The following is a 57,671-nucleotide window of genomic DNA, read 5'->3' as shown; positions in this document are numbered from 1 at the left end:
CTGTACGCCCGTCACCATGGCGGCAAGTTCCTGCTTCGTATCGAGGATACGGACCGCGAACGCTCGACGCAGCAGGCGGTGGACGTGCTGTTCGACGGGCTGGCCTGGATGGGCATCACCCCGGACGAGGAGCCGGTGTTCCAGTCCACGCGCCAGGCGCGGCACGCCGAAATCGCGCACCACCTGCTGGCGCAGGGGCTGGCCTATCGCTGCTACTGCACGCCGGAAGAACTGCAGCAGATGCGCGACCAGGCGGCGGCCGAGGGGCGGCCGCCCCGCTATAACGGCTACTGGCGCGACCGTGACCCGTCCGAGGCACCGGCCGGCGCGCCCTACACGGTGCGCATCCGTGCCCCGCGCGAGGGCGAGACGGTCATCCACGACCTGGTGCAGGGCGATGTCCGCGTGGCGAACGCCGAGCTGGACGACATGATCATCCTGCGCGGCGACGGCACCCCGGTGTACCAGTTGGCGGTGGTGGTGGACGACCATGACATGGACATCACCCACGTCATTCGCGGCGACGACCACCTGACCAATACCTTCCGCCAGGCGATGATCTATCGCGCCATGGGGTGGGACCTGCCGGCGTTCGCGCATCTGCCCCTGATCCACGGGCCGGACGGCGCCAAGCTGTCCAAGCGGCACGGCGCGCAGTCGGTCGTGGAATTCCGCGAGATGGGATACCTGCCCGAGGCACTGAACAACTACCTGCTGCGGCTGGGCTGGGGCCATGGCGACGCCGAGATCCTGTCGCGGGACGAGCAGATCCAGCTGTTCGACCTGGACGGCGTCGGCCGGTCGGCGTCCCGCATGGATTACGTGAAGCTGCAGCACCTGAACGGGGTATGGCTGCGCCAGGCGGACGATGCGCGGCTGACCGACGATATCGTGGCCCGGCTGGCGGACCGGCCGGACGTGAGCGTGGATGAGGCCGTGCGTGCGCGGATCCTGGCGCTGATGCCCGGGCTGAAGGAACGGGCGAAGACGCTGGTGGACCTGGCCGACAGCGCCGCCTTCCTGGGCCGGCACGTGCCGCTGGCGTTCGACGCCAAGGCCGAGAAGCTGCTGACGCCGGAAGCGCGGGCGATGCTGGGCGAACTGGCCCGCGACCTGGCGGTGATCGAGCCGTTCGACGCGCCCGCGATCGACGTGGCGCTGCGCCGGTTCGCCGAACATCACGGGCACAAGCTGGGCCAGGTGGCGCAGCCCCTGCGCGCGGCGATGACGGGCGGCGCGACCTCGCCGGGGATCGACGCCACGCTGGCGGCGCTGGGCCGGGACGAGGTGATGGCCCGGATCGGGGCGGTCGCGCGATGACCGACGGTCCGCGCGCGGCGGCACCCCGCTTCTTCCCGCAGCATGCACGGCATCTGCTGGGCCTGCAGGGCATGCATCCGACCCGGATCGAACCGTTCCTGGACCTGGCCGAAAGCTATGCGCTGATGAGCCGCTCGCGCAAGACGCCGCGCGACCGGCTGCTGGGGCGCACGGTCATCAACCTGTTCTTCGAGGACAGCACCCGGACGCGGACGTCGTTCGAACTGGCGGCGAAGCGGCTGGGCGCCGACGTGATCAACATGACGGTGGCCAGTTCGTCGGTGAACAAGGGCGAGACTCTGCTGGACACGGCGGCGACGCTGAACGCGATGCGGACCGACCTGCTGGTGGTGCGCCATTCGCAGTCCGGCGCGCCGGCGCTGCTCGCCCGCAAGGTCGAGGCCAGCGTGGTGAATGCCGGCGACGGCACCCACGAACACCCCACCCAGGCGCTGCTGGACGCGCTGACCATCCGCCGGCATTTCGGCACGCTGCACGGCCTGACGGTGGCGATCTGCGGCGATGTCAGCCACAGCCGCGTGGCACGGTCGAACATCCACCTGCTGACGGCGATGGGGGCCAGGGTACGGGTGGTGGGACCGCCCACGCTGATCCCCGGCGCGATCGGCGCCCTGGGGGTGGATGTCCATTACACGATGGAAGACGGGCTGCGCGACGTGGACGTGGTGATGATGCTGCGCATGCAGCGCGAGCGCATGAGCGGCGGCCAGGTGCCCAGCGCGCGCGAATATTTCCGCTTCTACGGCCTGGACCGCAAGCGGCTGGCGGTCGCGCGGCCCGGGGCGCTGGTCATGCATCCCGGCCCGATGAATCGCGGGGTCGAGATCGACAGCCGCGTCGCCGATTCCGACCAGAGCGTCATCCGCGAGCAGGTCGAGATGGGGGTGGCCGTGCGCATGGCCGTCCTGGACCTGCTGTCGCGTGCCGGAGATCAGTCGTGACCGCTACCCTGTTTGAAAACGTCCGCCTGATCGACCCCGCGCGGGGCCTGGACCGGCCCGGGCGGCTGCTGGTGCGGGACGGCGTGATCGCCGGGACCGACCTGCCGGGTGCCGAAGGCGCGCCCGAGGGCGCCGGAATCGTCGACGGGGGCGGGTCGATCCTGTGCCCCGGACTGGTGGACATGCGGGTGGCGATCGGCGAGCCCGGCTTCGAGTATCGCGAGACCGTGGCCTCCGCCGCGCGGGCGGCGGCGGCGGGCGGCATCACCACGATGGCCGTGCTGCCCAACAGCCAGCCCGCGACCGACGACCCGGCGCTGGTGCGCCACCTGCGCGCGCGCGGCGAGGAGACGGGCATGGTCTCGATCCTGCCCTACGGCGCGCTGACCCGGCGGTGCGAGGGCGGCGAACTCGCCGAGATCGGCCTGTTGAACGAGGCCGGGGCCGTGGCCTTCACCGACGGGCCGCGCGCCCTGGCCGATGCGCGGATGATGCGGCTGGCGCTGACCTATGCGCGCGGGTTCGACGCGCTGGTCGTCCAGCACCCCGAGGACCCGTCGCTGGCGCGCGGCGGCTGCGCCACCGACGGCGAACTGGCGACACGGCTGGGCCTGCCGGGCATTCCGGCGGCGGCCGAGGCGATCATGATCGCCCGCGACCTGCGGCTGCTGGAACTGACGCGCGGGCGGCTGCATTTCAGCCACGTCTCGACGGCGGAGGGGCTGGCGCTGATCCGTGCGGCCAAGGCGCGCGACCTGCGCGTGACCTGCGACACCGCGCCGCCCTATTTCGACCTGAACGAGACCGCGATCGGCGATTTCCGGACCTATGCCAAGCTGTCGCCGCCCCTGCGCGGCGAGGCCGACCGGCAGGCGGTGTGCACGGCGCTGGCCGACGGGACGATCGACGCCATCGCATCCGACCACGCGCCGTGCGACGCCGACGACAAGCGCCAGCCCTTCGCCGTGGCCTCGGCCGGCGGAACGGGGCTGGCGACCCTGCTGGCCGTGACGCTGGCGCAGGTCCATGGCGGCTGCCTGCCGCTGGTCGAGGCGCTGGGCCTGCTGACCCACCGTCCCGCCGCCCTGCTGCGCAGCCGGGCCGGCACGCTGGCCGACGGGGCCGTGGCGGATCTGTGCCTGTTCAACCCCGACCGCGCCTGGAAGGTCGAAGCCGACCAGATGCCGGGCAAGGCGCAGAACACGCCCTTCGACGGGCGGGCGCTGGAGGGGCGGGTATTGGGCACCTGGAAGGCCGGACGCATGGTCTTCGGACAGGACGCGCCATGAACGGCGCGATTCCGGCCTTCGCGCTGCCGCTGCTGGCCGCGATCGGCGTGCTGGCCTACTGCATCGGCAGCATTCCCTTCGGCCTGCTGCTGACGCAGTTCGGCGGGGCGGGCGACATCCGCACCATCGGGTCGGGCAATATCGGCGCGACCAACGTGCTGCGCACCGGGCGGCGCGGACTGGCCGCGGCGACGCTGCTGCTGGACGGGGCCAAGGGCGTGTTCGCGGTGATGTGCGGCTTCATCCTGTCGCCCTTCCATACCGGGCCGGCCATGGCGGTCGCGGCGCTGTTCGCGGTGGTCGGCCACTGCTTCCCCGTCTGGCTGAAATTTCGCGGCGGCAAGGGCGTGGCCACCGGCCTGGGCGCGGTGCTGGCGCTGTCGCCGCTGACCGGCCTGGCCTGCTGCGCCATCTGGCTGGGCGTCGCGCGGCTGACGCGGATATCGTCGGCGGGGGCGCTGGCGGCGTTCGCGGCGATGCCGATGATGCTGGCGGCCCTGAACCACACCGGGGACGGTCCCGCGATCCCGATCGGCGGGCTGCTGATCGCGCTGCTGGTCATCGCCCGCCATCGCGGCAATATCCGCCGCCTGGTGGACGGTACCGAGCCCCGGATCGGACGGAAGCGCCCGTGATACCGGCCGGACCGCTGGCCGCCCGCCTGCGCCTGGCGCGCACCGAGGGGGTCGGCCCGGTCGGCTATCGCAAATTGCTGCTGGATTACGGCGACGCCGAGCGTGCGCTGGCCGCCCTGCCCGCCCGGGCGCGGGCGGCGGGGCGGGCCCGCGCGTTGCGCATTCCGCCGGCCGAGGACATCGCGGCGGAAATCGACGGCACCACGGCCCTGGGCGGGCGGATCATCATGCTGGGCGATCCGGATTATCCGCCGCTGCTGGCCGGCATTCACGACGCGCCGCCGGCGCTGTCGGTGCTGGGTGACGCGGCCCTGCTGGCGGGATGCGGCATCGCGATCGTGGGCGCGCGCAACGCGTCGTCGAACGGCGCGCGCATGGCCGAAAGCCTGGCGGCGACGCTGGCCAGCCAGGGGCTGACGATCATATCGGGCCTGGCGCGGGGAATCGACGCCGCCGCCCATCGCGGCGCGATGCGTGCCGGCGTCACCATCGCGGCGGTCGCCGGCGGGCTGGACCGGCCCTATCCCCCGGACCATGCGGAATTGCAGGGCAGGATTGCGCAGCACGGGGTAGTGGTCACGGAAACCCCGCTGGGTACGGCGCCGCAGAGCCGCCATTTCCCGCGCCGCAACCGGCTGATCGCCGGCCTGGCGCTGGGCTGCGTGGTCGTCGAGGCCGCGCTGCGATCGGGCAGCCTGATCACGGCTGACCTGGCCGCCGGCTACGGCCGCGTCCTGTTCGCCGTGCCCGGATCGCCGCTGGACGCGCGCAGCCGCGGCAGCAATGCCCTGCTGCGGCGCGGCGCGATCCTGACCGAGAGCGAGCAGGACGTGCTGGCCGAGCTGCCCGCCGGATGGCAGGGGCGTAGACAGCCCGAAAGCAGACAGCCCGAAAACGGCGTGGCGCAGACCCAGGCGGCCTGGCCGGAACCGCCCGCGTTCCCTGCCCCGACGCCCCTGTCGGAGGGTCCCGGCGGGCAGGCGGAAATCCGTGATGCGATCCTGACGCTGCTGTCTTTCACGCCAACGCCGGTTGACGATCTCGTACGGCGCTGCCAGTTCTCGACATCGGCTATCCTGACCGTACTGTCGGAACTGGAGCTGGCAGGCAACATCGAGACCCTTCCCGGTGGAAGCGTTGTCCTTCCGTCCCAGCCCGACGAGACCGGCCGGACCCTGGAATAGATTGCGTGATCCGGAGACAGAATGACTGACGTCGTCGTGGTCGAGTCGCCTGCCAAGGCGAAGACGATCAACAAGTATCTGGGGGACGGATTCACGGTTCTTGCCTCGTTCGGCCATGTCCGCGACCTGCCGCCGAAGGATGGCAGCGTCCGCCCCGACGAGAATTTCGCCATGGACTGGCAGGCCGACGAGCGCGGCAGCCGGCAGATGGCCGCGATCGCCAAGGCGTTGCGCGGGGCGCGGCATCTGTACCTGGCCACTGACCCGGATCGCGAGGGCGAGGCGATTTCCTGGCATGTCCGCGCGATGCTGGAGGAAAAGAACCTGCTGAAGGGGGTGGACGTCCAGCGCGTCACCTTCAACGAGATCACCAAGAGCGCCATCCGCGCCGCGATGGCCCAGCCGCGCGACCTGGACCAGCCGCTGATCGAGGCCTATCTGGCCCGGCGCGCGCTGGATTACCTGGTGGGCTTCACCCTGTCGCCCGTGCTGTGGCGCAAGCTGCCGGGGTCGCGCAGCGCCGGCCGGGTACAGTCGGTCGCCCTGCGCCTGATCTGCGAGCGCGAGGCGGAGATCGAGAGCTTCCGCGCCCGCGAATACTGGACGGTGGCCGCGCAGTTCACCACGCCCGGCGGCGCGGCCTTCACCGCGCGGCTGACGCACCTGGCCGGCTGCAAGCTGGACCAGTTCGACCTGCATGACGAAGCCGGGGCCATGGCGGCCAAGGCGGCCGTCGAGGCCGGGCGCTTCGCCGTGCAGTCGGTGGAACGGCGCAAGGTCCGCCGCAACCCGCCGCCGCCCTTCACGACCTCGACCATGCAGCAGGAAGCGTCGCGCAAGCTGGGCATGGGCGCGCAGGGCACCATGCGCACCGCCCAGCAGCTGTACGAAGGCATCGACCTGGGCGGCGAGACGGTCGGTCTGATCACCTATATGCGAACCGATGGCGTGCAGATGGCCGGCGAGGCCATCGCCGCCATCCGCGGCCATATCGGCGAGAGCTTCGGCGCGCCCTACGTGCCCGAGAAGGCCCGGATCTATTCCACCAAGGCGAAGAACGCCCAGGAAGCGCACGAGGCGATCCGCCCCACCGATGTCAGCCGCACCCCGGCGCAGATGGCCCGCTACCTGAATGACGAGCAGCGGCGGCTGTACGAACTGATCTGGAAACGGTCGGTCGCCAGCCAGATGCAGTCGGCCGAACTGGACCAGGTAATCGTCGAGATCGCGGATGCCGGAGGGGCCGCCACCCTGCGCGCCACCGGGTCGATGATCGCCTTCGACGGGTTCCTGAAGCTGTACAGCGAAGGCCGGGACGACGCCGCGCCGAAGGACGAGCAGGACGACGACAGCCGCATGCTGCCGCCGATGCGCGAGCGCGACGCGCTGAAAACCGGCGAGGTCGCGGCCGACCAGCATTTCACCCAGCCGCCGCCGCGCTTCTCCGAAGCGTCGCTGGTCAAGAAGATGGAAGAGATCGGGATCGGCCGGCCGTCGACCTATGCCTCGATCCTGACGGTGCTGCGCGACCGCAATTACGTGCGGCTGGATGCCCGCCGCTTCGTCCCCGAGGACCGGGGGCGGCTGGTCACCGCGTTCCTGACCTCGTTCTTCGAACGCTATGTGGACACGCAGTTCACGGCGGGGCTGGAAGAGCAGCTGGACGACATATCCGGTGGGCGGGCCGACTGGCGCGACGTGATGTCGGCCTTCTGGCAGGATTTTTCCCGCGCGGTGGACCAGACGAAGGATCTGAAGATCTCCGACGTCATCAGCGCGCTGGATGCCGACCTGGCGCCGCATTTCTTCCCCGCGCACCCCGACGGCAGCGATCCGCGCGTCTGCACCGCCTGCGGCACCGGGCGGCTGGGGCTGAAGCTGGGGCGGTACGGCGCCTTCATCGGCTGTTCCAACTATCCGACCTGCCAGTTCACCCGCCGCCTGGTGGTGGACCCCAAGGAGGACGGCGAGGCCGACACGCTGAAGGACGGCATGCGCCTGCTGGGCCAGACGCCGGGCGGCGAGGACGTGACCGTGCGGCGCGGCCCGTGGGGCCTGTACGTCCAGCAGGGCGAACCCGACCCCGAGGACAAGAAGGCCAAGCCCCGGCGCGCCACCATTCCGCGCGGGATCGAAGGCGACAAGATCACGCTGGACCAGGCGCTGGGCCTGCTCTCGCTGCCGCGGGTCGTCGGCATCCATCCGGAAACCGGCGAGCAGATCGAGGCCGGGCTGGGCCGCTTCGGGCCATACGTGAAGATGGGCGCGGTCTATGGATCGCTGGACAAGGATGACGACATCCTGACGGTCGGGCTGAACCGGGCGGTGGACGTGCTGGCCCGCAAGCTGGCCTCGGTCCGCACCATCGCGCCGCACCCCAAGGATGGCGAGCCGGTGATCGTCCGCAAGGGACGGTTCGGACCGTATATCCAGCATGGCACGATGGTGGTGAACGTGCCCCGGGGCGAGGCCATGGAGGACGTGACCCTGGACCAGGCGGTGGCGCTGCTGGCCGAAAAGGGCAAGCCGCTGAAGCCCAAGGGCAAGGCCGCGGCGAAGAAGGCCCCCGCCCGGAAGACGGCCGCCAGGAAGGCGCCGGCCAAGACCGCGGCGAAGAAAGCCGCCCCGGACGGGGATGCCGATACGCAGGCCAGGGCCGCGAAACCCCCGGCGCGCAAGGCCGCCGCCCGCAAGACCCCGGCCGGCAAGGCAACGGGCAAGACCGCGAAGGGCAAGGCCGAACCCGGCGAGGGTGCCGGGCCCCGCACGCGGCGCACGGCGACCGAGGCCGGCTGACGATGGGGGGACGGAACCCGTCCGACCCTCAGCCGACCGCCTGCCCGTCGCCCGACGTTCCGCCGACCGATCCGCGCCCCCCGGCCCCGCCGCAGCCGGGCGGGGGCCTGCCGGACCGCGAGGCGCTGCGCCGGTTCGTCACCGAGGCCAGCGGCCGTGTCGGCAAGCGCGAGATCGCACGCGCCTTCAACCTGGGTCCCGAACACAAGGCGGCGCTGCGCGCCATGCTGCGCGAACTGGCGCTGGAGGGCACGCTGGTCCCGGCCGGCGCCAGGCGCTTCCGCGCGTCCGCCGCCATGCCCGAGGCCGCGTTGGTGCAGGTGACGGGCACCGACCCGGACGGCGACCCGATCGCCCGCCCCGTGGTGTGGGATGGCGACGGCCCGGCGCCGGTCGTCTTCATGCATCCCGAGCAGAAGGGCCGCCCCGCGCTGGCGCCCGGCGAGCGGGTGGTGGCGCGGCTGAAGCGACTCGGCCCCGGCCGGTACGAAGGCCGCACCCTGCGCCGCCTGACCGATGCGCCGGGCCGCATCGTGGGCGTGTTCCGCCCGACGACCCTGTATGACGGCCCTGGGCCGCTAGCCCCGCCCCGCCGGCACGCCGAGGCCGGGCGCCTGGTTCCGGCCGACCGCCGGGCGAAGGCGGAATGGATCATCCCGGCGGGCGAGACGATGGGCGCCGAAGCCGAGGAGGTCGTCGTGGCCGAGCCGCTGCCGCTGGCGGGGTCCGGCCTGAAACCCGCGCGGATCGTGGCCCGGCTGGGCCCGATGGGCGATGCGCGGTCGGTCAGCCTGCTGGCGATCCACACCCATTCGATTCCCGACCAGTTCCCCGCCGAGGCGCTGTCCGAAGCGGAACGGGCGCGCGGCGTGTCGCCCGAGGGTCGCGAGGATCTGCGCGACGTACCGCTGATCACCATCGACGGGGAGGATGCCCGGGATTTCGACGACGCGGTCTATGCCGAACCGGACGGCGACGGATTCCGCCTGATCGTCGCCATTGCGGACGTGGCGCATTACGTCCGCCCCGGATCGGCCCTGGACCGCGAGGCGCGGCGGCGGGGCAATTCGGTCTATTTCCCCGACCGGGTGGTGCCGATGCTGCCCGAGGCGCTGTCGAACGGATGGTGCTCGCTGCGCCCGGGCGAGGATCGGGGCTGCCTGTTCGCCGAGATCTTCATCGACGCGGCGGGGAACAAGACCCGCCACCGCTTCGGCCGCGGCATCATGCGCAGCGCCGCGCGCCTGACCTACGACCAGGCCCAGGCGATCGTCGGAAACGTGGAGGAGAGCCAGCAGGAAACCGGCCTGCCGGACGGGCTGATCAACACATTGTTTACGGCGTGGCGCGCACTGTCGACGGCGCGCGCGCGGCGTGGCACGCTGGATCTCGATGTGCCGGAGCGCGTGGTGCGACTCGACACGTCCGGGCGGATCACCGCCATCGAACCCCGCCCCCGTCACGACAGCCATCGCCTGATCGAGGAATTCATGGTGCTGGCCAATGTTGCCGCCGCCGAGGAACTGGAACGAAGGCGCCGGCCCTGCCTGTATCGTATCCACGCGCCGCCTTCGCCCGAACGGGCCGAGGCGATGCGCGACAGCCTGTCGGCCATGGGGTTCGACCTGCCGCCGCCCGGGGCGTTGCGCGCGCGCGACCTGGGCGCGGTGCTGGCGCGCGCCGCGCAGGGCGAGGCATCCGGCCCCGCCAGCGGCACGCCCGTCAGCGGAACCCTGGTCAGCGAGACGATCCTGCGGGCGCAGAGCCAGGCCGAATACAGCCCCGACAATATCGGCCATTTCGGCCTGGCGCTGCCGGCCTATGCCCATTTCACCAGCCCGATCCGCCGCTATGCCGACCTGCTGGTGCATCGCGCCCTGATCGGGATGGGCACGCAGCCGGCCGACGGCATGCCGGCCGCCGACGCCGCATGCCTGGACGAGATCGGCGAGCAGGTCAGCACCGCCGAGCGCCGCGCCGCGCTGGCCGAGCGCGAGACGACGGAACGCTATGTCGCCGCATGGCTGGCGGACCGGGTCGGGGCGGAATTTTCCGGCCATGTGTCGGGCGTAACCCGGTTCGGCGCGTTCGTGACATTGACGCAGACCGGCGCCACCGGTCTGGTACCGGTATCGACCCTGCCCGACGATGTCTGGACGCATGACGAAAAGACCCAAACCCTGCGTGGCCGCCACGGTGGACTGGCCTTGCGGCTGGGCCAGCCGGTCACGGTACGGCTGGTCGAGGCGACACCGGTGACCGGCGGGCTGCTGTTCGCCCTGGTGGGCGCGAATCCAGCGGCGGCGTCCGGCCCGGCGCGCCGCGCGCGTGGCACGCGCCCACGCTGATGCGCGCGCCATCCGTTCCCGTTCCGGCGGGCCCCGTTTCGGCGGGCTGGATCCCCGCCCCGCTCCGTGGGGCCGGGCGACGGGTCACGTCCGTGATCCTGCCGACGCGCACGATCGCCATCATGCTGATCGTCATCCACCTGATGACGCCCGTCCTGGCCCCCGTGGCGGCGCGCGCCGCCGGCACGCCCGCGCCACCCCCGCCCCCCCGGCCCGCGCCGACCCCCGGACAGGATACGAGGAGCCAGGATACGAGCCAGATTCTGGTCCAGGCGGACCCGGTGCCCCAGGCGGGCCAGTTGGACGCGGACATGACGATATCGGTCGTGAACGCGGCCCTGACCTTCCTGCTGCCCCGAACGCTGGAGAGCCACACGCCGCGCGATTTCTGCCTGTGGGGCCTGAACGGGCTGAGCGCGATCGACCCGTCCCTGACCGTCGTCGAGCAGAGGGGGCCCGAACAGAAAGGGGCGAACCAGAACGGGATCATCCAGCTTTCGCTGGGGCAGGAAATCGTGCTGCGCCTGCCCGCCCCCCCCGATTCCGACCAGGCGGGATGGACGGACCTGACCGTGCGGTTGATGCAGGCGGCCTGGGCCCGGTCGGGCACGGTGCGCGGCGCCGGCGCGGACGGTCTGATGCAAAGCTTCTTCGACGAACTGTTCAACCACATGGACCCGTATTCGCGTTACGTCGCGCCCAGCCCGGCCACGACCGACCGCGACACGCGCACCGGCGGCGAGGCCGGGACCGGGCTGACATTGGGCCGCGACGCGCGCTCGATCCTGATCACCGGGGTCAATGCCAACGGGCCGGCCTGGCCGGCGGGTCTGGCGACGGGCCAGCGGCTGTACGCGGTCAATGGCCGTTCGACCCGTGACCAGACGCCCGGAACGGTCGCCCAGTGGCTGCTGGGTGCGCCCGGCAGCACGGTGACGGTGACGGTTGGCGACGGGCGCGCCCGGCGCACCGTGACGCTGCGCCGGGCCTCGGTCCCGCCGGAGACGGTCTTCGCCTATGCCGCGGAACATATGGTGGTGATCCGCGTCACCGCGTTTTCGGCCGACACCGCGCAGGAAATGAGCCAGTACCTGGACCAGGCATCCGACGACCAGCACCTGCGCGGGCTGGTACTGGACCTGCGCGGCAATCGCGGCGGGGTGCTGCAGCAGGCGGTGACGGCCAGCGCGCTGGTGCTGGACCAGGGCGTGGCGGCGATCACCCACGGCCGGGACCCGGAAGCCAACCATGTCTGGGCGGTGCAGGGCGGCGACATGACCGGGGGCGTGCCGATCGTGGTGCTGGTGGACGGGCGGACCGCCAGCGCGGCCGAGATCCTGGCCGCCTCGCTGGCCGACCACCGGCGCGCCGTGGTGGTGGGCAGCGCCACGCTGGGCAAGGGACTGGTGCAGACGATCGGCCAGATGCCCGACGGTGGTGAGTTGTTCGTGACCTGGAGCCGCGTCCTGGCGCCGCTGGGCTGGCCGCTGCAGGGGCTGGGCGTCATGCCGCAGGTCTGCACCAGCCGGGGCGAAAGCGACCTGGAACGGCAGTTGCAGGACCTGGCGGCCGGCCAGGTGGACATGCGCGACGCCGTCCAGGCGACGCGCGCCACGCGCTATCCCGTGCCGGTGTCGCGCATCCTGGACCTGCGCCGCGCCTGCCCGGCGGCGATCGGCACCGATTCCGACCTGGATGCCGCGCGGTCGCTGATCGACAATCCCGCCGAATACCGCGCCGCCCTGTCCGCCATCCCCGAGGAGAGCCCCTATGCGCCGCAGGCTGAATAACCCGCCGGACGCCGGAGCATGACCGAGGCCCGGCTGCGCACGGGGCTGTGGGCCGCCGCCGTGATCCGGCAGGCGAACCAGGACGGCCATCCCGCCATGGTCCTGCGGCGCGGCGATGCCGATGCCGGGGGCGTGCTGGCGATGCTGCTGGGCCGCGACGGCCGCCTGTCGGTGCTGGGCCAGACCCGCGCGCCGGACGGGCGTCCGGCCTGGATCCGCGGCACGGGGGCCGATCCGGTCGACCAGCAGGCCGCCGACGCCTACGTCGCCCGGCAGGTGAACCGCGACCCCGATCTGTGGGTGCTGGAATTCGACGCGCCGGACCTGATGCCGCCTTTCGAGGCCGTGCTGATCTGACCGCCGCCACCCCCCGAATTGTGTGTCAAATGCCACACAGCCGGACCGGCCCTGTCACAGGCATGCCGCATTCGGTGGTATGCATGGCACCTATGGATTGCCATAAGCCCATCTTTCGGCAAAAGAAGGCAATGACTGAAAGGCCTGCCGAAGGACGCGTTCACTCGACCGGACAGCGTACCGATAATGTCCGGCGAAGGGAGAAGAGACATATGACAGTGCGGCACGGATTGCTTGCGGGGTCTTTCCTGGCGGCGACGCTCGCCTTCGGCTCTGTCCTGTCCGTTGCCCCGGCCCATGCCCAGCCGGTGCAGGGCCTGTATGTCGCCGGCGAGGGTGGGGCCAGCTTCAACCAGGACCAGCGCGTCCGGTCCTCGCCCAATTTCCCCGACGGACGCGACAGCTACCATACCGGCGCGACCGGCATCGGCAGCATCGGCTGGGGGCTGGGCAACGGCTTCCGCGTGGAGGTCGAGGGCGACTACCGCAATAACGGGCTGAAGAATTTCGGGTCGGCCGGCGTTCCGTCCAGCCATGTCGGCGGGCGGCAGCAGACCTATGGCGTCATGGCCAATGCGCTGTTCGACCTGGATATCGGCAAGAGCTGGCTGTTCCCCTATTTCGGCGCCGGTGTCGGCTATGCCTGGCAGGCGATGAACGCCAGCGTGACCGCGCCCAATTTCAGCCAGCAGATCGGCGGTACCTTCGGCAACTTCGCCTATCAGGGCATTTTCGGCCTGGCTTTCCCGGTGCCGTGGGTCGTCGGGCTGTCGGCGACGGCGGAATACCGGTTCTGGACCATGCTGGGCCCGCAATCGCATGGCGCGCGGTCGATCGGCACGGTCGGCGGGTACGACACCACCCGTGCCTACGGCCCCGCGGCCGGCAACCGCGACACGATGACGGACTTCAACCATTCGCTGATGCTGGGCCTGCGCTACGAATTCAATCCGGCCCCGCCCCCGCCCCCGCCGGCCCCCGAGCCGGCCGCCCCCGCCCCGACGCAGAGCCGCACCTATCTGGTGTTCTTCGACTGGGACCAGGCCGTGCTGACCGATCGCGCGCGCGCCATCGTGGCGACGGCGGCGCAGGCATCGACCCGCACCCAGACGACGCGGATCGAGGTCGACGGCTATACCGACAATTCCGCCGCCCATCCCGGCCCACGGGGCGCGCGCTACAACATGGCGCTGTCGGTCCGCCGCGCGCAGGCGGTCCAGGCCGAGTTGATCCGCGACGGCGTGCCCGGCACGGCGATCGACGTCCACGGCTTCGGCGAGACCCACCCGCTGGTGGCAACCGGCCCCAACACCCGCGAACCGCAGAACCGGCGGGTCGAGATCATCCTGCACTGACCGGGGCAGGAGGGCCCGCACCGCCTTCATGTTCCTGCGTCAACTGACCTATCTGATCGCCCTCGACCAGTTCCGGCACTTTTCCCGCGCCGCCGAAAGCTGCGGCGTTTCGCAGCCGGCCCTTTCCGCCGGCATCCGGCAGTTGGAAAACGAGCTGGGCGTTGCGATCATCCACCGCAATCGCCGCTTCCACGGGCTGACCGACGAAGGACGGCGCGTGCTGGTCTGGGCGAAGCAGACCCTGGCCGCGCTGGACGGGCTGCGGCAGGAAGCCGCCTTCGCGCGGGATGTCTGCGGCGGTTCCCTGTCGATCGGCGTCATGTCGCCGGCCCTGCAGACCGTTCCGCTGCTGCTGGAAATCTTCCGCGACGCCATTCCGGGCCTGCACCTGGAAGTCCTGTCCGGCACCGCCGCCGACATCGCGCACCGGCTGCGCGAACAGCACCTGCATCTGGGGGTCATGTACCTGGACCAGATCCCGGCGGACGGCCCGTTCGATACGCTACCGCTTTATACCGAGCAATATGTGCTGGCGGGGAGCGCGTCGGCCCGGATGCCGGCCGGACCGTCCTGCGGCTGGGCCGATGCCGCGGACCTGCCGCTGTGCCTGTTCAGCCGCACCATGCGCAGCCGACAGATCGTCGATGCCGGCTTCCTTGAGGCCGGGGTCAGGCCGAGCATCATACTGGAAACGGATTCGATCAGCGTCCTGCATTCCGAACTGCGGGCGGGGCGGCTGTGCAGCATCCTGCCGGTGGCGGCCCTGCCGGAAACGGTGGGGGATGCCGGCCTGCGCACCATCCCGATCATGCCCTGCGTCGCGCCGCAGGTCGGCATCGTGAAGCTGCGCCAGCCGGTCATGTCGCCCGTCCTGTCGCGCATATGGGACGTCTGCGGCCGCCTGCAGGCCGGCGACGTCTTCGCGGCCGTCTGAACACACGCCGCCTGTCGCCCGGTCCGGGAATGACGCACGCCCCCGCGATCAGACGAACCGTTCCCGCCGCATCCAGCTTTCGGCCATCGCCGGCCATTCAACGGTCTGCGTCCCGGGTGCGCCCAGGCCGAAACCGTGCCCCCCGGTGGGAAACAGGTGCCGCTCCACCCGCACGCCCGCGCTTTCGCAGGCCGCCTGCAAGATCGCCGTGTTCTGCGGGTTCGAGACCGGGTCGTCCGCCGCCTGCGCCAGAAAGAAGGGCGCCAGCCCGGAATGGACATGGGTCTGTACCGACCAGCGCGCGCTCTCCACTGGGGTCGGATGATCGCCGATCAGCACGCGCCGGCTGGATGTGTGCTGATATGGCGGCTCCAGCGTCACGATCGGGTAGACCAGCATCGTCAGATCCGGGCGGCCGGATTCCCGGTCCAGGGCGTCGATGGGCGCGTAGTCGAGCCGTTCGGCACAGGCCGTCTGCATTCCCAGCAGATGACCGCCGGATGAAAAGCCCAGTACGCCGATCCTGCGGGGATCGATACCGAGATGACCGGCCTGACCACGCATCGTCCGGATGGCGCGCCCGGCATCCTGGAACGGGGCCAGGCTGCCGGCCGCCCAGTCCTCGGGGGGCAGGCGATAGGTCAGGACGAAGGCCGTCACACCGATCGAGGCCAGCCATCCGGCGGCCGGCATGGCTTCCTTCTGCACCTCGATCCGCCTGTAGCCGCCACCGGCGGCGATCAGCATGGCGGCGCCGTTGGGACGGGCGGGGCGCAGCACGGTCAACCGAGGAATGGCGACCCGCGTGACGGCACCGGAGGCCGAGACATGTTCCCGCCCGGTCGGGCCGCCCCCACCCGGCGGCGGCCCGGGCCAGATCGCAAGGCCCGACGGCGGGGCCGGCCGGTCGTCATCATGACCGGCCCCGCGGTGGCGGGGCCGGAAGGGTTGCGTCCGCGCGCATCCGGGAAACGCGCCCCCGGCCAGCGCCGCGGTGGCCGCCACGAAAGTACGCCTGTCCATCACCCCTCGCTTCCCCACTGCGGCCGGTGTGCCCGGCGCCATCATAAGCAGCCTTTATCACGTGATCACAACAAACGATTGGACCTGACGGGCGGGCGCACCCAACGTCGCCACCCTGATGAGACCCGCCGCCCGCCGCGCCGCCGCCGTTCAGCCAGGAATGCCTGTGGCGCCGCATATCGCGCAACGGCTGTCATGGCTGTATGCGCCGTCGAAGGAAGATTTCGCCTTCGCGCTGCGCACCGCCCTGGCGGCCATCCTGTCGCTGCTGATCGCCATGTGGATGGAATTGGACAGCCCGCAATGGGCGCCGCTGACCGTATGGGTGGTGGCACAGTCGTCCCGGGGCGAAAGCCTGTCCAAGGCCCGCTGGCGGGTCGTGGGCACCCTGGTCGGCTCGGTGGCCGCCATGGCGCTGGTCGCCGCGTTTCCGCAGGCGCCGGGCCTGTTCTTCTGCAGCCTGGCCGTTTGGATCGGCCTGTGCTGCGCCGTGGCGACCCTGCTGGACAATTACCGCGCCTATGGCCTGATCCTGACCGGCTTTACCTCCGCCATCGTCGCCACGGGCGCCATCCTGGAGCCCGACCACGTATTCGAAATCAGCATGGCCCGCACCAGCTATATCCTGCTGGGCGTGATCTGCGAGGCCACGCTGGCCGTCATATTCATGCCGTCACTGCTGGCGCAGGCCCGCCGGACGCTGCATCTGCGCCTGGCCACCACGTTCGGCGAGACGCGCGCCGCCGCCGCCGGCCTGCTGGAGGGCGACATCCGGCCCGATGCGCTGGGCAAGGTCCTGATGGACCTGGTCGCATTCAACAGCCAGATCGAATTCGCTGAAATCGAACTGGAACCCGGCAGCCGAACCGGCGACCACGCCCGGGCAGCCCTGGCGGGAATGCTGGTCATGCTGGCCCGCGCGCGGGGCCTGTCCCTGCTGGCCGCCGGGCCGCACGCCGACCGCACCGCCCGGGACGAGGCGCGCGCGGTGGGCCACATCCTGCGGGACAGCCGGCTGGACGGATCGGACGCGGCCCGCACCCCACCCCTGCGGCACGCATGGCAGGACCGGCCCGCCGCCATGGACACGGCAGAGGATTCGATCCTGCCGCGCCTGTTCACGGCGCTGCTGGACGATACGGATCACGTCATGGCGGAAATCGTGGCCAGCGACCGGCCCGTGCGGGGCGATCGTTTCCGGTTCCGCACCGTCTCGCGCCGTCATGCGGTCGAGGCCGTGGAAAACGGCGTCCGCGCCGGTTGTGCGATCATCGGCGCCTGGCTGATCTGGGAGGTCACGGCCTGGCAGCACGGTCCCGCCTTCGTCTCGTTCGTGGCCCTGGTCTATGGCCTGCTGGCCACGCGGGAAAACCCGATCCTGGCCGGCATGCCGTTCATGACGGGCGGCCTGTACTGCGCGCTTGTCGCCATGCTGTTCGTGTTCCTGGTCATCCCGGCCATCACCGCGCCGGAAGTCCTGGTGCTGGCGCTGCTGGTGCCCATGACGATCGGCGGCCTGGCGGCCCGGAACGCCCGGACGGCGGGCTACGCGTTTTCGTTCAACATGTTCCTGCCGGTGCTGATCGGCCCGATGAACCAGGCACGCTATGACGAGGTCTCGTTCCTCAACACCACATGCGCCTTCCTGCTCAGCATCCTGTTCGCGGTCCTGACCTATCGCGTCATCGTGCCGTTCCGGGTCGATTCCCATATGCGGCGCACCGCAGCGTGGACCGAGCGGCGCCTGCGCGGCGTGGCCGGCCGGCATGCCCGCCTGTCCGGCCATCAATGGCTGGCGACCACTGCCAGCAGCCTGGTCCGTATCCTGCGCAACGCCTCCGCCGTGCCGCCCGACATGCTCGCGCAGTACATGCAGGCCCAGCTTCGCGCCATGACGGTCGGCACCTGCGTGATCGAACTGCGCACCATCGCCCGGCAGGACCACCTGCCCGGCGATGTCAGGACAGCCCTCTGGTCATTCCTGGACCAATGGAAAAAGGGCCATCCCGGACTCCAGGCCGTCCAGGCCTGGATGGATGACAGGCAACGGGAGACACGCGACGAGGACGAGAGGACCGAGATGCGCAGGATCATATCCTGCCTGCATCTTATCCGGATCAGCGGCTGAACCGGCAGGCCGGTCGCCTTCTACCCGATCGGCCTGGATCGCGCGTACCATGTAGCGTTGAGCAGGATCAGGGTCACCACGACGGTCGCGGCGCCGCCGACCGTCAGCATCAGCGCCGGCGCCAGGCCCGTTCCCAGGAACGCCGCGATCCAGGTTTGCAGCAGGGCGTTGCCGGCGGCGATCAGGTTGCCGCACTGATAGGCCAGCCCCGGAAAGGTGGCCCGGACCGACGGGGGCGAAAGCTCGCTCAGGTAGGCGGGCACCACGCCCCACGCGCCCTGGACGCAGAACTGGATGCAGACGGCACCGGCCGCCAGCCAGAAGGCGGAATGGGACAGCGCCCACAGCGGCAGGAACGGCAGAGTCAGGATACCCGCCAGGGCGATGCTGTACTGCCGGCCGATCTTCTGCGACAGCACGCCGAAGAACAGGCCGCCGGCGATGGCGGCGATGTTATACAGCACCACGATCAGCGTGATCGTGGGGTGCGGCAGCCCGCGCTCCAGCCCCAGGAACACTTTCGGATACAGGTCCTGGGACCCGTGGCTCATGAAGTTGAACGCGGCCATCAGCGTCACCGCGAACAGGCAGAGCGCCGCATTGTTCCTGACGATGGACCACAATCCGGGCGCGCGCACGGCGTCGGTGCCCTGCTGGCGATGGCGCTGCAGCCATTCGGGGCTTTCCGGCACCCGCACCCAGATATACAGCGCGGCCACCAGCGCGCCGCCGCCGAGGATGAACAGTCCGCGCCAGCCCACGACAGGCAGCAGCAGGAAGAGCAGCGATGCCAGCAGATAGCCGGCAGGATAGCCGGCCTGCAGGATGCCCGACGCGGTACCGCGCCATGACCGCGGAATGCTTTCCATGAGCAGGGACGTGCCCACCCCCCACTCGCCGCCCAGCGCCACGCCGAACAGGGCGCGCAGGAACAGGAAGACGGTCACCGTCGGCGCGAAGGCGGACAGGATCTCGATCACGGAATAGACGACGATGGTGGCGATCATCACCGGCTTGCGGCCATACCGGTCCGCGGCATGCCCGCACAGGAAGGCGCCGATCGGGCGCGTCAGCAGCGTCAGCGTCGGTGCGAGCAGGATGCTTTGCAGCGAGACCTGGAAGCTGTGCGCGACGTCGTCAAGCGTGAACAGGACGATGAAGAAGTCACAGGCATCCAGCAGCCATGCCAGCAGCGAGGCCGCGACCACATGCAGCGCCGTCGCCCGGTCGAAGGCCGGGTCGCGGGCCGGGCCCAGCCCGGACGCCCGCGATGCCCCGCCCGGCCCGATCGTGGCCGTGGCGTCACCGTTCATGCCTGTCTCCATCTTGCTGGTACATCCTTCGTTTCACCGCCAAGGGTGGCAATAGCCTGATGCCGCCCAGAATCGCACCGGGAATCACCGATGTCTCTCCCGGACGCATCACATATTCGCATTCGGGACTCAGGATCAGGCCCGGAATGGCGGGCCGTTGCAAGGTGCCGGTGCCGGCACGCAAAGCGCCGTGTCTTCCACACGATTTTTCTGGAATGTCCACATGCGGGAATCGACCGGCGGATCATCGGCCGCCTGCGCCGGCCCCGAACCCCGCCTTACCCTGGCAGCACGTTGACGGACTGTACCCGCCAATGGTCGCGCGCGACCAGCATCGTGCGCGTCGCCGGCACGATATCGAGACGGGATTCCATCGCCGGCGTGCCGCCCAGCGCCACCAGCACCATCGCCCGCACGACGGCCGGGCGCACGGCCACCACCAGATGATCATGGGTGTGCGATACCTTCGCCATCCATCGCGTCACCCGTCCGAACATGGCCGCCCGGCTCTCGCCGCCCGGCGGCGCGAAGGCCGGATCGCCCAGCCACTGCACGACCTGGTCCGCCGGCAGGTCGTGCAGCGCCTTTCCCGCCCAGTATCCGCAATCGCAGTCGCGCAGGGCGTCATCCGGCTGGACGGCCCGGCCGCTCCAGGCCTGTACGGCGGGATGGTCCGCCCCGCTGGTGATGATCGGCACGTGTTCGGGCCATGACAGCGATCCGGCGAGCGCCATGTCGCAGGGGTCCGACGGCCGGGGCAGGATGCCGCGCCGCAGGGCCGCCGGCGGCGGCAGGGCCAGGCAGGTCATGCGTATCATGCCGGCCGCCATGCGGACAGGGCCTGTTCCAGGCGAGTCCATTCGTCCGGCCGGCGCGGCAGCCCCAGGCGCAACCATGACGGCCGTTCGGGGAAGGCGCGCGCCACCAGCCCGCGCTGGCAGAGGAACCGCCACAGGGACGGCGCCTGTGCCGCCCGCGCCAGGACAAACAGGATCGATTGACCTGCCACCTCGATATCCTCCCGTGCAAGGCAGCGCGCCAGCCGCGCCGCATCCGCGCGCACCCGCCCGCGCGTGGCGTCGCGCCATGGACGATCCGCCAGCGCCTGGCACCCCGCCGCCAGCGCCAGCGTGCCGACCGCCCATGCCCCCATGATGTCGCGCAGGCGCCCGGCCAAGGCGGGCGCGGCCAGCGCGAATCCCAGCCGCACGCCGGGAAGTCCGTAACTCTTGCCGAACGAACGCAATACGATCAGGCCCGGATGCGGCAACAGGGGCGCGATGCTGCAGGATTCGAAATCCGCAAAGGCCTCGTCGACGATCAGGATCCCGCTGTACGATGCGCACCGGTCCGCCAGGGCCGCGAGCCACGCGGCATCGCACACGCGGCCGTCGGGATTGTTCGGATTGCACACGACGCACACGCCGCCCGGCACCGCCGCCGCGTCTTCCAGGTCCTGCATCCCTGTGACCTCATGAATCCGCGCGCCGGCCCCGCGCCACGCGTCGGCATGGCCGCCATAGGTGGGGCCCAGGATCGTTACCGCGCGCGGTCCCAGCAGGAACGGCAGCAGGGCGATCAGCATCTGCGTGCCCGGGCCGGCCGCAACGCAATCGGGATCGGCCACGCCATAGGCTTCGGCGGCCACCCGGCGCAGCCTGTCCTCATCATCCCGTTCCGGCAGGCGCGTCAGTGCCGCGCCATCGGGCATCGCGAACGGATAGGCATAGGGACTGATCCCCGTCGAAAGGTCGACGAACGGCGCCGGGGCATCGGGGAATGCCCGCATGACCGCGCGGACCTGACCGCCATGGGCGGGCATGGGGTCCATGAACGTGGCCGGCACGCTAGGCTGTCATATTCGAATGGTTTCTGCGGCTCAACGATTTCCTCCTTTCCGTCGTCTAGCAGAATGCGTGACGGGGTCAAATCGACCGGGAGGTATCGACCTGGCCCGGTGTGCCGGTCAAGGCGCGCCGGACAGACCCGCGACCGGCCGCGCCAGGGCCAGCAGGGCCTCGATATCGACATGCGCCTCCAGATGGTCGGCCAGGGCGTTCAGGGCGTCATCCACCAGGTGGCCATGGTCGCGCGGCGATATGCGCGCCGTCCCCAGTCGCGCCAGCAGCGCGGCCCGGGCGGCCCCCGTCCGGAATATCCCGTGCAGATAGGTCCCCCACACGCGGCCATCGGCCGACACCGCCCCATCCGGGCCGGACCCGGTGCGGGCGAAGGGCCGGGTTCGATCCGGCCCATCGGTCCGGCCGACATGGATTTCGTAGCCGCTCAGGGATGCCCCTTCCGGCAGCAGGACGCCGGCGACTTCGGACAGGCGCTTGCGCCGCGTCAGCACCGTTCGCACATCCAGCAGGCCGAGCGCCTCGACCTCGCCCTGCGGTCCCTCGACCCCCTCCGGGTCGGCGATCGTCCGGCCGAGCATCTGGTATCCGCCGCAGATCCCCAGCACCCGCCCGCCGCGCCGCACATGCGCGCGGATGTCGGTATCCCATCCTTCCTGACGCAGGACCGATAGATCAGAAATCGTCGCCTTCGATCCGGGCAGGATGATCAGGTCGCATACCGGCAGGGGCCGCCCGCGCGGCACGATCCCGACGGACAGCGCGGCCTCGGCCCGCAGCGGGTCGAGATCGTCGAAATTCGCGATCATGGGCAGGTGCGGCACGGCGATCCGAAGCGCGCCGGACGCATCGCCCCCGGCAGCCAGGTCCGCCGCGTCCTCCGCCGGCAGGGCCTCGACCCGCGTCAGGTAAGGTACCAGCCCCAGCGGCCGCCAGCCGGTATGCGCCGCGATCGCCGACATGCCCGTCGCGAACAGGGATGGGTCGCCGCGCATGCGATTGACGATGAATCCCTTGATCCGGTCCGCATCCGCCGGGTCCAGGACGGCCTGCGTGCCCACCAGGCTGGCGATGACGCCCCCCCGGTCGATATCGCCGATCAGGACGACATCGACATCCGCCGCCTGCGCGAAGCCCATGTTGGCGATGTCGCCCGCGCGCAGATTGACCTCGGACGCCGAACCCGCGCCCTCGACCAGGACGACGTCGGCCTCGCGCGCCAGGGCCCCGAAGCTGGCCAGGATTTCGGGCATCAGGGCCGGCTTCATCGCCTGATAGTCCCGCGCCCGGGCCGTGCCGCGCGCCCTGCCGCCCACGACAAGCTGGGCCCCGGTCGCACTCTGCGGTTTCAGCAGGACGGGATTCATGTGCACCGACGGCGCGATACCGCATGCCAGCGCCTGCAACGCCTGTGCCCGCCCGATTTCGCCGCCATCCGCGGTGACGGCGGCGTTGTTGGACATGTTCTGCGGCTTGAAGGGCCGTACCCGCAAACCGCGCCGCGACAGCGCCCGCGCGAGGCCCGCGACCAGCACCGACTTGCCCACGCTCGACCCCGTTCCCTGGAACATCAAGGCGCGGGCCATCAGAATTCGATCCCCTCCTGCGATTTCACGCCGGCCCGGAAATGGTGTTTGACCAGGGTCATCTCCGTGACCAGGTCGGCGTCCGCGATCAGATCCAGCTTCGCGTTGCGCCCGGTCACGACGACATGCTGCATCGCCGGCCGGGCGCGCAGACCCGCCAGGACCCGGTCGAGCGGCAGATGGTCGTAGCGCAAGGCGATGTTGAGTTCGTCAAGGATCACCAGCGCCACGTCGTCGCGCGCCAGGGCGGCCCTCGCCACGTCCCATGCCCGCGCGCAGGCGGCGATATCGCGGGCACGGTCCTGGGTTTCCCACGTGAAGCCCTCGCCCATCGTGTGCCACTCCAGCAGATCGTCGAAACGGGCGAGCGCCGCGCGCTCGCCCGTCTGCCATGCGCCCTTGATGAACTGGACGACCACCACGCGCCGTCCATGGCCCAGCATCCGTAGCGCGAGCCCGAAGGCCGCTGTCGATTTGCCCTTCCCCGGCCCGGTATGAACGACCAGAAGCCCTTTTTCCACGGATTTCCCCGCGACTTCCCGGTCCTGGATTTCCTTACGCCGTCGCATCTTCTCCTGATGGCGAAGGTCGAGACTGTTACCTTCATTTTCGGAATCGGTCATCCGGCGGTCCTTAAGGGATGACGGGGCGAGGGAATGCCGGACGACCGATACCGGCCTGTGTCAGGCCGTCATCCGTCTTCCCTTTTCATTCCCTTCCGGGAACTATCGCGGCAGAGGCTACGCGACACACTATAAGCTGTCAAAAACGCCGTTTCACGCGCCGTGTTGGCATGAGGTTTGCTCGGACATCGCCTCGGCCTGCCGCATTCGTTCCGCGCATGCTCACGAATACGTCATCTCATATACCGCACCTTTCCGTGATTTCGGGGGGTTGTAATGCCAAGTAATTTATTGGAGTATTGTTTAGGCGCTACACGCGCCGATTACGTTTTTGTTTCACTTATCCGGTTTTGCTTGTAATGCACCGACTTTTTTTGGTAGAAAATCTCTCTATCATTGCCACATCAGAAAGACTTTCCGCCAGGGCGCGACTGACGTCCATCGGGAAACCCCTTCTGGCTCTGGTCATTGCAGGCGCGATGGTAACGGCAACGGCTCACGCCCGTGAAGAACACGCAGCGCCCCATGCGGCACCGGCGCCCAGGGGCGGCGGCGGGGGGCATCCCGGATTCGGAGGACGCCCGGGGTTCGAAGGACATCCGGGAATGGGCGGGCACCCGGGCTTCGACGGCCATCCGGGCTTTGGCCACGCGGGCGGACGTCCCGGTTTCGGTCGCGGCCCCGAACGATATGGCTTCCATGGACGGGACGTGCATCGTTTCGGGGACCACGATCTCGCCATGTGGCGCGGCGGTCACTGGGGCCGGGAATATCACAACGGCCGATATGGCTGGTGGTGGAATACCGGGGGGGGGCCTGGTACCTCTATGATGCGCCCGTCTACCCATATCCCACGGTCGTTTCCGAGACGATCGCCGAGGAGGCCATGAACGGAGGTGAAGGCATGGGCCCCGCCGCGCCGCCCCCCCATGGCGCTCCCGCCCCCCGTGCAGGTCCTGTATTACTGCAACGCTCCGGCCGGCTATTACCCTCAGGTCCAATCCTGTCCCGGTGGGTTTCAGCCCGCTTCACGCTGATCCTTCCAGACATTTCCATGACACGGAGATTCCATGATGTTCAAACGCAGTCTGGTCGTCGCCTCGCTGGCGGCGCTTGCCCTTCAGGGATGCGCGGAAACGCCGTCCGGTCCGACGGTCCAGGTCATGCCGCCGCCGACCAAGCCGTTCGAGATCTTCCAGGCCGACGACAGGTTATGCCGGAACTTTGCCGCCAGCCAGGTGGCGGGACAGGCTGAGCACGCCAACAATCGCGCCCTCGCCGCCGGCCTGATCGGCACGGCCCTTGGGGCCGGTCTCGGCGCCGCAGCGGGCGGCGGGTATGGCGCGGGCATCGGCGCGGGCGGCGGGGCGATCGCGGGAACGGCGGTCGGTTCGTCGGGCAGTGCCGGCGCCCAGGGCGGAATCCAGGGCCAGTACGACACAGCCTATGCCCAGTGCATGTACAGCAAGGGCAATATCGTCCCCGGCGTAACGCCGCCCCCGCCGCCCCCCGGCGCCTACGGACCGCCGCCCGGCCCGGCCCCGTATCCCACGGCTCCGCAGCAACTGCAGTAACGGCACCCGGCCCTGCGAACCCTTGTCCGGTTGGCCCGTTCGGCCCGACCGGACAAGGACGGCAGCGTCAGGATGCGACGAGACGCTCGACAGGCACGGGCATATGGTGACCCCAGCCGTTCGACCAGTTTGCTCTCGTCGACCACCACCACGTGACGTGCTCCCCGAATTTGGGCCAGCGCGAGCTGGAATCTCCCGGGGTCAAGGCTCAACCGGCAGGTGTGCCGCAGAGCCGTTCAGCAGCGATATCGGCGGCTTGTTGCCGATGGCGCTGTGCGGTCGGACCTCGTTGTAGAACGCGGCTCTGCAAGACCCATAATACCGACGAGCGGGAGGTTCTCTACCCCTGGCACCCTTGGTTTGGGCGTCGGGTGTGCGTCGAGGACATGATTGAGCGGGGCGGCCAAGTCCTTTCCCGCTGTCGCCTGTCTGACACGGGAGGGGTCAGGCTCCTTGAATTGCCGGCGTGGATGCTTGATCGCGCGGCTTGCGCCGGGATGCGGCTGGCCCCGGATCCGACCGTGTCCCTGGGAGCGCTTTACGATCTGCAATCGTTGCTGACGGGCTTTTTGTCGTCGGACCCATCTGAAACCGTCGCAGGCTTCTCTCCTGACCGGAATCGGAGAGAGGACCATGCGACACGACGGACGACAGCGCTCCCGTGTGGGGACCATATCGGCGCAGCCGGATCTGTTCGACGACAAGAAAGCCGATCGGCCCAGTCCGAACCTGATCTGGAGGGACCTCCCCCAGCAGGCGCGGAACGATCTACAGTCGATGATGGCTCGCCTGATCCTCGATCACGTACGCAGTCGCGGACCCGGTGTCGTGCAGGAGGCCTGCGATGAGCCGTGACAAGATCAGCCCGCGTCATCTGGAGCGCAGGGCAATTCTGTATGTGCGGCAATCATCCGCGCACCAGGTGCAGCACAACCGGGAAAGCCGCGCCTTGCAATATGCCATGCGCGAACGGCTCGCCCAGCTGGGCTGGCAGACGATTGACGTGATCGACGACGATCTGGGCTGCTCGGCAGCGGGCGGCGTAACGCGCGCAGGTTTCGACCGCATGGTCGCCGAGGTCTGTTTGGGGCGTGTCGGTGCGGTCGCGGCCCTGGAGGTCTCCCGTTTCTCCCGGAACAGCCGCGATTGGCAGAAACTCATCGAAATGTGCCGTGTCGTCGACACACTTCTGATCGATCAGGAGGCCATTTACGCACCACGTGTCGGGAATGACCGGCTCCTGCTCGGTCTGAAGGGCAGCCTGAACGAATATGAGCTGGACCTTCTGCGTCAGCGGTCCCTGACGGCACGTTATGAGAAAGCACGGCGCGGCGAACTCGTGGTCGGTGCGCCTGTGGGGTTTATCAAAACTGGCGACCGTTATGAGAAAGACCCTGACATGCGGGTTCAGGAAGCCATCAGCCTCGTTTTTGACAAGGTCGCCGAACTCGGCAGCGCACGGCAGGCACTCCTGTGGTTTCATACGCATGACCTGGATCTGCCGGCACGACGTCGGAACGGCGATGTTGTCTGGCGACGGCCGGACTATGCCACAATCCATCGCATGATCGCCAATCCGATCTATGGCGGCACCTATGCCTATGGCAAAACCGGCGTGGCCGCGTCATATGACGGCAGTGCGTTCAATGCCCAGCGCCAGCGTAAACCTCGCGAAAATTGGCTTGCCCTGATTCCTGGCACGCATGATGGTTATGTGAGCTGGGACAGGGCAGAGGCGATCCGCCGCATGGTGAGCGAGAACGTGCCGACCGGACGTCATCATGGCGCGCCCAAACACGGGAACGCGCTGCTGGCCGGTCTGCTGCGATGTCACCGGTGTGGACGCAAGCTGACGGTATGCTACACGGGAGCCAAACATAATATCCCGCGCTACAGCTGTGTGCGCGGCTGGCTCGATAGTGGGGAACCGCGCTGTATCGCCTTTGGTGGATTGCGGGTCGATGACGCGATCGAGACGGCCCTGCTCGAGGTCGTAGGACCCGGTGCTATCGAGGCCGCCGTCACCGCTCAGGCGACCATCAATGAGCAGCGCGACCAGATACGCGAAGCTCTGGCACGCGATCTTCAGGCGGCCCGCTACGAGGCTGAACGGGCATTCCGCCAATACAATGCAGCCGATCCGGAAAACAGGCTCGTGACCGGAGAACTGGAACGGCGATGGAATGCTACGCTGACTGCTGCGTCCACGATCGAGCAGAGGATTGTCGACCACGACGCGGCACGAGGGCACGAACCCGCATGCGAACCGCTCTCGTTGCTGGAACTGGCGAACGATCTCAAATCCGTTTGGCAGGCGCCAGCAACGGACGTCCGTCTTAAAAAACGGATCGTCCGGACATTGGTGCAAGAGGTTGTTGCCGATCTCGATACCGAAACGGCGGAAATCGTGCTTGCCATCCATTGGGCAGGGGGCATCCACACCGAACTGCGCCTGCCTCGCCGCCGGCGCGGCCAGCGCAACAGCACCGGCGCCGACATCATCGCGGCCGTGCGCGATCTCGTCCGTATCGCCAATGACGATGTGATAGCCAGCCTTCTGAACCGTAACGGGCTACGGACCGGGAATGGAAACCGCTGGACGCGCGAACGGGTGACTTCCATGCGCTCGCATCATCGGATCCCGGTCTGTCGGGTCATGCCTGATGAAGAAAAGCCGTGCCTCAATCTGGGTGAAGCTGCGAAGCTACTCGGCATCGCCCCCAAAACGCTACGGCTTGCTGCCGAGGCCGGAAAGATCGCCGCAACGCACCCATTGCCTGACGGTCCCTGGATATTCGACCGACATATCCTCGATAGCGACAAAGCGAAGCTTATCGCCCGCCAGGCAAAAACACGGCGTAGTCAGCTTGTAGGACAAACACATGCACAAGAAAACTTATTCGAAACAGTCATATAGACAGATGGGTGTTGTGAAGCAGGATTGTACAACGCCGTCAGGCCTCACACCAGCCTCAATGGCATGACGCCAGAGGCTTTCGCTCAACACGCCACCAAGGCATACAACAATACACAGACCCTAACTCAAAACTGAGGGCACGTTCGGGGCAGGGTCACAGCGATTCCGTCAATGAGCGCATCGTCGTCAGATCGCGTAATTTCCACTGATCAATAAGGCGTCGATAAAGCTCGCGTTGTCGTGATGTGGCCTGTTTTAAGCCCAACCTACGCTGGAGTTTCACTCCCAGTTGCATCCTATACGCATCCTGCGCGAATGTCCCAAACGCAAAAGGCCGCCCTTAAGGCGGCCTAAGCGTTTGATTTCATTTGGAATTCATGGTTGCGGGGGCGCGCAGCCCCCGATACCGACAATCGCTGATGTTTCCTATTTAGCCGAACGGATAACTAAAAATAACATTTATCGCATATTAAAAATATAGAATTTTTCCGTAAGTAAGTTTTTAAAATAAATTTCCACAATAATTTTATATTATAACATCCGATTTAATTATGATGGGCTGCTACGACGGTATTAAATACCGCTTCAGCTAGCAATGGCGGGACGGCATTGCCTACTTGCTGCTGCTGAAATCCGATAGATCCCTTGAAGACGAAATTATCGGGGAACGACTGCAGCCGAGCAGCTTCTCGTACGGACAAACCACGATGCTCATAAGGATGTATCAGCATATTTTTTCGAAAGTTCCCGATGACAACCGAAGGCTTTTCCGAGTCTAACCTGTGATAGATGCCAGTATGGCATCGAGTCCGGTCGGCTGTGTCCCGAGGTGTGGTGTAGGAGCACCGTTCCTCGAAGGGTTCGAGGTTATCAGGCGGCCACGGCGGGCAGGCTGATTGTGGGATTATGGCTGATGGCGGCCAGTCCTTCCAGCGTCATGTAACGTCGGCAGACCGCCCACTCGTCGTTCTGTTCGAGCATCAGCGCGCCGACGAGGCGGATAATGGCGGCATCGTTGGGGAAAATGCCGATGACGTCGCAGCGACGCTTGATCTCCCTGTTCACCCGCTCGATCGGGTTCGTCGACGAGATTTGCGTCCAATGCTCCCGAGGAAAGCCCATGTAGGCAAGCACGTCCACTTCCGTCCGCTTCATGAATTCGGCCAGCTTCGGAAAGCCTTCGCGCAGCTTGTCGGTGACGTGCCGCCATTGGCGTGACGCATCCTCGGCGGTTTCCTGCGTGAAGATCGTGCGCAACAGGGCCGAGATGGCAGGACGCTGCTTCGCATGGGCATGGGCGAGCGCATTGCGCAGCCAGTGCACCCGGCAGCGTTGCAGGGTCGCATTGAACACGCGACCGGCCGCGGCCCGCAGTCCGGCATGCGCGTCGGCCACCACCAACTTCACGCCGCGCAGGCCGCGATCGGCCAGGGAGCGCAGGAAATCCGTCCAGAACGCTTCCGCTTCGGACGGTCCCGTCGCCACGCCGAGCACCTCACGACGGCCGTCCGTATTTACGCCCACGGCGATTATCACGGCAATCGAGACAATCCGGCCACCCTGGCGCAGTTTCAGATAGGTGGCGTCGATCCAGAGATACTTGTCATATGGATCGCCCTCGATCGGCCGAGACAGGAAGCTGTTGACCCGTTCGTCGATCTCGCCCACCAGACGACTGACCTGGCTTTTGGAGATGCCCCCGGCGCCCATCGCGCGGACGAGATCATCGACCGATCGCGTGGAAATACCCTGGACGTAGGCTTCCTGGATGACCGCCAGCAGTGCCTTTTCCGCCGTTTTCCGCGGCTCCAGGAAGGTCGGGAAATAGCTGCCCTTGCGTAGCTTCGGGATCGCAAGCTCCACCGTGCCCGCCCGGGTGTCCCAGTTCCGAGCGCGGTAGCCGTTGCGTTGGGTCGAGCGGGAGGCCGAACGCGCGCCAAGCGGCGCACCGGTCCGGGCCTCAACCTCCATCTCCATCATCCGATCGGCAGCGAACGCCAGCATCTCACGAACAAAATCGCCATCCGACGCTTGCTCCACAAGCTCCAGCAGCGCCATCTTCTCGTCGGTCATCGTCAGGTCCTTCAGGTTCAGTTCGCACCCGAACCCTATCAAAGACCGGCGATGGCCGCCTCAGCAGCCAGACTCGCTCCTACACCACACCTCGGGACACAGCCGTCCGGTCTCTATAATTAGCCATCATCTTCTCAGGAATATCGGCCCAATTACCGCCCTGCGGGATAAATGAGTAACGTTCAATTATCGCTTCAGCATTGCGCGATACCAGATGCCCAGAGCACTCCGTCAAGTCGCCTCGCATGCGACGAACGTAGTCGGTCTCTCCTGCCTTCGCATATGGAAGCACGTCGATATCGGCACCATTGCATAACAAAGGAAGATCATGAAGCGCTTCACCTACCGATATCCGAGGAAGCCCCACCCCACTCGGAAGTGAAGGCGGATCGGCTCTCAACCTACCGATGATAAAGAAGCGGCTTCGAGATTGCGGCACACCAAAGTCGGCAGCATTGAGTAGCCCCTGCTCACAGCGATAACCTAAGCTCTCAAGTTCCGAGCGTATCTGTTTTGCAAAGAGACCACCCTCGGTTTCAAGAATACCTTTTACGTTTTCGAATATAACCCAGGCAGGCTGAATTCGTTGCACAAATGCGACGAAAGCTTGGAACATCCAGTTCTTCTTGTTGTCCGCTGAGCGTGTTCGTTGGTTGGATGTGGAAAAGCCTTGGCAAGGTGGTCCGCCAAATACGATGAGATCATCGGCTGCAAAAGGCATAGCCAAGTTCTGTAGATGCTCTACTCCCATCTGCAGTACGGTACACTGTGGATGATTATACCGATACGTTTCGAATGCAGCATGATGCAGTTCGACGGCGAATTTTGTCACTACCCCGGCCTTTTCAGCCCCTAGCGACATTCCACCAGCTCCCGCAAATAGGTCGATTCCGATCACGGACTATCAGCCCTTACTATCAGACATGGCGAGCGCTGACCTAGCGTAATCTGTAAGAGCCTTGAGCGAGCAGGTCAGAAAAGTATTCGACGGGGTTGCATAATTCAGATTGTATATGAATGCTGGCGCATAGCAAATTTGCCATTCCGGCCGATTACGTGTAGAAGTTTGCACTTAATCTGACGGACGGCTTGAAGTGGCCGGCGTGGATGCTACGCGTTCATGTGGTGTTCGACGTGGCGCCCGATATCTTTTTCGCGGGCGTGGTGGGCTGCGTCAAGGAAGGTTTGCATCGGGGTTTTGCCGAAGCAGTATCGTCCCTGGTGGGTGCGATTGCGGTTGAAGTCATCCATCCATTCGTCGAGGTCTGCCTGGAGTTCGTGGATGCTGTCGTAGATCTTGCGGCGAAAAGTGACACGATAGAACTCGTCGAGCATGGTCTTGTGGAAGCGCTCGACGATGCCGTTGGTCTGCGGGCTGCGCGCCTTGGTGCGGGTATGGTCGATGTTCTCCACCGCCAGATAGAGTTCGTATTCATGGCGGTCATGAGAGCCGCAGAATTCGGTGCCCCGGTCGGTCAGCACGCGCTGGAGCGGGAGATCGTGCAGCTCGAAGAAGGGGATGACGCGGTCGTTGAGCAGGTCGGCAGCGGTAACCGGGGTCTTGCGGTCATAGAGCTTGGCGAAGCCGACCTTGCTGTCCCGTCTCGCGTGCCAGCAGGAGTACATGCATGAACGCTGCCTCGATCGCCGTGCGGTTGCCGCGCCGGAACGTCGCGATCGTGTCATGGTCAGGATGCAGGTTCGCCGCCACAAAGCGCATACCGATATCACGATATGTCGCCCGTTCGATCCGACGCGATGAGAACACGCCGTTCGCATAGGCGTAAATCAGCAGCGCCAGCATCAGGCGCGGATGATACTGCGCCTTGCCGCCAGTCCGCACAGGAACGGAAAATGCCCTCAACGGCACCCGCTCTACCGCCGCCACGATGAAATGCGCCACATCGTCCGACGGCAGCCATGACTTCAGATCCGGCGGCAGAAGATACGGCTGCGATCGATCAAACGGAATGAAGCTGCTCATCCTGAAAGCTTACCGCAGATCGCCAGAGCCAGGTACCCCAACCCGACAGCCTGCTAAGGGCCTTCTTTTTCTGAAGAAAAAGAAGCAAAAAGACTTTGATTCGTTTTAGGTCCTCGTATGCACACGGCACATGTTTCCCAGACGAATCAAAGTTTTTTGGTTCTTTTTTTCAAAAAAGAACTTTAATTCCGCGTCTTGTCCACCAGCTTGTTCTTGCCGATCCACGGCATCATGCCGCGCAGCTTCTCGCCGACCTGTTCGATCTGATGCGCGTTGTTGCGCGCGCGGATCGCCTTGAAGCCGACATTGCCCGACTGGTTTTCCAGGATGAAATTGCGCACGAACGTGCCGTCCTGGATATCGGTCAGGACGCGCTTCATCTCGGCCTTGGTTTCCGGCGTCACGATGCGCGGGCCGGTGGCGTATTCACCGTATTCGGCGGTGTTCGAGATCGAGTAGTTCATGTTCGCGATGCCGCCCTCGTAGATCAGGTCGACGATCAGCTTGGTTTCGTGCAGGCACTCGAAATACGCCATCTCGGGGGCGTAGCCGGCCTCGACCAGCGTTTCGAACCCGGCGCGGATCAGTTCGACCAGGCCGCCGCACAGCACCGCCTGTTCGCCGAACAGGTCGGTTTCGACCTCTTCCTTGAAGCTCGTCTCGATGATGCCGGCGCGGCCGCCGCCGTTGGCCGAGGCATAGGACAGCGCGATTTCCAGCGCATTGCCCGACGCGTTCTGCGCCACCGCGACCAGCGAGGGCACGCCGCCGCCACGCTGGTATTCGGAGCGCACGGTGTGGCCCGGGCCCTTGGGCGCGATCAGGAACACGTCCAGGTCGGGACGGGCCTCGATGATGCGGAAATGGATCGACAGGCCGTGCGCGAAGGCCAGGGCGGCGCCCTGCTTCAGGTTGGCCTCCAGATGCTCCTTGTACAGCGCGCCCTGGCCCTCGTCCGGGGTCAGGACCATGACGACGTCGGCCCAGGCGGCGGCCTCGGACGGGCCCATCACCTTGAAGCCCGCGGCCTCGGCCTTGGCCACCGCGGACGAACCCGGACGCAGGCCGATCACCATGTCGGTGACGCCGCTGTCCTTCAGGTTGTTGGCATGGGCGTGGCCCTGGCTGCCGTAGCCGATGATCGCGACCTTCTTGGACTTGATCAGGTTCACGTCGGCGTCGCGATCGTAATACACGCGCATGGGAAGACTCCTGTTGAGACAGATGGAAGGAAAGACCCGTGGTCAGATCGTCCGGGGGCCCCGGATGATCGCGGCCACTCCGGTGCGGGAGACCTCGGCCAGGCCGAGCGGACGCATCAGGTCGATGAACGAATCGAGCTTCTCGGTCGCGCCGGTCAGCTCGAAGACGAAGGATGTGGCCGTCGTATCGACGGCGCGGGCGCGGAAGGCCTCGGCGATGCGCAAGGCCTCGGTCCGGGCCTCGCCGGACGAGACGACCTTGACCAGCGCCATCTCGCGCGCGACGTGCGGGCCCAGCGTCGTCAGGTCCGCCACGCGGTAGACCGGCACCAGCCGCCCGACCTGCGCCTTGATCTGCTCGATCACCTGGCGGGTGCCGGAGGTCACGATATTGATGCGCGACTGGTGGCGCGATTCCTCGACCGGGGCCACGGTCAGGCTTTCGATATTGTAGCCGCGACCCGAGAACAGGCCGATCACGCGCGCCAGCACGCCGCTTTCGTTTTCGACCAGAATGGAAATGACCGCGGAGATCGTCGTCTCCTCCTGCGTGGTCATGATGGATTCATTCCTGAAAGGGACCGGCGGGGAACGTGCCCCGTGCCGGTGAACGATGAAAGACGCGGCCGGGGTCCGCCCGGCCGGGGGACGAGGGTGCCGTGGTCAGACCAGCATGCGTCCCTCGGCACTGACCGTGACCTCGCCATCCTGTTCGGGGCCGAGCAGCATCTGGTTGTGGGCCGCGCCGGAGGGAATCATCGGATAGACGTTTTCGTCCTGCGCCACGCAGATATCGGCCACCACCGCACCGGGTTCGGCCAGCATGGCGCGGATCACGTCGTCCAGTTCACCCACGCAGGTCGCGCGCATACCCCTGGCATGGAAGCTTTCGGCCAGGCGGACGAAATCGGGCAGCGCCGCGCTGTAGCTTTCGGAATAGCGCGAACCATGCAGCAGTTCCTGCCACTGGCGGACCATGCCCATATACTGGTTGTTCAGGATGAACAGCTTCACCGGCAGGCGATACTGGGCGATGGTCCCCAGTTCCTGGATGTTCATCAGGGTCGAGGCCTCGCCCGCGATGTCGATCACCAGCGCGTCGGGATGGGCGATCTGCGCCCCCACCGCCGCCGGCAGGCCATAGCCCATCGTGCCCAGCCCGCCCGAGGTCAGCCAGCGGTTCGGCCGGTCGAACTGGAAATGCTGGGCGGCCCACATCTGGTGCTGCCCGACCTCGGTCGAGACATAGGTGTCGCGGCCGGTTTCCATGGCCAGTTCATACAGCCGCCGCACCGCATGCTGGGGGCGGATGATGGCCGACGGCGTCATGTCCTGCGTGAAATGCAGGCTGCGGATGCCGCGCCAGGCGTCGATCTGCTGCCACCACTGGGCCAGCGCCGCCTTGTCCGGTGCTCCGTTCTGGCGCTCCCATTCCTCGATCATCATGTCGATGACGCGGCCGGCATCGCCCAGCACCGGCACATCGACCTGCACGATCTTGTTGATCTGCGACGGGTCGATATCCGCATGGATCTTGAACGAGTCCGGCGAGAACGCGTCCAGCCGCCCGGTGACGCGGTCGTCGAACCGCGCGCCCAGCGCGATCAGCACGTCGCACCCATGGGTGGCCAGGTTGGCCTCGTACGTGCCGTGCATGCCCAGCATGCCCAGGAACTGGCGGTCCGTGGTGGGAAACGCGCCCAGCCCCATCAGGGTGGAGGTGCAGGGAAAGCCGGTCATGCGCACCAGACGGCCCAGCGATTCCCCGGCGCCGGGGCCGGAATTGATGATGCCGCCGCCGGTATAGAACAGCGGCCGCTTCGCCCCCTTCATCGCCGCCACCGCGCGGGACACGGCCTCGCGGTCCGGTTCCGTGCGCGGACGATAGGACGGATGCGGCGCGCGCGAGGCCGGCTGATAGGGCGCGGGGCCCACCGTCAGGTTCTTCGGCAGGTCCACCAGCACCGGGCCGGGGCGGCCGCTGCGCGCGATGTGGAAGGCTTCATGCACCACGCGGGCCAGGTCGCCCGGGCGCCGGACCAGGTAATTATGCTTGGTCGCCGGACGGGTGATGCCCGTCGTGTCGGCCTCTTGGAACGCATCGGTGCCGATCAGCGGCACGCCGACCTGCCCCGAGAAGCAGACGACCGGGATCGAGTCCATCAGCGCGTCGACCAGGCCGGTCACCGCGTTGGTGGCGCCGGGGCCGCTGGTGACCAGCACCACGCCGACCTTGCCGGTCGAGCGGGCATAGGCCTCGGCGGCGTGGACAGCCGCCTGCTCGTGCCGGACCAACACGTGGCGGATGGCGTTCTGCCGGAACAGCGCGTCATAGATCGGCAGCACCGCGCCGCCCGGATAGCCGAAGACGACCTCGACCCCCTGATCGGCGAGAACGCGAAGCAGGACCTCGGCCCCGGAGAGGACGACGTCCCCCGCCTGGGCGCGCGCGGTCGGCTTCAGATCGTTCAGGTTCGGTGTCGCGTTCATGATCCCTGCTCCTCCGTCCGGTGGTTCCGATTGGGCCCGACAGGCCCCGCCCGGACGGAATGTCGGCTGGGTTTAGGGAAACTGTCGGCCCACGTCAATGCGCATTAGAATAAAAGAAACGGCATCCGCATAATTTCTTTCCATTTGTTGCGCATCTCCACCCATACGGGTGCCGATCACCAGGCTGTCGGCGGGTCCGGCCAGGTCGTGATGGGCAAACCACGTCGATTGCCGCCGCGTGTAGCGCCCCGTCGCCAGCACGGCGCGGTGCGTGGCCTCGTCCAGCGTCAGGTCGCCGCGCAGGTGGGCGGCCAGTTCCGGCACGCCATGGGCGCGCATGGCCGGCAGGGCGGGCGGCAGACCCTGGGCCAGCAGGGCCCGGACCTCGTCCAGTGCCCCGCCCTGGACCATGGCGGCGAAACGCACGGCGATGGCCGCGCGCAGGGTATCGCGCGGCGGGTCCAGGCGGACCGCGACCCGCCGGCAGGCCAGAGGCGGCAGGGTGGCCGTGCGGCGCCAATGGGCCATGCCGTGCCCGGTGCCCGACCAGACCTCCCACGCGCGGGCGACGCGCTGGCTGTCGGCGGGGTGCAGCGCGGCGGCGCTTTCGGGATCGACGGCGGCCAGGCGGTCATGCAGGGCGGCGGGCCCTTCGGCATCGACCAGCCGGCGGGCCTCGGCCCTTGCCTCGGGCCCGGGGTCGGGAATGTCGGTCAGCCCGTCGGTCAGGGCGCGCAGATACATGCCGGTGCCCCCGCACAGGATCGGGGTGCGGCCCGCCGCCCAGGCGGCTTCGATTTCCGCCACCGCGCGGCCACGCCACCACGCCACGCTGCCGGTTTCCGTCGCGGGCAGGACGCCGTACAGCCTGTGCGGGCATTCGGCCTCGTCCGCCGGGGTGGGGCGGGCGGTCAGGATGCGCAGGTCGCGATAGACCTGCATCGAATCCGCGTTGACGATCGTGCCGTCCACCGCCCGCGCCACCGCCATGGCCAGGGCCGATTTGCCCGAGCAGGTCGGCCCCGCGATCACCAGCACGGGCCGGTCCCGTGCATCCGCCGCTTGCGTCATGCGGTCATCCCTGCCACACGCCTGTGCGCCATGTCGCTGTCCCATATCCTTACGCTCGTCGCCAACCGCGACGCCACGACCCTGACCGATGCCCATGTCAGCGCCGCGCGCGACATGGTGAAGGGCGGGCCGCCCAGCATCCTGTCGCCGGGCGAGGCCGTGGACATTCCCTGCCCCGCCCCCGGTCCGGGCATGCCGACGCTGGACACGATCCGCGCCGTGTTCGGCCCGCGCCATATCGACACCCTTCTGACGCGTTCGCGCGGGCGGCGCAAAGGGCTTCTGATCGCGGACATGGACAGCACCATCGTCGCCAACGAAACGCTGGACGACCTGGCCGCCCATGCCGGCATCGGCGAACGCATCGCCGCGATCACCCGCCGGTCGATGAATGGCGAGATCGATTTCGCCACCGCCCTGCGCGAGCGTGTGGGCCTGCTGGCCGGCCTACCGGCGTCGCTGCTGGAAACCGCCTGGAAGGATGTACGGCTGAACGAGGGCGCACGCACCCTGGTGGCCACCATGCGCGCGCGCAACGCCCGCACCGCGCTGGTCTCGGGCGGATTCACCTTCTTCACCGGGCGGGTCGCGGCGCTGTGCGGGTTTTCCGAACACCACGCCAACACGCTGGACATCCGCGACGGGACCCTGACCGGCACGGTCGGCGAGCCGATCCTGGGCCCGGACGCCAAGCGCGCGCATCTGCACCGCCTGGCCGAGGCCGGGCGGCTGAAGCTGGCCGCCACGCTGGCGGTGGGCGACGGGGCGAACGACCTGGACATGCTGCGCGATGCCGGGCTGGGCATCGCCTTCCACGGCAAGCCGATCGTGCGTACCGCGATCGGCAACCGGGTGGATCATACCACCCTGCGGACGCTGCTGTTCGCGCAGGGGTATCCGGTGGGGGCCTTCGTTACCGGGGAATAGGACGTTCCTTTTCCGAGGAAAAGGAAGAGATCATCCCCAGATCCGGTGACGGCTGCCCCCTGGCCCGCCGGGACGACGCATCCTGCGCCTCGATGAACACATGGCTGACCTCGGGGAAGGCCGCGCGGATGCGGTCCTCGATACGCGAGACGCTGCGTTCCACGTGGCCCGCGCTCTGCCCGTCATCGAAATCCAGGCTGATCGCCACCAGCACGTCGGACGGCCCGAAATGCATCGAGCGGATCTCGTTCATGCCCAGCACGCCCGGTTCGGCCAGGGCGATGGCGCGGATGCGCGCCAGGCCCTCGGCCGCCATGCCCTCGCCGGTCAGCAGGGACTGGGTTTCCCACGCCAGGACGGCGGCGGTCAGCGTCAGGATCACGCCGATCAGCACCGACGCCACTCCGTCCAGCATCGGCTGGCCAAGCCATTCCGACAGGATCGTGCCCAGCAGCGCGACCCCCAGCCCGCACAGGGCGGCCGTGTCCTCGAACAGGACGGTGAAGACGGTGGGGTCCTTGCTATGGCGCACGGCCTCGATCCAGCCCCGTCGCCCCTTGCCGTGGCGGCGGAATTCCCGCAGCGCGGTCAGCCAGACCGCGCCCTCGAACAGGATAGCGAGGCCCAGCACGACATAATTGACCACCGCATGGTCCACCGGATGGGGATGGCGGATCTTGCTGACCCCCTCGAAGATCGACACCCCGGCGCCGACCCCGAAGATCAGCAACGCCACCACGAAGGTCCAGAAATACAGCTCCAGCCCGTACCCGAACGGATGCAGCGGCGTCGCCGGCCGGGCGGCGCGGCGCAGGCCGACCAGCAGCAGAACCTGGTTGCCGGTATCGATCAGCGAATGAATGGCCTCGCTCAGCATCGCGGCGCTGCCGGTCAATGCGGCGGCGGCGAACTTGACGATGGCGATCAGCAGGTTGCCCGACAGGGCGGCATAGATCACGAAACGGGAAGAGGAGGCAGCCATGAACGCTCCAGGCCGGGCAGGGGATGAAACCATAGACCGGATCATGGCCACGCCGAAGGGGGCGAGCCGCGTTGATGCCGGCGGATGTTGCAGGCCGGTCGGGACGCATTTTATAAGAAACTGTTTCAAACGCCTCCAAGAGCCTGATTGAAAATGTGGGCTGGTGAGCGAGAGCGGCCCTTCGGCCGCGTCCGGCGTGTGTTTTTGAGCACCGGAGCGGAGCGGCCTTGATGGCCGTGAGCACCGGAGCGCAAGAAACGCGCGTCGGATCGCCACCAGCGCGCATTTGCAAACAGGCTCCAAGCGGGTGGGACAACCCTGCCATCGACCCACCTCCTCGGACGGAGTTTCCGGTGCGTACCACAGTCATCCAGATGGCCCCCGGCGCGTCCCTGCCGGACAATATCGCCCAGACCGGCCGCCTGATCGCCGAAGCGGTGGCCGCCGACCGGCCCGACCTGGTGGTCCTGCCGGAAATATGGAGTTGCCTGGGCGGCACGGCCGAGGTGAAGTTCGCCAACGCCGAGGACCTGCCCGCCCCCGGACAATCCATCCCGAATCCGCCCGGCGCGGGACCGCTCTATCGCTTCCTGAGCGAGGCCGCGCGCGCCCACGGCATTACCCTGCATGGCGGGTCCATCGGCCAGCGCCATGGCGACCGGCTGCTGAACACCACCCTGGTCTTCGGCCCGGACGGGGTGGAACACGCGCGCTACAGCAAGATCCATCTGTTCGACATCACCACGCCGGGGGGCGAGGGCTACCGCGAAAGCGCAACCTATGCCCCGGGTGATACGGTGGTGACGGTGCCGGTGGGGCCGTTCACCGCCGGCCTGGCCATCTGCTACGATATCCGCTTTGGCGAACTGTTCCTGGCCCTGCGCAAGCGGGGGGCGAACCTGATCGTGCTGCCGGCGGCCTTTACCGCCGAAACGGGCGAGGCCCATTGGGCCACGCTGCTGCGGGCCCGCGCGATCGAAACCCAGTGCTGGGTCGTGGCCTGCGGCACCACCGGCACCCATATCGATGCCGGCGGCCATGCCCGGCGGACATATGGGCATTCCATGATCATCGATCCCTGGGGCACCGTCGTGGCCCAGGCATCGAACGGGGTCGGGTGGGTCACGGCGCGCCTGGACCTGGACCACGTCGCCCGTGTCCGCGCCGGGATACCGGTGATGGACCACCGCCGCCTGACGGCGTGACCGGGATGCGCCCCGTCCGGCCCGCGTCCTCCATGAAAGCAGGCCCGCGATGAACGACGTTCATCCCCCTGTCTGGCCCTCTGGCGGGGCGCCGCGCCGCTTCGCCTTCGTCGCCGCACCGAATGCCGCCGCGCGCCGGATGCAGGCGGACCTGATCGCCCGCTATGGCCAGCATACGCCCCACGAGGCCGAGGCCGTGATCTGCCTGGGCGGCGACGGGTTCATGCTGGAAATTCTGCATACCATGCTGGGGCGGCCGACCCCGGTCTACGGCATCAATTGCGGAACGGTCGGCTTCCTGATGAACCCCGCCGTCCCCGACGACCTGCCCGAGCACCTGGTCCGGACGCAGGCTGCCACGCTGCACCCGCTGCGGATGCGCACCACCACGAAATCCGGCACCGTGACCGAGGCCCTGGCCCTGAACGACGTGTTCCTGTTCCGCCAGACGCGGCAGGCCGCCAAGATCGAGATCCAGGTGGACGGCCGGGTCAGGATGCCCGAACTGATCTGCGACGGCGTGCTGGTCGCCACCCCGGCGGGATCGACGGCCTACAACCTGTCGGCGCACGGGCCGATCGTGCCGTTATCGGCGAACCTGCTGCCGCTGACCCCCATCAGCGCCTTCCGCCCCCGACGCTGGCGCGGCGCGCTGCTGCCCTCGACCGCGCAGGTGACGGTCACGATCCTGGAAAGCGACAAGCGCCCCGTCGCAGCGGTCGCGGACTTCACCGAGGTGCGCGACGTCGTCTCGGTCCAGATCGCCGAGGACCGCGCCATGCAGACGACGCTGCTGTTCGACCCGGACCAGAGCCTGTCGGAACGGATCCTGGCCGAGCAGTTCACGGTGTGATCTTACCGCCCAACCGGCCGGAACGTTCCGGACCGCAGTGAATCCTCGATGTCCTCCAGCGTCGTCCCGACCGTTTCCGGCACGTATTTCCAGACGAACAGGAAGGAAATGACGTTGATGACGCCGAACAGCCAGAAGGTTCCGGTCGTGCCCATGGCCTGGACCAGCGACAGGGTGACGAGCGAGACGATCGTGTCGCACAGCCACACCGTCGCGCTGGCCAGCCCCATGGCCTTGCTGCGGATGGCGAGTGGGAAGACCTCCGCCGCCACAAGCCAGACCGCGACCGAGAGAGAGCCGAAATTGAAGAAGATATAGCCCAGCAGCGAGGCGACCATCAGCACCATGCGCACGCCGCCGAGCGGCGCAGGGTCCAGGAAGACGGCGCCGAGCACGAAAAGCGACAGGGCGGCAAAGGGCAGCATGACAAGCATCATCCGCCGCCGGCCGACCCTGTCGATCAGCGCGATGCCCATCGCCGTGGTGATGGTCGATGTCACCCCCACCGAGACCGATGTCAGCAGGGCGGCGGAATGCGCCAGCCCCGTCTGCGAGAGAATGATCGGGGCGTAATAGACGATCACGTTCGGGCCCGAGAGCTGCGACAGGGCCGCAATGCCCAGGGCCGCGATCAGGGCCGGGCGAACCCAGCGACGGCGCAGGTCCCCCCATCCTGCCTTGGTGGTCTCCGTATCGGCCGCCGTCAGCACATCGGTCAGTTCGCGACGCACATGCCGATGGTGGCCGCGGAGCCGGTACAGGATCGATACCGCGCGTCGCTCCTGCTGGTGATGCAACAGCCAGCGGGGGCTTTCGGGCAGGAACATCATGCCCAAGGCCAGGAGCACGGCCGGGATCACCCCCAGCATGAACATGGGCCGCCAGGAGTCCGCCGTTCCCGACAATTCGTAGCCGACGAAAAAGGACAGCAGCAGCCCGAGGGAAAAGACAAGCTGGAACAGCGAGACCAGCCCACCGCGCCGTTCGGCGGGGGCGAGTTCGGCGACATAGACCGGAACGATCTGCGTCGTCGCGCCGATCGCCACGCCAAGCCACAGCCGCGCGAAGATCAGCACGCCGACAGTGGGCGCCATGCCGCATCCGATCGACGCCACGATAAAAATGGCGGCCGCGACCATGATGGCGGGGCGCCGCCCCCACCGGTCCGAGATCGGCCCGCTTGAAACGGCGCCGAAGATCGCCCCGATATTCAGCGCCGCCGCGATCCATTCCTGTCCCGACGTCGACAGCGAGAATGTCTGCGTGATGAAGATCAGCGCCGACGCGATGATGCCGGTATCGTATCCGAACAGCAGCCCGCCCACGGCCGCCACCGCAGCGGCGACCGAGACATAGCGCCGCGCGGATACGGTGCGGTCGCCCAGTCGCTCGATCGCCGGCATGACCGAAAAGGCCCGCCGGTGCCTTTCGCTGTTTTCGGTGTCACGCGCAATGTCGGCCGTGCTTGAGCTTGCCATTCCCCGGGTCCCTTCGCGATCGGGCGCTGCCGTCGTTCACATCAGTCGGACGAACCGAAAATGTCCTGGAGCGCGCGCTTCATGACGCCGGCATCCAGCGTCTTGCCCAGCCACAATTCCACGCCGATCACGCCCTGATTGACGAGCATGCCCAGCCCGTCGAGCGGCGTGCAGCCCCGCGCCTTGGCCTCGCGGAGCAGGTGTGTCCTGGGGGGATTCGGGATCACGTCGGCGACGATGTGCCCTTTCTTCAGGCTGTCCAGCGCGATGGGCGGAATGGCCTCCTTGTCGCCCAGGCCGATCGAGGTGGCGTTGATGACGATATCGACGTCGTCCGGGACGCGCGCCTCGCCGTCCCATGGCTTCGCGGTCGCGTCGCTTCGGGTATTGTCGCGCACCAGCGCCGCGATGGTTTCGGCCTTCGCCGGGTCGCGGTTGATGACGGTGATATGGGCCGTGCCGGCCAGTCCCAGTTCCACGGCAATCGCCCGGGCGGCGCCGCCCGCGCCCAGCAGCAGGATCTTCTTGCCGCGCGGGTCGGTGACGTCCTTCAGCGAGGCCAGGAAGCCCTTGCCGTCCGTGTTGTCGCCGGTCAGCTTGCCGTCGCGGATCGTCACGCAGTTGACCGCCCCGATAATCCGCGCGGCCTCGGACAATGCGTCCAGGTGCTGGATCACCGCGACCTTATGCGGCAGCGAGCAATTGAATCCCACCCATTCCATCGCCTTCGCGCCGCGAACGGCATCGGCCAGATTGTCGGGTTTCACATCGCAGTTGATGTAGCGCGCGTCGATATCGTGATGGCGATAGGCCGCCTCGATCATGGCGACCGTCGGGTTGTCGGCACACGGCGTGGAGAAAGATCCCGTCAGGATACTCAGGAAGCTCTTGTCGGTCATGCGGCGCTCCGGAAACTAGGGTTGCGGCTGTCTTGCATAGCTATGCACAATGGTATCGGTATGTCCAAGGTTGGGACATGACGCAAAGTTAAAGCCGTGACCGGGCGCTGCCGCATGCGATCAATTGTGCGTCAGTCACGGTTTTACGAAATGTTGGCGGAGACGGGATACGATGGGTGCCGAAGGCAGGACGGAGCAGATCGGTAAGCGGATAATCGCAGCGTTTCTATTCTGTGCGCTGGCGGCGCCCTGGGGCGCACGCGCGGCGGACAGCGTGGACTATGGCGCGCCCCCCTCGGGCAACGTGACCGTCGCGGCGCGCTTTGCCGACATGCAGCCGTCGGGCATCGTGGTGCTGCCCGATGGCAGCGTGATCCTGGGCTTTCCCCGCAGCGCGCAGGATCATGCGGGGCCGAGGCTGGCCCGCCTGACCGTGACCAGGGACGGACCACCCGGCCTGGCCCCCTACCCCGACGCCGCGACGCAGGCCCGGCTGATCTCGCCGCTGGGCATGACGCTGGACGCGCGCGGACGGATCTGGATCGTCGACGAGGGCACCGTGGCCGGCACCCCCGGCCCGGCAACGCCCGCGCTGGTGATGATCGACCCCGCGCCGGGCGGCGCGGGGGTCAGGACGCTGAAGCTGCACGCCCCCGCCATCCGTCCGGACAGCCATGTCAACGACCTGCGGATCGACCTGACGCACGGTCGCGCGGGCCTGGCCTTCGTCACCGATACGTCGCTGGCCGACCATCCGGCGATCATCGTCGTCGACCTGGCGAGCGAAAAGGCATGGCGGGTGCTGGACGACGACGCCTCCACCCGCGCCACGCCGGGCTTTGCGATGGAGGTGGACGGCCAGATGCACCGCTTCGACCTCGCCCACCCCGCCATGGGCCAGGGCGGCGCGGACGGAATCGCGATCAGCCCCGACAGTGCGACGCTCTACTGGCAGCCTTTGTCCGGACGCCGGCTCTACAGCGCGCCGACTGCCGTTCTGGGCAATCCCCTTGCCAGCCGTGCGGCACTGGCGCAAACGGTGCGCGATGAAGGCGAGACTGGGGTGGTGGACGGCATGGCGACCGCGCCGGACGGCAGCCTGTACCTGACGGACCTGGAACGCCACGCCATCCTGCACCGCGCGACCGACGGCACGCTGTCGATGGTGACCCACGACCCGCGCCTGATCTCGCCGGACGGGCTGGCGCTGCAGGGCGATACGCTGTGGCTGACGGTCGGCCAGTGGTCACGCCTGCCGGTCTTCCATGGCGGCCATGACCGGCAGGAACGCCCGTGGATCGTTGCGCGTATCCGGGTTCCGTAGTGCGGTAGTCTTTGTTCTTTTTTGAAAAAAGAATCAAAAAACTTTCAATTGGTTTGAGGACTTTGTGCCGGGTGCTGCGATGCAGCTTAACGAATAAAAGTCTTTTTGCTTCTTTTTCTTCAGAAAAAGAAGCACCCTTCCAGGTCTGCGAACTGCGGGACTCGAACCGACACGTTACAGTTGCCCATAGGCTTTTACCCAGGGAAATTCCCCTTTGTTTCGTATGGTCAATATCTACGCCAAGCATTATGGGAAAGGCAAATAGGGGGCAGGGTGAGGCCAATATTAATTGATATTCTTATAAGTCTCTCTTTAAGGTTGATTGGCTGATTTGGGGGGATGCCGACGTGGAGGGCTCGAAAAACCCTCTGGTTTTGCGGCTTTCTCTGTGATTCCATTTCTTCTGCGTTGATTGAGGGAATAGCGCTATGAAGCAGTCTGGTTTCTTTGACGTTGAAGAGCGGCTTGCCCGATTGAGCGGGCTTGGCGATCAGCTCGAAGCGTTTTCCCGGACTGTGGATTTTGAAGTCTTCCGCCCTGATCTGGAGCAGGCTTTGGCGTATTCAGACGGCAGTAAAGGCGGGCGTCCGCCGTTTGATCCGGTACTGATGTTCAAGATCCTGATGATCCAGACGCTGAATAATTTGTCTGATGAGCGGACAGAGTATCTGATCAATGACCGCCTGTCGTTCATGCGTTTCCTTGGCCTGGGGCTGTCGGACCGTGTGCCGGATGCCAAAACGGTCTGGCTGTTCCGTGAACGCCTGACCCAGGCGGGAGCCATTGAAAGACTGTTTGGCCGGTTTGATGCAACTCTGCGGAACGCCGGTTATCTCCCGATGTCCGGCCAGATCCTGGATGCCACACTGGTAGCTGCTCCCAAGCAGCGCAATACGAACGCTGAGAAAGCCGATCTTCGGGAAGGGCGTATTCCTGAAGACTGGCAGGACAAACCCGCAAAGCTGTCGCACAAGGACCGTCATGCGCGCTGGACACTGAAGTTCACCAAAGCAAAGCGGCAGGATGATGGAACCATGCCATCCAGCGATCTCGCCATCCCGTTCTTTGGCTATAAATCGCACATTTCCATCGATCGGAAATTCCGGTTCATCCGAAAATGGAAGACGACGGATGCCGCCGCCAGTGATGGTGCGCGATTGCGAGACGGGCTGTTGGATAAAACCAATACGGCCTCAAGCGTTTGGGCCGACACGGCGTACCGCTCCAAAGCCAACGAAGACTTCATGGAAAAGCAGGGTTTTGTCTCAAAGGTTCACAGAAAAAAGCCGCATCTCAAGCCTATGCCCCAACATATCCAGAAATCGAATGCTGGAAAGTCGGTCATCCGCTCGCGTGTCGAGCATGTCTTTGCCGATCAGAAATCGCAAATGGGTTTGTTCGTCCGAACTATCGGTATCACCCGGGCCACCATGAGGATCGGCCTGGCCAATATCGTCTATAATATGCGCCGCTTCCTCTTCTTGGAGCGGATGAACGCGAGCGCGTAGTCATCCAGCCGGACAGCAGTCCCCGATCTGCTCAAAGCGCAGATCAAAAGCCAACCAAAAACCATCAATCAAATCGCCAAAAGCCTTAAATCACCAGCCAAGCACATCAATCAACGGTTCTTCGATCCCTCCACGTGATATGAAAACACCCCCGTCATTCCATTATGGGATGCTGCGCACCAAGCGCCTGCCACTCCCTGAGCCTCACCAATGCAAAGAAAAGCGCCTCCTAAGAGCCTGTTTGGAAAGTCATGGATGAGCGTTTCTTCGGGTGAGATTGGCGCCCATGGCGACGAAGATCATGGCCTGTGAGACATCGATGCGACGCTCGTAATCGCGCACGAGGCGTCGCCATCGGGTCATCCATCCGAAGGTTCGCTCCACGACCCAGCGCCGGGGGAGAACCTCAAAGCCTTTCGCTCCGTCCCTGCGACGGATCACCTCGACGACGAAGTCCAGGTAGGCAGCCTTGTCCATCAACTGGAGCCGGTCATAGGCACCGTCCGCGAATAGATGCTTGACCCACGGCCAGCGCTTGCGGATCGCGTCCAGGATCATCTGCGCTCCGGCGCTGTCGGAGATGTCCGCCGGCGTCAGGTTGACCATCAGCAGGCGTCCGTCCGTATCCACGGCGATATGCCGCTTGCGCCCGACAATCTTCTTTCCAGCGTCGTAACCTCTTGTTTTCGCGTGCGGCGCCTTGATGCTCTGGCTGTCGATCACTCCGGCCGAAGGGCTGGCTTCACGGCCCGAGCGCTCCCGGTCAAGCATCAGTTCCACATCATGAATGGTCTGGAACAGGAACCGCCGGGCCAATTCCCTGAACCAACCATAGACCGTACGCCAATGCCCGAAATGGATCGGCAGCATTCGCCAGCCGCAGCCGGATCGAACCAGGTAACGAACCGCGTTGATCACCTCGCGGAATTCGATCTCGCGCGGACGCCCCGTGCGTCCCGGCTCGGGCATCAGTGGCGCGATGCGCGCCCATTCCTCCTCCGTCATATCAGACGGATAACGCTTCGTCTTGCGGGTAATCCTGGCCATGCGGCCTCTCTGCTCTGGCGTCCACATCCAGAGCTTGAATCACACTTCAGCGACTTTCCAAACAGGCTCTAACCGTTGGTACCGATGACCAGATCATGCCTGATCGGCCCCGTATGAACACGACCATTGAAATACGCCATGTTGCTGCCGACGCGGAAATCGTCCGCCGTCGTCGTCGCCGTTGCTTTCGACGTATAGAAACCATCGGTGCCGTCCTTCGCGGCCAGCGTATCGCTAAGAGCCCGATCCGAAAGTTTTTGAACAATACCAGCCTGTTGTGATTCATCCGTCTTTGCGAAGAGATGGAGTGAATGGTGACATGGACTGGTATTGCCCGACGTGAACATAGCCGGGAAGGGTTGCGATATCCATCGGATATGACGGACGGGGAGTGGGCTTTGATCATGCCATTTGTACCCCCGGCGAAACGGGGCGGTCGCCCCCGCACTACGGATATGCGCGAGGTGGTCAACGCGATGCTCTACATAGCCTCGGCCGGGTGTGCGTGGCGCCTGCTGCCGAAATGCTTTCCGCCGGTCTCGACCGTCAGGCGCTATTTTTACGCCTGGCGTGGTGCCGGAGTGTTCGAAGTCATGAATACGGTGCTGGTCATGAGCCTGCGCGAGATCGAGGGGCGTGAAGCCTCTCCGAGCGCGGGCGTGATTGACAGCCAGTCGGTGAAAACCACGGAAAGTGGCGGGCTTTCGGGCTATGACGCGGGGAAGAAGGTCAAGGGCCGCAAGCGCCATATTGTGACGGATACCTGCGGCTTCCTGATCTTTCTCCTCGTTCATGCCGCCGACATCCAGGACCGTGATGGGGCTGTTGATGTCCTGGCAGCGATACGCAGGCGCTTTCCCTGGCTGCGCCACATCTTCGCTGATGGCGGCTATGCTGGCGACAAATTGCGATCCGCGCTCGCCTCCATGGGAAAATGGACCCTTGAAATCATCAGGCGGTCCGATACGGCGAAGGGCTTTCAGATCCTGCCGCGCCGCTGGGTGGTTGAACGGACATTCGCATGGCTGGGACGGTGCAGGCGGCTCGCCAAAGACTGGGAACAATCCATTGCTTCCTCAACCGCATGGACATTGATCGCCTCGATCCGAATGCTCACACGACGGACAGCAAGGCATTGTCACGGTTGAAGAACTTTCGGATCGGGCTCTAAGCAGGCTGTCGGATTGGGCGCTGCCGTAGTGATGAGTGATGGCGACGACGGCGTTTATGCGGCCGTCAGTCGCGTGATCCTACGGCAATTATATGCGAGGGCGACGAGCGTCCATTCTGTTGCGACGTTGGGGAGGCCACGGAGATGGAAACGGGTGAAGCCCATGGCGCTCTTGATGATACCGAAGACCGGTTCGACGGTCTGCTTGCGTAAGGCGTAAAGGGCTTTTGCCGGGTTCTGTTGCAGCCTGGCCTTCATTTCCAGGCGCCAGGGCTCGGTGATCCGGCGCGGCTCCCTGGGTGGCGGTTCTGGCCGGAAGTCATAAGGGCGCCGATTCACAGGGCGTCCGATGGCGACCAGCGGGTCCACGCCGCTGGCCTGCAACGTTTCGACGGCTTTGCCGCTGGCGAAACCCGTGTCGGCGAGGACGGTTCGTGGCAGGCCGATCCTCTCCTCCATACCCAGGATGGTGGCGGCGAAGCTGGGCGCGTCCGCCGTCGTCGCAACGACGCCATTTTCCAAGATCAACTGGCTGCCCTCGGCACAAACCACGGCCTGGGCATTGTAGGCTTGCCGGTATTCATGCGCGTCGGATCGGCGCATCAGCTTGCTGTCCGGATCGGCCAAGGCGATCTGCCCGGCTGTTGGCCGCTCATCTGCCCCCCGTTATGCCCGTCGAGCGGGTGCGCGTCACGCTCTATGGCTCGCTGGCCTGGACCGCTCATGGTCACGCCACCGACAAGGCCGTCATCCTGGGCCTGGCGGGCGAGACGCCCGACGGCATTGACCCGCTTGACCCACGGCCAGCGCTTGCGGATCGCGTCCAGGATCATCTGCGCTCCGGCGCTGTCGGAGATGTCCGCCGGCGTCAGGTTGACCATCAGCAGGCGTCCGTCCGTATCCACGGCGATATGCCGCTTGCGCCCGACATCTTCTTTCCAGCGTCGTAACCTCTTGTTTTCGCGTGCGGCGCCTTGATGCTCTGGCTGTCGATCACTCCGGCCGAAGGGCTGGCTTCACGGCCCGAGCGCTCCCGGTCAAGCATCAGTTCCACATCATGAATGGTCTGGAACAGGAACCGCCGGGCCAATTCCCTGAACCAACCATAGACCGTACGCCAATGCCCGAAATGGATCGGCAGCATTCGCCAGCCGCAGCCGGATCGAACCAGGTAACGAACCGCGTTGATCACCTCGCGGAATTCGATCTCGCGCGGACGCCCCGTGCGTCCCGGCTCGGGCATCAGTGGCGCGATGCGCGCCCATTCCTCCTCCGTCATATCAGACGGATAACGCTTCGTCTTGCGGGTAATCCTGGCCATGCGGCCTCTCTGCTCTGGCGTCCACATCCAGAGCTTGAATCACACTTCAGCGACTTTCCAAACAGGCTCTAACCACTGGCAACAACTCTCCCGACACACAATTGGATCGGGGGATCCTTTAACCGGGCATATTGCTTCCGGTCAGCGTTTTAGAGCCCGATCCGAAAGTTTTTGAACAATACCAGCCTGTTGTGATTCATCCGTCTTTGCGAAGAGATGGAGTGAATGGTGACATGGACTGGTATTGCCCGACGTGAACATAGCCGGGAAGGGTTGCGATATCCATCGGATATGACGGACGGGGAGTGGGCTTTGATCATGCCATTTGTACCCCCGGCGAAACGGGGCGGTCGCCCCCGCACTACGGATATGCGCGAGGTGGTCAACGCGATGCTCTACATAGCCTCGGCCGGGTGTGCGTGGCGCCTGCTGCCGAAATGCTTTCCGCCGGTCTCGACCGTCAGGCGCTATTTTTACGCCTGGCGTGGTGCCGGAGTGTTCGAAGTCATGAATACGGTGCTGGTCATGAGCCTGCGCGAGATCGAGGGGCGTGAAGCCTCTCCGAGCGCGGGCGTGATTGACAGCCAGTCGGTGAAAACCACGGAAAGTGGCGGGCTTTCGGGCTATGACGCGGGGAAGAAGGTCAAGGGCCGCAAGCGCCATATTGTGACGGATACCTGCGGCTTCCTGATCTTTCTCCTCGTTCATGCCGCCGACATCCAGGACCGTGATGGGGCTGTTGATGTCCTGGCAGCGATACGCAGGCGCTTTCCCTGGCTGCGCCACATCTTCGCTGATGGCGGCTATGCTGGCGACAAATTGCGATCCGCGCTCGCCTCCATGGGAAAATGGACCCTTGAAATCATCAGGCGGTCCGATACGGCGAAGGGCTTTCAGATCCTGCCGCGCCGCTGGGTGGTTGAACGGACATTCGCATGGCTGGGACGGTGCAGGCGGCTCGCCAAAGACTGGGAACAATCCATTGCTTCCTCAACCGCATGGACATTGATCGCCTCGATCCGAATGCTCACACGACGGACAGCAAGGCATTGTCACGGTTGAAGAACTTTCGGATCGGGCTCTTACGTCTCGGGAAAAACCAGCGCATAGCTTGTGCTTCTTCCTCCTGCCGCCTCCTTGGCCAGAATATTACGCGACACAAGATCATTAATATCTCGCAGGGCTGTATCCGGTGACGTCTTCGCCAGCTTCGCCCATTTGGATGATGTGAGCTTGCCCTCGAACCCGTCCAGAAGACGATTGAGCATGAGGCGTTGACGGTCATTGATCGATTGCCCGGCCAGATTGTCCCAGAAGCGGGCCTTCCGGATGACCTTTTCCAGGACCAGTTCAGCACGATCAAAGGCGCGATCCAGAGTCCCCAGAAACCAGTACAGCCAGGGCGTGATGTCCATATCGCCCTTCTGGGTGGCCTCAAGGATTGCGTAGTAATCCTTCCGGTCGTGGCGGATCTGATACCAACTCCTGTTTGTTAAAACCCATGTGCCCATTGTCGTAGCCCGAGGGACATGATGCGCCAGGGCTGGTCGACGAGCTGGTTCCAGGCGTGGCAGCAGATATCGACGATGTCGTCGTAGGTGCGGAAGATCCGGTTCGACAGCCAGGTATTGCGCATGAACTGCCAGACGTTTTCCACCGGATTGAGTTCGGGCGAGCGTGGCGGGAGCGGCAGGATGGTGATGTTGGCGGGGATATCGAGTTTCGGGCTGGTATGCCACGCTGCCTGATCGACGATGAGGATAGCGTGAGCGCCCGGCGCTACGGCCTGCGAGATCTCGTCGAGATGCCGGTTCATGGCGTGGAGGTTGCACCAGGGCAGGACGAGGGCCGCTCCCTTGCCTAGCGCCGGACAGATCGCTCCGAAGATCCAGGCCGAACGTGTGCGCTGATCGGCAGGCGCGCGTGGACGGGTGCCGCGTCTGGCCCAGCGGCGCGTCAGCTTCGTTTTCTGGCCGACCCTCGCCTCGTCGCCCCACCAGAGTTCGATGGCCTTGCCGGGATGCCGGGCCCGGGATCCCGGCCATGACGTGGGGAAGCTTTTTTAAAACGTCTGGGCCTCGGGATCTGGGCATGGTGCCGGGGGCGTCCGTCAGAAGGCGGAAGTCGAGGCCCCGGATAACGGCGCTCAGCCGGCTGCGCGAAAGAGAGACGCCGAATTCCTCATAAAGCCATTGCCCCAGATCAGCCTGCCGCCAGCGCACCACCCCATGCACGGCAGCGATCGGGCCGTCCTCGATCCGGCGCATCAGCGCTTCCAACATGGCTGGTGTCAGGCGGGGAACGACACCGCCCCCATGATGATCCCGCACGCCATCCGGGCCCTCGGCGTTGAAACGCACCACCCAGTCCCGCACAATCTGCCGATCCGTCCCAGCCAGTCGTGCCGCGTCTCCGCGTGACGCACCATCGTAGATCGCCGCCAGCGCCAGAAGCCGACGCGCCTGGCCCGCATGCCTCGTTGTCCGCGCCAGAGCACGCAGTCCCGCCGCATCATAATCCTCACGCAACGCTAACGCCCCGCCCATTCGGATGCCTCCCGCCCGGTTCGGCATCCTGTGAATCACAGCTCGTTCCAGAACGATACCGTCAGGCAATCACATATGAGTCAGGGCGGACCGGAGTTGGTATAACAAGCCACAGATGCGCAATGGCTGCCTTCAGCACTGGGTCCAGTGCATGCCCAGCATTGCACCAGTTGAGGAAGGCCTGCATCTCTACGGGCACCCTGCTGGCTGCCGGCGCCTCATAATGGACCTTCTCCCGTCCGACAGAACCTGACACGACCTGCATTGATCCGGTTCTGTCATCACGCCACTCGCCAACCAGAATGCGTGACATCCCGTTTCGTCCTGTGGGAAACAAAGCCGCATGCCAGGAGAACAGCCTTTCTTTGGTCAGCGGATCGGCATAATGCCGGGTCGCATCTAGCATCATCTCCACGACGCCTTCGACATCCCGATCCACCGGTGCCAGCGCGCCAATATCCATGCCCAGTCGCCGGGCGATGGAGGAGCGAACCTGCTCGCGATCAAGGTTTTCACCCTCAATCTCGCTCGACTTGATGACGTCTTCCGTTAGGGTCTGGATTACGGCTTCCGACCTGAAATCGAAGCCGAGACTTTCCATGCGCCCCAGAAGCCGCCCCTGCCGGTGACGCACCGCAGCCAATTCATGGGAGATAGTGTCTTTATCCCACCGGAAGCCCGGCCAGTCTTCATGCTGATGAATGTATCGCGTCATATTCCCGGCACTCCTCGCGGAGAATATGACGCTTAATCGTCGCAAGCCGCAAGGCTATATCCGCATTATATGCGACGAATACGTCTATTATTCAACGCACACACTGGTCGAGCGCCTAGCAGAGGAACTCCCGCTGTCTTCTCCACCCCTTCCAAAAAGCTGTGCCGCCTTTTTATTCCCGCAGCAACACCAGATCACCCTTCACCCTTTTAACGACGGAAAATGACGGCGATGGGGGGGGGAGCCGGTTGTCGGCTATGGGGCACCTATATCGGAAAGCAGCCATTCCCTGCGCTCATGACTATGACGGCTCCCGACCCATCCTTGGCATTCATTCACCCGACGGCGCGCTCAAGATGATCTTCAGTCGGGAGCATTTTACCGATCTGACGGCTCTTGTCGTGGTCTCGAGCGACCCGCCGGCGGCAGCCGCTATCGCTCCAGCTTATCCATGTTCAAACATATCATGAACAGGGATGGGGACGAGGAGCAGCACATTCACTTGAAAGATTGGCGGTCGACGGAAGGGCAGCGGCGGCGACCCCGCAGTCAGACGTAGTATTTGAAGGGCTGCTTCTCTTGTCCCTTGGCTGATCCCATCGTGAGGATGTCCCCGACCATGCGCGCGAACCGGACCGTTACCGGGAGGCCATCGTTGAAGTTGCAGCTGTTATAGTTGATCTTGGTTAGGCCCATGATGTCCTCGAGAACCGATCGTATCTCGGGCGTGGCATATTTGCTGCGCATGATCGTGATGTGGAGCGGATTTGGTGTCTCAGGCCCGATATAGGTATCCAGTTGGGGCACGTAGCCAGTCGTCCAGAGGTAGGCGGTCTGCTGATCGAGCAACAGCGCCGTGCCCCGCAGGACCGGATAATCCCCATCACGGAAGAGCTTGGTTTCACCGCCAGTCGTTCGAATCCGGACGCCGACCACGTTGGTCCCCTTGGGTGCGGCCGCGCAGAATGCGTTCCACTCCTCGTCGTTGAAGTAGGTCTGGCCGTGAATGAATAGCTCCAAGGGCGGCTCGTTATAGAGCTCTTGGTATGTCTCGAGCACAAGACTGAGCAGCCGCTTAGCTGCGTCGGGTTTCAGGTGATACTCATAGTCGCCCGTCTTCCATGGACCGTTAGCCCCGCGGAATACGACACCGTCTCCTTCGTTCAGAAACATCTGTGCTGCGCAGCAGGCATGTCCGTCAGGGTCATGGGGGAGGCTCTTGTAGACCATCCCGATATAGCAGACGCCTGGGCGGATCGTCGCCAGGCGCCACGGCGGCTTGGGTTGCGTCTTGTAATAGAGGCCTGTGGCAAGGTTCCAAGCGACCGTCGCAGCGTCCTGTGTCTTGCGTAGCGGATAGCCAGCCTTGTTCTTGAAGGCTTCAGGCGCGAGCGTGGTTTCGCGCACCAACTGCGTCGGCGCGATATTGAGGAACTCGGCTTTGATGCGCCGATGGAAATCCGGGACGTCAGCAAAGATGTCCTCGTCCGTCTGATCGATCACGCCGGCGGCCACCAGAAGTGGCAGGACCTTCTTGGCCTTCTGGCGCCGCGCGAATTCACCCGGAGCCATGGTGACCCCGCTGCGGCGGGATTCAGGGCGGCAACGGTCATAAATGATCTCGGGTAAAGCAAGCACCCATACATCGACCGCCTGCTCTTCGTTTCGCAAATGCTTACGCACGCGGTCGATGAAGAGCTTGGCGACCTTGTCGACGGCCTCGTGCAGGTTGACGATACTCGTCGCCTTCTCGATGTCCGCCGCTGGGATCGAGAGCGTGCTGATCTCGTCGGGCTCGAAGCTGATGCCAAATGCTTCCTCAAGACCGGGAAAATTCGCGAGGTGGAGGCGATCCTGCTTTTCGCCCTTGCCCGGCGGCGGGACGGAGACGACCTGCTGGATTTTACGGGACCAGGAGCGGAAATGACCGATCCCTTCCGTCGTCCCAACCACGCCGACTCGAATCTCGCGCATTTTTTTTGAACGGGCATGCGGGCCGTAGAGGAACAGGCCATCTTTCGGGTGGGGGCTCAGTTGTCCGAAGGCAAATTCGAGATCGGGCTCATGGATATGGTCGACAATGAGTGATGTCTCCGGGAACTTCATGCCGGATACTCCGCGTCGGATTCAGGACGACCCAGTGTGCTCAGGTCGGTTTCTTCATCGTCTCCGCTCTGCGAATCCGGCAGGTCCGTGCTGACCGGCGATGAGAACAGGATGGGAGCCGCTTCCAGGACGACATCTTCTGATGCCGATAGCCGAAGGCGGATATAGGCGGATTCTCCCGACAGCAATTCGAGAAACGCGAGCATGCGTCCATACCACTGTTTGTTGCGCCAGCCCTTACAGATCGTCCGCCGCAGCTTGTGCATCTTCCGCTTGTCGTCGATCTTAAGGCCATTAGCGGTCCCATTGTCGCCGGCAAACAGGACGCGAGACTTCAGCTTGAAGTGCCAGAAGGGCCAGAAATTCGGAAGCGCAGTGACCCCGAACTGCCAGATATGTCCTTTCGCGCGGTTGCGCAGCATAGAGGATCGGCGGTCACCCTGTTTGCCCCAGGGAATGCGCTGGCCGATCGCCGCGATCGCGGGGGAGGCGTGAAAGCCGGATCCGCCTGAGAATTGGTATTCGATCAGCCCCTTTTCCCGGCAGAAGGCGAACCAAGCCTGTTTCATCATGACATGGATCAGGTTCTGGGCCGGCTGCTTCCCGAGCCGCAGCTTGCGATCCCCCTCCTGGACGAGCCGATCCAGTGGGATGCTGCGTTTCAGTTTGAACCGCCCAACCGATGCGAAGGCTTCGGCGATCGCATCTTCCCTTTCGAAGGTGAGGATGCCGCCTCCTTGAACGGCAACAGGAAAAGGGTGGTTCGCCGCAAAGCGCTTCATACGGTCAAGATCGACGACGCCGGATGGCTCGTAAAAGTGAATGGCATCTGGGGCTTCGACGATCCGTAGCCAATTGGAAGTGAGCCGCTCCGGCTCATTCTTGAGTGGGATCGCGTCCCTTCGACGAAAAATCTCCCAGTTGGGGTTGATGATGGCAACATCCGCCTGTTTTGGTGCGCGCTGCCGTTTGAGTGTGTCGAGGAGTGTTCCCAGGCCCTCGCCCCAGCCTCGCACGAAATCGACGGCGATTGAGTCGCCGAGCCCCTTGATCTTGCGGCCCGGCTCGAGCTTGAGCTGAATGATAAAGCGATTATCGTTGATCGTTTTGGCAACGTCGAGTGCGATGTCGATGTCGTCCTGCATCGCCTGGTCATCGGCGGTCGCATTTCGGCACACGAGAAGGACCTTCGCTGCCCGGTGCTCAAGCGCGCGACTGACGTCGCGGCGCCCGCGATCGCCCGGCTGCAAAGTCAGGATGTCGGCAAAGACGTGATAGCCCTCTGCCTCCAGTTTTGGCGCAAGCCACAGAGTGAACTCGTCGTCCAATGGCGACGCTTTCAGGATGAAGAGAACGTCACGTGCCGGTGATTCAACATCGGAATTGGTGACTGTCGGCAATAGCCGGGCGAGGGCTGTCGGCATCGGCGCCGGCTTTGGCAAGGCGTCGGAGACAGCTTGTGTGACGATGGTCTTGAGGACGGCGCTATCCTGCGTCCAAAGCGCTTGATGGGCGATGACGATATGCGGGAATTTTCGCAGCAGGCCGTTGAGGTCGTCCTGACCAAAAATATCGCTGGTGCTGTGCAGCCAGGGTCCGATCGCGCCGGCCAGATCGGACTTGTTTTTAGGGGTTAAGGTGGCCGATGTCGTCAGGATGTATCGACTGGGCCCCAACCCATCGATGCTCGCACGCTCCGCCTTCATCTTCGAAAGGAGCTTGACCGACCCGGAGCGCAGATAGTGCTTGGCCTGCAGGATGATTGCGCCGTCTGCTGTGACATGCCGACCGTCCATCCCGTCGTCAGGCCCTTCAGGAAAGGCCTCGAAGCGAACCTCCAGTTCAGCACCAATCAGATCGCGGCACAGATCCTCAAATTGAGAATGGGATAGGTTGGCAAAATCATAATCCATCAGAACTATTTGTGGGATGCGTCGTGCGCGGTCAAGAACGCCTTGCAGATATATCGGGTGGTACCCCCGCATCTCCTTTCTCCAGACGATGCAGGGTTGAGCGGGAGACACCCATGGAAGCTGCGAAATCATCAACCGAGATTTTCCGGGCCCAGCGCGCAAGTGAAATGTCCGCCTCAAGCTTCGTGAGCACCCGACCGACAGACGGATAGACCGGTGCATTTTTTGATCTGGCTTTGTTGGCTCTGGCATTCATTGGTTCAAACCTGATACTTAATGCTTAAATTTTGTGTCATATAGTCAGAGCCTGTTTGGAAAGTCATGGATGAGCGTTTCTTCGGGTGAGATTGGCGCCCATGGCGACGAAGATCATGGCCTGTGAGACATCGATGCGACGCTCGTAATCGCGCACGAGGCGTCGCCATCGGGTCATCCATCCGAAGGTTCGCTCCACGACCCAGCGCCGGGGGAGAACCTCAAAGCCTTTCGCTCCGTCCCTGCGACGGATCACCTCGACGACGAAGTCCAGGTAGGCAGCCTTGTCCATCAACTGGAGCCGGTCATAGGCACCGTCCGCGAATAGATGCTTGACCCACGGCCAGCGCTTGCGGATCGCGTCCAGGATCATCTGCGCTCCGGCGCTGTCGGAGATGTCCGCCGGCGTCAGGTTGACCATCAGCAGGCGTCCGTCCGTATCCGCGGCGATATGCCGGTTGCGCCCGACAATCTTCTTTCCAGCGTCGTAACCTCTTGTTTTCGCGTGCGGCGCCTTGATGCTCTGGCTGTCGATCACTCCGGCCGAAGGGCTGGCTTCCCGGCCCGAGCGCTCCCGGTCAAGCTTAGTTCCCCTTCTGAATGGTCTG

At 65.7% G+C, this 57,671-nt stretch carries 41 protein-coding genes and 10 pseudogenes (1 of these 51 running past the window's edge); 22 read left to right on the top strand and 29 right to left on the bottom strand.

What is annotated here, in order from left to right:
• The 11 genes from gltX to GDI_RS00190 form a co-directional block, all read left to right on the top strand.
• A protein-coding gene (gene gltX, locus GDI_RS00240; protein ID WP_012222298.1) for a glutamate--tRNA ligase crosses the window boundary here: on the top strand, positions 1-1,320 show its 3' portion. 81 nt of this gene lie to the left of the window's left edge; only the last 1,320 of its 1,401 coding nucleotides appear in the window; the start codon falls outside the window, past its left edge; its stop codon occupies positions 1,318-1,320.
• Complete coding sequence (locus GDI_RS00235; protein WP_012222297.1) at positions 1,317-2,282, top strand: aspartate carbamoyltransferase catalytic subunit; 966 nt, start codon at positions 1,317-1,319, stop codon at positions 2,280-2,282. The genes gltX and GDI_RS00235 overlap by 4 nt, the downstream gene beginning before the upstream one ends.
• Positions 2,279-3,571, top strand: a complete 1,293-nt coding sequence (locus GDI_RS00230) for a dihydroorotase (protein WP_012222296.1) — start codon at positions 2,279-2,281, stop codon at positions 3,569-3,571. The genes GDI_RS00235 and GDI_RS00230 overlap by 4 nt, the downstream gene beginning before the upstream one ends.
• Positions 3,568-4,206 (top strand): glycerol-3-phosphate 1-O-acyltransferase PlsY, encoded by a 639-nt coding sequence (plsY, locus tag GDI_RS00225; RefSeq protein WP_012222295.1) that lies wholly within the window; start codon positions 3,568-3,570, stop codon positions 4,204-4,206. The genes GDI_RS00230 and plsY overlap by 4 nt, the downstream gene beginning before the upstream one ends.
• Entirely contained in the window at positions 4,203-5,390 is a 1,188-nt protein-coding gene (dprA, locus tag GDI_RS00220) for a DNA-processing protein DprA (RefSeq protein WP_012222294.1), read from the top strand. The genes plsY and dprA overlap by 4 nt, the downstream gene beginning before the upstream one ends.
• Before the next feature lie 21 nt (positions 5,391-5,411).
• Positions 5,412-8,186 carry a type I DNA topoisomerase gene (gene topA / locus GDI_RS00215; protein WP_012222293.1) on the top strand — a complete coding sequence of 925 codons (2,775 nt, stop codon included), beginning with the start codon at positions 5,412-5,414 and terminating at the stop codon, positions 8,184-8,186.
• Positions 8,187-8,188: 2 nt separating this feature from the next.
• A complete protein-coding gene (gene rnr / locus GDI_RS00210; protein ID WP_012222292.1) occupies positions 8,189-10,534 on the top strand; it encodes a ribonuclease R in 2,346 nt (781 codons plus the stop codon).
• Positions 10,534-12,324, top strand: a complete 1,791-nt coding sequence (locus GDI_RS00205) for a S41 family peptidase (RefSeq protein ID WP_012222291.1) — start codon at positions 10,534-10,536, stop codon at positions 12,322-12,324. The genes rnr and GDI_RS00205 overlap by 1 nt, the downstream gene beginning before the upstream one ends.
• 18 nt (positions 12,325-12,342) lie before the next feature.
• Complete coding sequence (locus tag GDI_RS00200; protein WP_012222290.1) at positions 12,343-12,681, top strand: DUF1491 family protein; 339 nt, start codon at positions 12,343-12,345, stop codon at positions 12,679-12,681.
• Between the two features lie 212 nt (positions 12,682-12,893).
• On the top strand, positions 12,894-14,036 hold the full coding sequence (locus GDI_RS00195) for an OmpA family protein (protein WP_012222289.1): 1,143 nt from the start codon (positions 12,894-12,896) through the stop codon (positions 14,034-14,036).
• 28 nt (positions 14,037-14,064) lie between these two features.
• Positions 14,065-14,970 carry a LysR family transcriptional regulator gene (locus GDI_RS00190; protein WP_012222288.1) on the top strand — a complete coding sequence of 302 codons (906 nt, stop codon included), beginning with the start codon at positions 14,065-14,067 and terminating at the stop codon, positions 14,968-14,970.
• 48 nt (positions 14,971-15,018) lie between these two features.
• Here GDI_RS00190 and GDI_RS00185 read toward each other — a convergent pair whose 3' ends face one another.
• Positions 15,019-15,993 (bottom strand): alpha/beta hydrolase, encoded by a 975-nt coding sequence (locus GDI_RS00185; RefSeq protein ID WP_144880369.1) that lies wholly within the window; start codon positions 15,991-15,993, stop codon positions 15,019-15,021.
• 160 nt (positions 15,994-16,153) lie between these two features.
• Here GDI_RS00185 and GDI_RS00180 point away from each other — a divergent pair, with 160 nt between their 5' ends.
• The gene (locus GDI_RS00180; protein WP_041249210.1) at positions 16,154-18,121 is read left to right on the top strand and encodes an FUSC family protein; all 1,968 of its coding nucleotides are present in this window, start codon (positions 16,154-16,156) and stop codon (positions 18,119-18,121) included.
• 20 nt (positions 18,122-18,141) lie between these two features.
• On the opposite strand, the gene GDI_RS00175 is transcribed toward GDI_RS00180, so the two are convergent.
• The 5 genes from GDI_RS00175 to cobO form a co-directional block, all read right to left on the bottom strand.
• Positions 18,142-19,434: an MFS transporter gene (locus tag GDI_RS00175; RefSeq protein ID WP_012222285.1), complete on the bottom strand. Its 1,293-nt coding sequence runs from the start codon at positions 19,432-19,434 to the stop codon at positions 18,142-18,144.
• Positions 19,435-19,712: 278 nt separating this feature from the next.
• Complete coding sequence (locus GDI_RS00170) at positions 19,713-20,264, bottom strand: histidine phosphatase family protein (RefSeq protein ID WP_231854170.1); 552 nt, start codon at positions 20,262-20,264, stop codon at positions 19,713-19,715.
• Positions 20,249-21,265, bottom strand: coding sequence for a threonine-phosphate decarboxylase CobD (cobD, locus tag GDI_RS00165; RefSeq protein ID WP_012222283.1), 1,017 nt, complete (start codon positions 21,263-21,265; stop codon positions 20,249-20,251). Before cobD ends, GDI_RS00170 begins: the two co-directional genes overlap by 16 nt.
• Before the next feature lie 135 nt (positions 21,266-21,400).
• Positions 21,401-22,879, bottom strand: coding sequence for a cobyric acid synthase (locus GDI_RS00160; RefSeq protein WP_012222282.1), 1,479 nt, complete (start codon positions 22,877-22,879; stop codon positions 21,401-21,403).
• Positions 22,879-23,502, bottom strand: a complete 624-nt coding sequence (cobO, locus tag GDI_RS00155) for a cob(I)yrinic acid a,c-diamide adenosyltransferase (RefSeq protein ID WP_012222281.1) — start codon at positions 23,500-23,502, stop codon at positions 22,879-22,881. Before cobO ends, GDI_RS00160 begins: the two co-directional genes overlap by 1 nt.
• A 1,073-nt stretch (positions 23,503-24,575) precedes the next feature.
• Between cobO and GDI_RS00145 the strand changes: the two genes are divergently transcribed.
• Both GDI_RS00145 and GDI_RS00135 read left to right on the top strand, forming a co-directional pair.
• Entirely contained in the window at positions 24,576-25,076 is a 501-nt protein-coding gene (locus GDI_RS00145) for a glycine zipper family protein (RefSeq protein ID WP_231854169.1), read from the top strand.
• An 844-nt stretch (positions 25,077-25,920) separates the two neighbouring features.
• Complete coding sequence (locus GDI_RS00135; protein WP_012222277.1) at positions 25,921-27,993, top strand: recombinase family protein; 2,073 nt, start codon at positions 25,921-25,923, stop codon at positions 27,991-27,993.
• A gap of 545 nt (positions 27,994-28,538) precedes the next feature.
• On the opposite strand, the gene GDI_RS20125 is transcribed toward GDI_RS00135, so the two are convergent.
• From GDI_RS20125 to miaA, 9 genes and pseudogenes are all read right to left on the bottom strand, one after another.
• Positions 28,539-28,745, bottom strand: a complete 207-nt coding sequence (locus GDI_RS20125; protein ID WP_269446546.1) for a DNA cytosine methyltransferase — start codon at positions 28,743-28,745, stop codon at positions 28,539-28,541.
• 118 nt (positions 28,746-28,863) lie between these two features.
• The gene (locus GDI_RS00130) at positions 28,864-30,066 is read right to left on the bottom strand and encodes an IS256-like element ISGdi8 family transposase (RefSeq protein WP_012222276.1); all 1,203 of its coding nucleotides are present in this window, start codon (positions 30,064-30,066) and stop codon (positions 28,864-28,866) included.
• A 79-nt stretch (positions 30,067-30,145) separates the two neighbouring features.
• A complete protein-coding gene (locus GDI_RS18725; RefSeq protein ID WP_157870977.1) occupies positions 30,146-30,964 on the bottom strand; it encodes a DNA cytosine methyltransferase in 819 nt (272 codons plus the stop codon).
• 212 nt (positions 30,965-31,176) lie between these two features.
• Positions 31,177-31,662 (bottom strand): annotated as a pseudogene (locus GDI_RS00125) (IS481-like element ISGdi10 family transposase); the annotation flags it as partial.
• Between the two features lies 1 nt (position 31,663).
• A pseudogene (locus GDI_RS00120) lies at positions 31,664-32,050 on the bottom strand (transposase); the annotation flags it as partial.
• Between the two features lie 182 nt (positions 32,051-32,232).
• Complete coding sequence (gene ilvC, locus GDI_RS00115) at positions 32,233-33,252, bottom strand: ketol-acid reductoisomerase (RefSeq protein WP_012222275.1); 1,020 nt, start codon at positions 33,250-33,252, stop codon at positions 32,233-32,235.
• 42 nt (positions 33,253-33,294) lie between these two features.
• Positions 33,295-33,810, bottom strand: coding sequence for an acetolactate synthase small subunit (gene ilvN / locus GDI_RS00110; protein WP_012222274.1), 516 nt, complete (start codon positions 33,808-33,810; stop codon positions 33,295-33,297).
• A gap of 105 nt (positions 33,811-33,915) precedes the next feature.
• Positions 33,916-35,742 (bottom strand): biosynthetic-type acetolactate synthase large subunit, encoded by a 1,827-nt coding sequence (ilvB, locus tag GDI_RS00105; RefSeq protein ID WP_012222273.1) that lies wholly within the window; start codon positions 35,740-35,742, stop codon positions 33,916-33,918.
• Between the two features lie 72 nt (positions 35,743-35,814).
• Positions 35,815-36,813 carry a tRNA (adenosine(37)-N6)-dimethylallyltransferase MiaA gene (miaA, locus tag GDI_RS00100; protein WP_012222272.1) on the bottom strand — a complete coding sequence of 333 codons (999 nt, stop codon included), beginning with the start codon at positions 36,811-36,813 and terminating at the stop codon, positions 35,815-35,817.
• 30 nt (positions 36,814-36,843) lie between these two features.
• On the opposite strand from miaA, the gene serB reads away from it, so the two are divergent.
• Positions 36,844-37,740: a phosphoserine phosphatase SerB gene (serB, locus tag GDI_RS00095; protein WP_012222271.1), complete on the top strand. Its 897-nt coding sequence runs from the start codon at positions 36,844-36,846 to the stop codon at positions 37,738-37,740.
• Here the strand turns inward: serB and GDI_RS00090 are convergent.
• Entirely contained in the window at positions 37,727-38,722 is a 996-nt protein-coding gene (locus GDI_RS00090) for a cation diffusion facilitator family transporter (RefSeq protein WP_012553970.1), read from the bottom strand. The genes serB and GDI_RS00090 overlap by 14 nt on opposite strands.
• 353 nt (positions 38,723-39,075) lie before the next feature.
• Here GDI_RS00090 and GDI_RS00085 point away from each other — a divergent pair, with 353 nt between their 5' ends.
• Positions 39,076-39,927, top strand: a complete 852-nt coding sequence (locus tag GDI_RS00085; RefSeq protein ID WP_041249207.1) for a carbon-nitrogen hydrolase family protein — start codon at positions 39,076-39,078, stop codon at positions 39,925-39,927.
• A 49-nt stretch (positions 39,928-39,976) separates the two neighbouring features.
• A complete protein-coding gene (locus tag GDI_RS00080; RefSeq protein ID WP_012222268.1) occupies positions 39,977-40,780 on the top strand; it encodes an NAD kinase in 804 nt (267 codons plus the stop codon).
• A gap of 2 nt (positions 40,781-40,782) precedes the next feature.
• Here the strand turns inward: GDI_RS00080 and GDI_RS00075 are convergent, their stop codons facing one another.
• Both GDI_RS00075 and aroE read right to left on the bottom strand, forming a co-directional pair.
• Positions 40,783-42,258: a sugar porter family MFS transporter gene (locus GDI_RS00075; RefSeq protein WP_081482835.1), complete on the bottom strand. Its 1,476-nt coding sequence runs from the start codon at positions 42,256-42,258 to the stop codon at positions 40,783-40,785.
• A 41-nt stretch (positions 42,259-42,299) separates the two neighbouring features.
• Positions 42,300-43,157 carry a shikimate dehydrogenase gene (aroE, locus tag GDI_RS00070; RefSeq protein WP_012222266.1) on the bottom strand — a complete coding sequence of 286 codons (858 nt, stop codon included), beginning with the start codon at positions 43,155-43,157 and terminating at the stop codon, positions 42,300-42,302.
• A 172-nt stretch (positions 43,158-43,329) separates the two neighbouring features.
• Here aroE and GDI_RS00065 point away from each other — a divergent pair, with 172 nt between their 5' ends.
• Positions 43,330-44,481 (top strand): L-dopachrome tautomerase-related protein, encoded by a 1,152-nt coding sequence (locus tag GDI_RS00065; RefSeq protein WP_012222265.1) that lies wholly within the window; start codon positions 43,330-43,332, stop codon positions 44,479-44,481.
• 428 nt (positions 44,482-44,909) lie between these two features.
• Entirely contained in the window at positions 44,910-45,989 is a 1,080-nt protein-coding gene (locus GDI_RS00060) for an IS5 family transposase (RefSeq protein ID WP_012222264.1), read from the top strand.
• Between the two features lie 249 nt (positions 45,990-46,238).
• Here GDI_RS00060 and GDI_RS00055 read toward each other — a convergent pair whose 3' ends face one another.
• Both GDI_RS00055 and GDI_RS18720 read right to left on the bottom strand, forming a co-directional pair.
• Positions 46,239-47,063, bottom strand: coding sequence for an IS5-like element ISGdi2 family transposase (locus GDI_RS00055; RefSeq protein WP_012553437.1), 825 nt, complete (start codon positions 47,061-47,063; stop codon positions 46,239-46,241).
• 44 nt (positions 47,064-47,107) lie between these two features.
• Positions 47,108-47,314, bottom strand: a pseudogene (locus GDI_RS18720) (hypothetical protein); the annotation flags it as partial.
• A 33-nt stretch (positions 47,315-47,347) separates the two neighbouring features.
• Here GDI_RS18720 and GDI_RS00050 point away from each other — a divergent pair.
• Positions 47,348-48,184, top strand: coding sequence for an IS5-like element ISGdi1 family transposase (locus GDI_RS00050; protein WP_012222260.1), 837 nt, complete (start codon positions 47,348-47,350; stop codon positions 48,182-48,184).
• A 77-nt stretch (positions 48,185-48,261) separates the two neighbouring features.
• Here the strand turns inward: GDI_RS00050 and GDI_RS18715 are convergent.
• A pseudogene (locus GDI_RS18715) lies at positions 48,262-48,864 on the bottom strand (transposase); the annotation flags it as partial.
• A gap of 11 nt (positions 48,865-48,875) precedes the next feature.
• On the opposite strand from GDI_RS18715, the pseudogene GDI_RS18710 reads away from it, so the two are divergent.
• Positions 48,876-48,962 (top strand): annotated as a pseudogene (locus GDI_RS18710) (serine dehydratase beta chain); the annotation flags it as partial.
• A 6-nt stretch (positions 48,963-48,968) separates the two neighbouring features.
• Here GDI_RS18710 and GDI_RS00040 read toward each other — a convergent pair.
• Positions 48,969-49,555, bottom strand: a pseudogene (locus GDI_RS00040) (IS5 family transposase); the annotation flags it as partial.
• Positions 49,556-49,753: 198 nt separating this feature from the next.
• Here GDI_RS00040 and GDI_RS00035 point away from each other — a divergent pair.
• Positions 49,754-50,590, top strand: a complete 837-nt coding sequence (locus tag GDI_RS00035; protein WP_012222260.1) for an IS5-like element ISGdi1 family transposase — start codon at positions 49,754-49,756, stop codon at positions 50,588-50,590.
• A gap of 20 nt (positions 50,591-50,610) precedes the next feature.
• On the opposite strand, the pseudogene GDI_RS00030 reads toward GDI_RS00035, so the two are convergent.
• The 7 genes and pseudogenes from GDI_RS00030 to GDI_RS00005 form a co-directional block, all read right to left on the bottom strand.
• Positions 50,611-51,003, bottom strand: a pseudogene (locus GDI_RS00030) (Fic family protein); the annotation flags it as partial.
• A gap of 17 nt (positions 51,004-51,020) precedes the next feature.
• A pseudogene (locus tag GDI_RS18705) lies at positions 51,021-52,074 on the bottom strand (IS630 family transposase).
• Positions 52,075-52,165: 91 nt separating this feature from the next.
• Positions 52,166-52,789 (bottom strand): annotated as a pseudogene (locus GDI_RS00020) (DUF4172 domain-containing protein); the annotation flags it as partial.
• A gap of 549 nt (positions 52,790-53,338) precedes the next feature.
• A complete protein-coding gene (locus tag GDI_RS00015; protein WP_012222259.1) occupies positions 53,339-54,895 on the bottom strand; it encodes an argonaute/piwi family protein in 1,557 nt (518 codons plus the stop codon).
• A complete protein-coding gene (locus GDI_RS00010; RefSeq protein ID WP_012222258.1) occupies positions 54,892-56,808 on the bottom strand; it encodes a toll/interleukin-1 receptor domain-containing protein in 1,917 nt (638 codons plus the stop codon). Before GDI_RS00010 ends, GDI_RS00015 begins: the two co-directional genes overlap by 4 nt.
• 31 nt (positions 56,809-56,839) lie before the next feature.
• Positions 56,840-57,064 (bottom strand): helix-turn-helix domain-containing protein, encoded by a 225-nt coding sequence (locus GDI_RS20555; protein ID WP_012222257.1) that lies wholly within the window; start codon positions 57,062-57,064, stop codon positions 56,840-56,842.
• Positions 57,065-57,127: 63 nt separating this feature from the next.
• Positions 57,128-57,646, bottom strand: a pseudogene (locus tag GDI_RS00005) (IS5-like element ISGdi2 family transposase); the annotation flags it as partial.
• Positions 57,647-57,671: the final 25 nt, after the last annotated feature.

Origin of the sequence: Gluconacetobacter diazotrophicus PA1 5, assembly GCF_000067045.1 — a bacterium.
Lineage (GTDB): Bacteria > Pseudomonadota > Alphaproteobacteria > Acetobacterales > Acetobacteraceae > Gluconacetobacter > Gluconacetobacter diazotrophicus.
The sequence above is the reverse complement of the archived record's forward strand: the minus strand, read 5'-3'. Positions and strand labels throughout refer to the sequence as shown.

Excerpts from the sequence above, each read along its gene's own strand:
- GDI_RS00190 (WP_012222288.1), top strand. The coding sequence starts at position 14,065 with ATGTTCCTGCGTCAACTGACCTATCTGATCGCCCTCGACCAGTTCCGG.
- serB (WP_012222271.1), top strand. The coding sequence starts at position 36,844 with ATGTCGCTGTCCCATATCCTTACGCTCGTCGCCAACCGCGACGCCACG.
- GDI_RS00130 (WP_012222276.1), bottom strand. The coding sequence starts at position 30,066 with ATGACCGACGAGAAGATGGCGCTGCTGGAGCTTGTGGAGCAAGCGTCG.
- GDI_RS00170 (WP_231854170.1), bottom strand. The coding sequence starts at position 20,264 with ATGGCGGCCGGCATGATACGCATGACCTGCCTGGCCCTGCCGCCGCCG.
- GDI_RS00145 (WP_231854169.1), top strand. The coding sequence starts at position 24,576 with ATGTTCAAACGCAGTCTGGTCGTCGCCTCGCTGGCGGCGCTTGCCCTT.
- GDI_RS00010 (WP_012222258.1), bottom strand. The coding sequence starts at position 56,808 with ATGGATTATGATTTTGCCAACCTATCCCATTCTCAATTTGAGGATCTG.
- GDI_RS00135 (WP_012222277.1), top strand. The coding sequence starts at position 25,921 with ATGAGCCGTGACAAGATCAGCCCGCGTCATCTGGAGCGCAGGGCAATT.
- ilvC (WP_012222275.1), bottom strand. The coding sequence starts at position 33,252 with ATGCGCGTGTATTACGATCGCGACGCCGACGTGAACCTGATCAAGTCC.
- GDI_RS00075 (WP_081482835.1), bottom strand. The coding sequence starts at position 42,258 with ATGGCAAGCTCAAGCACGGCCGACATTGCGCGTGACACCGAAAACAGC.
- GDI_RS00015 (WP_012222259.1), bottom strand. The coding sequence starts at position 54,895 with ATGAAGTTCCCGGAGACATCACTCATTGTCGACCATATCCATGAGCCC.
- GDI_RS20555 (WP_012222257.1), bottom strand. The coding sequence starts at position 57,064 with ATGAATGCCAGAGCCAACAAAGCCAGATCAAAAAATGCACCGGTCTAT.
- cobO (WP_012222281.1), bottom strand. The coding sequence starts at position 23,502 with ATGACCGATTCCGAAAATGAAGGTAACAGTCTCGACCTTCGCCATCAG.
- GDI_RS00160 (WP_012222282.1), bottom strand. The coding sequence starts at position 22,879 with ATGGCCCGCGCCTTGATGTTCCAGGGAACGGGGTCGAGCGTGGGCAAG.
- GDI_RS00035 (WP_012222260.1), top strand. The coding sequence starts at position 49,754 with ATGGTGACATGGACTGGTATTGCCCGACGTGAACATAGCCGGGAAGGG.
- GDI_RS00185 (WP_144880369.1), bottom strand. The coding sequence starts at position 15,993 with ATGGACAGGCGTACTTTCGTGGCGGCCACCGCGGCGCTGGCCGGGGGC.
- cobD (WP_012222283.1), bottom strand. The coding sequence starts at position 21,265 with ATGGACCCCATGCCCGCCCATGGCGGTCAGGTCCGCGCGGTCATGCGG.
- GDI_RS00065 (WP_012222265.1), top strand. The coding sequence starts at position 43,330 with ATGGGTGCCGAAGGCAGGACGGAGCAGATCGGTAAGCGGATAATCGCA.
- ilvN (WP_012222274.1), bottom strand. The coding sequence starts at position 33,810 with ATGACCACGCAGGAGGAGACGACGATCTCCGCGGTCATTTCCATTCTG.
- GDI_RS00050 (WP_012222260.1), top strand. The coding sequence starts at position 47,348 with ATGGTGACATGGACTGGTATTGCCCGACGTGAACATAGCCGGGAAGGG.
- aroE (WP_012222266.1), bottom strand. The coding sequence starts at position 43,157 with ATGACCGACAAGAGCTTCCTGAGTATCCTGACGGGATCTTTCTCCACG.
- GDI_RS00235 (WP_012222297.1), top strand. The coding sequence starts at position 1,317 with ATGACCGACGGTCCGCGCGCGGCGGCACCCCGCTTCTTCCCGCAGCAT.
- GDI_RS00055 (WP_012553437.1), bottom strand. The coding sequence starts at position 47,063 with ATGTGGACGCCAGAGCAGAGAGGCCGCATGGCCAGGATTACCCGCAAG.
- miaA (WP_012222272.1), bottom strand. The coding sequence starts at position 36,813 with ATGACGCAAGCGGCGGATGCACGGGACCGGCCCGTGCTGGTGATCGCG.
- GDI_RS00180 (WP_041249210.1), top strand. The coding sequence starts at position 16,154 with ATGCCTGTGGCGCCGCATATCGCGCAACGGCTGTCATGGCTGTATGCG.
- rnr (WP_012222292.1), top strand. The coding sequence starts at position 8,189 with ATGGGGGGACGGAACCCGTCCGACCCTCAGCCGACCGCCTGCCCGTCG.
- GDI_RS00200 (WP_012222290.1), top strand. The coding sequence starts at position 12,343 with ATGACCGAGGCCCGGCTGCGCACGGGGCTGTGGGCCGCCGCCGTGATC.
- GDI_RS00205 (WP_012222291.1), top strand. The coding sequence starts at position 10,534 with ATGCGCGCGCCATCCGTTCCCGTTCCGGCGGGCCCCGTTTCGGCGGGC.
- GDI_RS00090 (WP_012553970.1), bottom strand. The coding sequence starts at position 38,722 with ATGGCTGCCTCCTCTTCCCGTTTCGTGATCTATGCCGCCCTGTCGGGC.
- ilvB (WP_012222273.1), bottom strand. The coding sequence starts at position 35,742 with ATGAACGCGACACCGAACCTGAACGATCTGAAGCCGACCGCGCGCGCC.
- GDI_RS00175 (WP_012222285.1), bottom strand. The coding sequence starts at position 19,434 with ATGAACGGTGACGCCACGGCCACGATCGGGCCGGGCGGGGCATCGCGG.
- topA (WP_012222293.1), top strand. The coding sequence starts at position 5,412 with ATGACTGACGTCGTCGTGGTCGAGTCGCCTGCCAAGGCGAAGACGATC.
- plsY (WP_012222295.1), top strand. The coding sequence starts at position 3,568 with ATGAACGGCGCGATTCCGGCCTTCGCGCTGCCGCTGCTGGCCGCGATC.
- GDI_RS00080 (WP_012222268.1), top strand. The coding sequence starts at position 39,977 with ATGAACGACGTTCATCCCCCTGTCTGGCCCTCTGGCGGGGCGCCGCGC.
- GDI_RS00195 (WP_012222289.1), top strand. The coding sequence starts at position 12,894 with ATGACAGTGCGGCACGGATTGCTTGCGGGGTCTTTCCTGGCGGCGACG.
- GDI_RS00060 (WP_012222264.1), top strand. The coding sequence starts at position 44,910 with ATGAAGCAGTCTGGTTTCTTTGACGTTGAAGAGCGGCTTGCCCGATTG.